We start from the raw sequence: 47,826 nt of genomic DNA on the forward strand, positions 1-47,826 counted from the left end.
GCGCGATCGTGCGGGCCACGGACCCGCGGCCCGAGGTCGCGGACCAGGTGAAGTCGCTGGGCGGCGAGTACCTGCCGGTGAGCGTGGTCCAGGAGGCCAGCACCGACGGCTACGCCAAGGCGACCTCCGCCGACTACGACCGCGCCGCCGCCGAGCTCTACCACGAGCAGGCCCAGGACGTGGACATCGTCATCACCACCGCGCTGATCCCGGGCCGGCCGGCGCCGCGCCTGCTGACGGCCGACGACGTGGCGGCGATGAAACCGGGCAGCGTCATCGTCGACATGGCAGCCGCGATGGGCGGCAATGTGGAAGGGACCGTCGCGGGCCGCACGGTCGTGACCGACAACGGCGTGACCATCATCGGTTACACCGACCTCGCCTCCCGGCTGCCCGCCCAGGCCTCGCAGCTGTTCGGCACCAACCTGGTGAACCTGATCAAGCTGCTCACGCCCGGCAAGGACGGCCGGCTGACGGTCGACTTCGACGACGTCGTGCAGCGGGCCGTGACCGTGGCACGAGCCGGCGAGGTCACCTGGCCGCCGCCGCCCGTCTCGGTCTCGGCCGCACCCGCCGCGCAGGCGGCCGCCGCACCCGACAAGGCCGAGCCCGAGCCCGCGCGGCCGAAGCTCACGCCCGCGCGCCGCTTCGGCCTGATCGGTCTCGGCATGCTCGCGATGTTCCTGCTGGTCGCCTTCGCCCCGGCCCAACTGGCCGAGAACTTCACGGTGTTCGCGCTCGCGGTGGTGATCGGCTACTACGTCATCGGCAAGGTGCACCACGCGCTGCACACGCCGCTGATGTCGGTGACCAACGCGATCTCCGGAATCGTCGTGATCGGTGCCCTGCTGCAGATCGGGCACGAGAACACCGTCGTCACCACACTGTCCTTCGTGGCGATCCTGCTGACGAGCGTCAACATCTTCGGAGGTTTCGCCGTCACCCGCCGCATGCTGTCCATGTTCTCGAAAGGCTGAGCCGAGATGACCTCCACGACGGCCTCCCACGCGGCCGACCTGGTCGCCGCCCTGCTGTTCATCCTCAGCCTGGCCGGCCTGTCCCAGCACCGCACCTCCCGCGCCGGCGTCGCCTACGGCATCGCCGGCATGGCCCTCGCCCTGGTCGCCACGATCGTGGTGGCGTCACAGAGCATCAGCGCCGGTGCGGTGGGGCTGATCCTGCTGGCCACCGCGCTCGGCGCGGCGATCGGCCTGCAGCGCGCCCGCAAGGTCGAGATGACGCAGATGCCCGAACTGATCGCGGTGCTGCACAGTTTCGTCGGCCTCGCCGCCGTGCTGGTGGGCTGGAACAGCTACCTCGAGGTGGAGTCGCACGGCGACGCGCAGACCCGGATCGGCGCCGACCTGCTGGGCATCCACCACGCCGAGGTGTTCATCGGCATCTTCATCGGCGCGGTCACCTTCACCGGCTCGATCGTCGCGTTCCTGAAGCTCTCGGCGCGGATCAAGTCCCGCCCGCTGATGCTGCCCGGCAAGAACGCGCTCAACGTCGGTGCGCTCGCCGCCTTCGTGGCGCTGACGGTCTGGTTCACCATCCGCCCCGGTCTCCCCCTGATGATCGCGGTGACGGCACTTGCACTGGCGCTGGGCTGGCACCTGGTCGCCTCCATCGGCGGCGGCGACATGCCCGTGGTCGTCTCCATGCTGAACAGCTACTCGGGCTGGGCGGCCGCCGCGGCCGGCTTCCTGCTCAACAACAACCTGCTCATCGTCACGGGCGCACTGGTCGGCTCCTCCGGCGCCTACCTGTCGTACATCATGTGCAAGGCGATGAACCGCTCCTTCCTCTCCGTCATCGCGGGCGGCTTCGGCATCGAGGCGCCGTCCGCCGGCCAGGAGGAGGAAGGCGAGCACCGCGAGGTGCGCGCCGCGGAGGCGGCCGAGATGCTCGCCCACGCCCGCTCGGTCGTCATCACGCCCGGCTACGGCATGGCCGTCGCCCAGGCCCAGCACCCGGTCGCGGAGCTCACGCGGCAACTGCGCGAGCGGGGCGTCGAGGTCCGCTTCGGCGTCCACCCCGTCGCCGGCCGCCTTCCCGGCCACATGAACGTGCTGCTGGCCGAGGCGAAGGTTCCGTACGACATCGTCCTGGAGATGGACGAGATCAACGACGACTTCGCCGACACCTCCGTCGTGCTGGTCATCGGCGCGAACGACACCGTCAACCCGGCCGCCGCGGAGGACCCGACCAGCCCGATCGCCGGGATGCCGGTGCTGCGCGTCTGGGAGTCGGAGCAGGTCATCGTCTTCAAGCGCTCGATGGCCTCCGGCTACGCGGGCGTGCAGAACCCGCTCTTCTTCCGCGAGAACAGCAGCATGCTCTTCGGCGACGCGAAGCAGAGCGTCGAGGCGATCCTGCAGGCACTCAGCACCGACGGCCGCCACGAGGCGACCTCGACGGCCCGCCAGACCACCCTGGCCGGCCGCTGAGACGCTCGCCTCACGGTCCCGGGACGACCCCGTTCACGCAAGGAACGACAGCCGCACCTTGCGGTCGGGGTTGTCCCTGTTCGTGTCCACCAGGCAGACCGACTGCCACGTGCCCAGTTCCAGGCGGCCGCCCACCACCGGCAGCGTCGCGTGGGGCGGGACGATGGCCGGGACGACGTGGTCGCGGCCGTGGCCGGGGCTGCCGTGGCGGTGCTGCCAGCGGTCGTCGGCGGGGAGCAGGGTGTGGAGGGTGGCGAGGAGGTCGTCGTCGCTGCCCGCGCCCGTCTCCAGGACGGCGATGCCCGCCGTGGCGTGCGGGACGAAGATGTTGAGCAGGCCGTCACGGCCGCCGGCCACCTCCCGCAGGAAGGACTCGCAGTCGCGGGTCAGGTCGAGGACCCTCTCCGTGGAGCCGGTGGAGACGTTCAGGACTCGGGTGGTGAAGGCGTCTGACATGCCTCCATCGTGACCCATGCGCGCCGGTTCACACCGCAGGGGAGGGCCGCAGGGGAAGGCCGTAGGGGAAGATCCATGGGCTCTTGCGAGTTGGTAGAAGCGTGAACGATACGCGCGAAGTCCGTGAGGTCGAGGTAGTCGTCATCGGCGCCGGTCAGGCGGGGCTGTCCAGCGCCTATCACCTGCGCCGCACCGGTTTCGAGCCGGAGCGCGACTTCGTGGTGCTGGACCACTCCCCCGGTCCGGGCGGCGCCTGGCAGTTCCGGTGGCCGTCGCTGACGTACGGCAAGGTGCACGGGATGCATTCGCTCCCCGGGATGGAGCTGACGGACGCCGATCCGGCGCGGTCGTCGTCGCAGGTCATCGCCGAGTACTTCGCGGCGTACGAGCGCACCTTCGATCTGCGGGTGCGGCGGCCCGTCGAGGTGCGGGCCGTGCGCGAGGGGTCCGGCGGGCGGCTGCTCGTCGAGACCTCGCACGGCGACTGGTCGACGCGGGCGCTGATCAATGCGACGGGCACCTGGGACCGGCCGTTCTGGCCGCGTTATCCCGGTCAAGAGACCTTCCGGGGGCGGCAGTTGCACACCGCACAGTACCCGGGGCCCGAGGCGTTCGCCGGGAAGCGGCTCGTGGTCGTGGGCGGGGGCGCCTCCGGCACGCAGCATCTGCTGGAGATCGCCGAGTACGCCGCGGCCACCACGTGGGTCACCCGCCGTCCGCCCGTCTACCGCGAGGGCCCCTTCACCGAGGAGTACGGCCGGGCCGCCGTCGCGCTGGTGGAAGAGCGGGTGCGGCAGGGCCTGCCGCCCAAGAGCGTCGTGTCGGTGACCGGGCTGCCGCTGAACGACGCCATCCGGCAGGGTCTCGCGGACGGCGTCCTCGAGCGCCGGCCCATGTTCGACCGGATCACCCCGGACGGCGTGGAGTGGGCGGACGGGCGGCGCGTCGACGCCGACGTCATCCTGTGGGCGACCGGCTTCCGCGCCGCGATCGACCACCTGGCGCCGCTACGGCTGCGTGAGCCGGGCGGCGGCATCCGCGTCGAGGGCACCCGGTCCGTGGCCGACCCGCGGATCCATCTGGTCGGCTACGGCCCGTCGGCCAGCACCATCGGCGCCAACCGGGCGGGCCGGGCGGCCGTACGGGACATCCGGAAACTGCTGGCCGAGACGTCCGAGCAGACCGAGGAGCCCGCCGTCGCGTGACGTCCCGCCGGACCGGCCCCGACCGGGCTCACTTCGACGGGGACGTCTTCTTCTGCGCGGCGTTGAATTCGGCCACGTTGCGCTGGTGTTCGGCGTAGTCGGCCGTGAAGCGGGTGTCGCCGGGCTTGACCGTGACGAAGTACAGCCAGTCGCCGGGGGTGGGGCTGATCGCGGCGCGCATCGCGTCCTCGCCCGGGTTGTCGATCGGCGTCGGCGGCAGGCCCATGCGCCGGTAGGAGTTGTAGGGGCTGTTCAGCTTCGTGTCGTCGGAGCTGGTCTTCAGGGTGGCGCGGTTCAGGGCGTAGTTGAGGGTGGAGTCCATCTGCAGCGGCATGCCGCGTTCGAGCCGGTTGAAGACGACGCGCGCCACCTTGCCCATGTCGTCCTTGGAGGCGGCCTCGGCCTGCACGATGCTCGCGACGGTGACCGCCTGGTAGACGTTCATGGCGTTGCGCTGGGCGCCGGCCGCCGTGGGGGCACCGTTGAACTTCTTGTCGGCGGTCTGGGCCATGGCCGTCAGCAGGGACTCGGGGGTCGCCTTCACGGGGACGGGATACGTCGCCGGGAAGAGGTAGCCCTCGGGGTTGCCCTCCGCGTCCTTCGGCAGCTTCAGGTGGGCCTTGGCCAGTGACTTCTTGGCGCTGCCGGCGGGCAGGTCCAGGGTCTTGTCGACGGCCGCGTAGATCTGGCTCGCGCGCCAGCCCTCCGGGATCACCAGGGACGCGGGCCGGGCGATCTCGGCGCTCCGGATCATCCACAGCGGCACCGCCACGGCGGTGCCGGCCACGACGGCCCCGGTCACGACGAGGACGAGCTTGCCCCGCCGGGTCAGTCGAATCGTGCTCCGTGGCGGAGTGTTCTTCTGCATGCGGGCACGGTAACCCGCATAACGTCACAATCCCGGCATATGTTCAGCTCGTCGGTTCCAGTTGGGCATCCCGGCGTACGAGGGCCGCGTAGCGCCCGTCCTGCTCCAGCAGTTCCTCGTGCGTGCCCCGTTCGGCGACGCTGCCGGAGTCGAGGACCACGATCTGGTCGGCGCCACGGATGGTGGACAGCCGGTGGGCGATGGTGAGCGTGGTGCGGTCGGCCGACAGGGTGTCGATCGCGGCCTGCACGGCGGCCTCGGTGCGGTTGTCCAGGGCGCTGGTCGCCTCGTCCAGGATCAGCACCGGCGGATCGCGCAGGATGGTGCGGGCGATGGCCAGGCGCTGCTTCTCACCGCCGGAGAAGCGGTGGCCGCGCTCGCCGACGACCGTGTCGTAGCCGTCCGGCAGGGAGGCGATGTGGTCGTGGATCTGAGCCGCCTTCGCGGCGGTGCGCAGCTCCTCGTCGGTGGCGTCCGGCTTGGCGAAGCGCAGGTTCTCGGCGACCGAGGCGTGGAAGAGGTACGTCTCCTGCGAGACGACGCCGACCGCGCGGGCCAGGGTGTCGAAGTCCAGGTCGCGCACGTCGACTCCGTCGAGGGTGACGCGCCCGCCGCTGACGTCGTAGAGCCGGGGTACGAGATAGCCGAGCGTCGACTTTCCGGCGCCGGTCGGGCCGACGACCGCCAGGCTGCTGCCCGCGGGGACGGTGACGTCGATGCCGTCGAGGATCGGCCCGCCCTTGTCGTCGTACCGGAACTCGACGTCCTCGAAGCGGACCTCGCCCTTGATCTGGTCGAGGTGGACGGGGTTGTCCCGCTCGGTGATGTCGATCGGCAGGTCGAGGTACTCGAAGATGCGCTGGAAGAGGGCGAGCGAGGTCTGGATCTGCACGCCGGTCGACAGCAGGCTGACGGCCGGGCGGAACAGGCCCTGCTGGAGCGAGACGAAGGCGACGATCGTTCCGATCGAGACCTGCGGACCACCCAGCTGGAGGGCGATGCCCGCGGTCCAGTAGATGACGGCCGGCATGGCGGCCATGACGATCGTGATGACGGCCATGCGCCAGCGCCCGGCCATGTTCGAACGCACCTCGAGGTCGACCAGGCCCTCGGACTCCTCGGCGAAGGACTGCGTGAGGGAGTCGGAGCGGCCCATGGTGCGGCCGAGCAGGATGCCGCTGACGGAGAGCGACTCGGTGACGGTCGCGGCCATCGCGGCCATCTGCTTCTGCCGCTGCGTGGTGATCTTCTTGCGTTCGTTGCCGACGCGGCGGCTGACCCACACGAAGACCGGCAGCAGCAGCAGGGAGACGACGGTCAGGCGCCAGTCGAGCGCGATCATCGCGACGATGGTGGCGACCACGCTGGTCACGTTGGAGACCAGGGAGGTGGCGGTGGAGGTGACGGTGGCCTGCATGCCGCCGATGTCGTTGGCGATGCGGGACTGGACCTCGCCGGTGCGCGTGCGTGTGAAGAACGCGAGGGACATGCGCTGCAGCAGGCCGTAGACGGCGGTGCGCAGGTCGTGCATGACGCGCTGTCCGACGGTGGTCGAGATCAGGGTCTGCAGGACGCCGAAGACACTGGTGAGGACGGCGCTGAGGATCATGCCCAGCGCGAGCAGGCTGAGCAGGCCGGTGCGGCCCTGGGGTATCGCGACGTCGAGGATCGCCCGCAGCAGGAAGGGCGTGGCCACGGACACCAGGGACGAGGCGCCGACCAGCAGGCCGACGACGGCGAGGCGCCCGCGGTAGGGGCGGAACAGTCGCAGAATGCGGCGCACCTGCCGGGGCTGCTCCTTGGCATCGGCCGGCGGTGTCCAGCGGGGTTCACGATCGGGGTGCATGGGCTCCTACGGGTTCGGGATCGAAGAACGGAGTGCCGGCGCAGGTCTGGCGCCGCCTGACGGACCTTAGCTCATTGTTACCTATGCTCACAATGCAGTAGGTCCTGATATTGTTCCCGCATGACCACCCCGGACACCGACAGCCTGCTCGCCGAGCAACTGCTGCGGTTCACCCGTCGCATGCACCGCATCCAGAAGCGCCACATCGAACTGGCGGGTCTGGGTGTGACCCCGGCGCAGTCCCGGCTGCTGCGCACGCTGGCGCACTACGACGAGCCGCCGCGCATGGCGGACCTCGCCGAGCGCCTGGAGGTGGTCCCCCGCGCCGTGACCACGCTCGTGGACGGGCTGGAGGCGAGCGGCAAGGTGCGCCGCGCGCCCGATCCCACCAACCGCCGGGTGATCCGCATCGAGCTCACCGAGGACGGCCGCACCGCGCTGCGCGCGCTGCGCGAGGCGCGCCGCACGGCCGCCGCGGAGGTCCTCGCGCCGCTCACGGACGAGCAGCGCGAGGTCCTCGGCGGACTGCTGGACACGCTGGTGGAGCAGGGAATGCCGGTAACCGGTCACCGCTGCTGACCGGCCGGACACCCCCCTCTGCCCCTCTGCCCCTCTGCCCCTCTGCTCAGCAGCGGTCGCGGTCCTGCGTGAGCACGCCCTGCACGGCGATGAGGGTGCGGTCGTAGCAGCCCGCCGGGCCGTACAGCCGGTAGCGCTCACTCGTCGTGCCGACCGCGTGCCGCTGCTCGCGCGGCACGCCCGTGGTGTACGTGGCGTCGCCGCTGACGGTGTCGTCCAGCCGCGACCAGCCGGTCCGCCGGCCGCCGCGCGTCTCGGCGACCGTGGCACGGTCGCCCAGGGTCAGCACGGTCCGCAGCCGGGCGTCGTCGCCGATCGTGGTGGAGCCGTTCATCGTGTACGTGCGGTGGGTGCGCGTCGTCCGGGCGGGCCCGCCGCGCCCCTCGACGGTGACGGCCTCGTCGTCGCTCCAGGTGGCGTCGAGCCCGTCGACGTTTTCACCGTCGGTCCAGCGGTGCACGGAGGAGTTGGTGAGCGAGCGGCTCACGGTGGTCGTCACGCGGCCGTGCGAGGTGTCGACGTAGCCGGCGACGGTCAGCCGGTGCGTGGCATCGGTGTCCACCCGCTCGGGCGAACCGGCCGTGTACGTCGAGGAGTTGACGAGGTCGCCCGCCCTGTGCACGGTGAGCTTGCCGGTCAGCTGCGCGCGCCCGGCGTCCTGCCACACGAGGACGTTGACCGGCGCGCTCCAGCCGCTCTGCCCCTCGGGCACGCCGACGACGGAGACCTCGACGCGGTGCGGGCGGCCGTCGTCGAGCAGGCCGGCGAAGGAGGTGAGGTCGTACTCGATGGGCCTGACGTCGAAGGCGCGCGGGCCCGGAATCACGTACCAGAGGAAGGGGTTGGACCATCCGCCGGTCCACACGTGCGGGAACGGTGCGGCGATTCCGGCGAGTTGGCCGTCGACCTTGATCCGCACCTCGCGGTAGGGGCCGTCGTCGGTCCGGCAGGAGTACGGGGCCTTGCCGGGCACCGCCAGATACCAGAACTCCTCGCAGCCGCCACCGGATCCGGTGGCGTACACCTCGGCGAGGATGCGTTCGCTGTTGCGCGGGGTGGTGAGGGTGTTGCCGTCGCCGAGGGTCAGGACCTTGTCGGGAGTCGCCTTCGCGGCGGGCCTGCCGGCGTAGAAGGTGAGTGTGGCCTTGACGTCGATGACGCCGGTGTAGGTGTCGTCGACGACGTTGCCGATGAGCATCTCGACGTCCTGGCCGCGGCGGAAGGTGTCGCTGTAGCGCGTGACGTCCTTCTCGACGGACCAGCCGATGCCCTCGGGCGAGGGCTCGGGGGTCGACGTGCGCAGAACCTCGACCCCGCCGACATGCAGGTAGCCCAGCCGGTCGAACTGCCGCCCCTTGACCGCGCCTTCGAGCCGCAGCACCACCTTGCTCCACCGGTCGCCGCAGCCGCGCGGCGGGGTGTACGTGCCCTTGTACGGCGTGAAGTCGCGGAACTGGGCCTCGGCGAGGGTGACTTGGCAGGCCTTGCCGCTGGGTTTCCGGATCGGCGGGGCGGCGGTCAGCGGGTCGTGCCAGTCGGTGCCGAACTCGGCTGGGACGTCGGCCGGTCGGGCGGGCCGCTCGGCGGACTGGGCCGGGACCACCCCCACGAGGGTGCTCGCCAGGAGGGTGACTCCGGCGAGCATGGACATGACTATCCGTCTCTTCATGGCCGATGTTCTACGGCCGGTCGACGGTGCGCGCAATGAGGCGTCCACCGGCGCGACGCGCGGCCGGCTTCCGGCGACCGAACCGCTTTAACCGACCTTGAAGTCCGTCACCTTGGCGTCGAAGGTCGTCGTCCCGTTCTTCGCGCTGGCGAGGACCGCGATGTGCCAGGTGCCGTGCGGGGACATGGCCACGTCGGCGCGGTCGACCGGGGTGGTGTAGGTGCAGCGCGCGGTGTCGTCGGGGGCGGGCCTGCAGGTGGCGGAGTCCACCTGGGTCATCTCCCTGGCGGTCGGGCCCTTCTTGCCGAGCGTGGAGTCGGCCGGCCACGCCAGCACCTTCAGGCTCTTCAGGCCCGAGGAGGCCGTGACGCCGGTGGTGAAGGTGAACGAGCCGCCGCGGTCGCCGGTGGGCGCGGTGTAGTGGGCGGCGCTGTGCACCAGGGCCGGGGGCTGCTCGCCGGCCTGGGCCATGGCGAAGGCTCCCGCACCGCCGAGGACGACGACACCGGTGGCGACGGACAGGACGACACGACGACGGGACATGGTGAGCTCTCCGTGACTGGGTGGGGCCGCCTCGGCGGCGACGGGCCGGCCGGCCCGGGCCGGGCTCGGCGGTCGGCCCCGGCTGGGGTGTCGGCCCCGGCCGGCTGGTCGGGTGGAGCCGGCGCACTCGTCCGCGCCGGCAGCACCGATCCTCGCCGTCCCGACATTCACTCGACCTGAGTACCGGTACTCAACTCGCCCTGGGTGATGGGAGCTTGAGTTACACGGTCGCCTGCCGACCGGCCTACGCCTTCAGACCCGCCCTGTCCCCCATCACCATCACCGGATGCAGGTCCGGGTCGAGCGTGCGCAGCAGGTACCGCATCGCCGACTTCGAGACGCTGATGCACGCCGACGTACCGCTGCCGTGGTCCAGGTGCAGCCAGATGCCGCCGCCCTTCTCGTCGCCCTGCGGGCGCTCCGGGTCGTCGGGTGCGGTGCCCGTGACGCGGTTGTAGTCGATGGCGATGACGTAGTCGAAGTCGTGCCAGTGGGACCTCTCCCATTCGCGCGGGGCCTCGAAGGACGCGTCCTGCGTGTACGGAAGGCGGGCGCCGGGGTCGTCGAGGACACCGCCGGCGTCCGACAGGGTGAACACGCCGATGGGGCTGCGCAGGTCGCCCTCGTGATGGTCGGCGGTCCAGCCCTTCTTGCCGTTGTGCGCGGGCCAGCTGCGGGTCCGCTCCCAATTCGAGCCGCTCTTCGTATAGAGCACGGCCGTGGCGGTCGCGGAGTTCCTGCCCGCGCCGTAGACCGCCACGACCTGGCGGGAGTCGGCGGGGATGCGCCGGTGCAGGCGCTCGCCGATGCCGGGGATGGTGCGGGCGCTGGTGGCGTCGGCGATGGGTGGGCGGGTGAGGGCGACGCTGCCCGCCGCGCCCTTCGCGCCCCTGCCTTCCTTGTCCCCCACGTCTCCCTGATGTCCGCCGCCGCAGCCGGATGTGAGGGCCAGGAGGGCTCCGAGGGCCGCCGCCGCGACCGCCGTACGAGATGCACCGTTCATTCGCATCGCCCCATTCTGTACGGCCCAGGAGCAGAAAACCTGTTGCCTCCGACCACGCCGCGAGGCGAACCTTTCACGGTTTGCTACCGCCGTTCGCGGCCCCCTCAACCAACTGACACGAGCCACTGGGACGTCAGCCGTCATGCAGATTCAAGACCTTCCGTATCCCGACCCGGGCGTGCCGGACGCGCGTTCGGGTCCCCGGTTCCTGTGGTGGCTGGGCCGGAATCAACTGGGCGGCCAGTTCAAGGCGATGGCCTGGGGCCTGCTGCACTTCACGTCGGTCTCCGCGCTGCCGTTCTGCGTGGGCATGGCCATCCAGGCAGCGGTCGACCGCTCGGGGCGCCACCTTGCCCTCGCGGGCGGTCTGTTGGCGCTCGCCGCGTTCGGCATCGCGCTCGGCGACACCCTCCTGCACCGCACCGCGGTCACCAACTGGATCACGGCCGCGGCCCGCGTGCAGCAGCTGCTCGCCCGCAAGGCCGCCCGGCTGGGCTCCGCCCTGACGCGGCGTGTCGCGGCCGGTGAGGTCGTCGCCGTCTCCACCGGTGACGTCGAGAAGATCGGCTGGTTCGTCGAGGCGGTCTCCCGGTTCACCGCGGCGGCGCTGACCGTCGTGATCGTGTGCGTGTCCCTGCTGGTGTACCAGCCGGCACTCGGCCTGGTCGTCGCCGTGGGCCTGCCCGTGGTGGCACTGGCCGCGCTGCCGCTGCTGCCGCGGGCGACCCGGCGCGCCGACTTCCAGCGCGAGAAGGCGGGACGGGCCACCGAACTGGCCTCGGACACCGTGGCCGGCCTGCGCGTGCTGCGCGGCATCGGCGGCGAGGAGCTGTTCCTCGACCGCTACCGCAGCGCCTCCCAGGAGGTCCGTCACGCCGCCGTGCGCAGCGCCCGTATGTGGTCCCTGATCTCCGCGATCCAGGTGCTGCTGCCGGGACTGCTGATGGTCGCGGTGGTCTGGTACGGCATCCATCTGGCCCGCCAGGGCCGGATCACGGTCGGCGAGCTGGTCACCGTCTACAGCTCGGTGATGATCCTCGGCTATCCCCTGCGCCATTTCGAGGAGATCGCGATGGCCTACTCGTTCTCTCGGCCCTCCGCGAGGCGGGCGGCGCGCGTGCTGTCGCTGGAGCGGGCCACGGACACCAAGGGCTCGCGCCCGGACGGCGGTGTACCGAAGGGTGTGCAGTCGGACGGCGTACCGACCGGTGATCTGTACGATCCCGCCACCGGGCTGCTCGCTCCCGCGGGCCGGCTGACCGCCGTCGTGTGCGGTGACCCGGACGCGGCGGGGCGGCTGGCCGAGCGGCTGGGCGGACACCCGGCCGAGCAGGGCACCTCCGTGCTGCTGGGCGGTGTGGCGCTGGACGAGCTGCCGCTGGACACGGCCCGTCAGGCCGTGCTGGTGCAGGACAAGGACCCGGTGCTGCTGTCCGGTTCGCTGCACGAACTGCTCGACGTACCCGCTTCGGGCGACGTCAGCGCGCGCGACGCGCTGGCGGCCGCGCAGTGCGAGGACGTCCTGGAGGCGCTCGCGCAGGGCACGTTGGAGGCCGCGGACGCGATGGACACCCGGATCACCGAGCGCGGGCGGTCGTTGTCCGGCGGTCAGCGGCAGCGGCTCGCGCTGGCCCGGTCGCTGATCACCGACCCGGAGGTGCTCGTCCTGGACGAGCCGACCTCGGCCGTGGACTCCCACACCGAGGCGCGCATCGCGCGCGGCGTGCGCGGCCTGCGGGAGGGGCGCACGACGGTGGTGTTCACCTCCTCGCCGCTGCTCCTGGACCACGCGGACCGGGTCGTGCTGGTGCACGAGGGCGAGGTCGCGGCGGCCGGAGTGCACCGCGAACTGGTGCGCTCCGAGCCCCGCTACCGGGCCGTGGTGACCCGGGAGACGGACGAGGAGGCCGCCCTGAGCGGCGTACCGGCCATGAACGAACTCAAAGAAGAAATCGAGGAGACGGCATGATCGGCGTGGCGCCACCGGCCTACGACCCGGCGGCCCCGACGACGGCGAACACCCTGCCCGTCGGCGCCCCGGCGACCGTACGCGCGTACGTGGCCGAACTGTTCCGGCGCCACCGCCGCGCCTTCCTGATCCTTATGGCCGTCAACACGGTGTCCGTGGTCGCCTCGATGGCGGGCCCGTGGCTGCTGGGCGATCTCGTCGAGCGGGTGTCGGACGGCGCGAAGGAGCTCCATCTGCCGCTCGTCCTCTCGCTGTTCGTGTTCGCGCTGGTCGTCCAGGCCGTCTTCGTACGGCAGGTGCGGCTGCGCGGCGCGATGCTGGGCGAGCGGATGCTGGCCGACCTGCGCGAGGACTTCCTCGTCCGGTCGGTCGGGCTGCCTCCGGGCGTGCTGGAACGGGCCGGCACCGGCGACCTGCTCTCCCGCATCACGACGGACATCGACCGGCTCGCCAACGCGATGCGCGAGGCGGTGCCGCAGCTGTCGATCGGCGTGGTGTGGGCGCTGCTGCTGCTCGGCGGCCTCGTCGTGACGGTGCCGCCGCTGGCGCCCGCCGTGCTGATCGCGGTGCCGCTGCTGGTGATCGGCTGCCGCTGGTACTTCAAGCGGGCGCCGTCCGGGTACCGTTCGGAGGCCGCGGGGTACGCCGCCGTGGCCGCCGCGCTCGCCGAGACCGTCGACGCCGGGCGCACCGTCGAGGCCCACCGCCTCGGCGACCGCCGCATCGAGCTGTCCGACCGCCGGGTGAAGGAGTGGACGGCCTGGGAGCGCTACACGCTGTGGCTGCGGTCCGTGCTCTTCCCGGTCCTCAACCTCACCCACGCGACCGTGCTCGGCTCGGTGCTGATCATCGGCGGCGTGTTCGTGCTGCAGGGCTGGATCGGAGTGGGTCAGCTGACCACGGGTGCGCTCATCGCGCAGATGCTCGTGGACCCGGTCAACCTGATCCTGCGCTGGTACGACGAACTCCAGGTGGCGCAGGTGTCCCTGGCCCGGCTGGTCGGCGTGCGCGACATCGAGCCGCACGCCGGAGAGGCGGCGCTGGCCCCCGACGGCCGTGACGTGCACGCGGACCGGGTGCACTTCGGCTACCGCGAGGGCGTGGACGTGCTGCGCAAGGTGTCGCTGCAGGTCGCCCCCGGCACCCGGCTGGCGCTGGTCGGCCCGTCCGGCGCGGGCAAGTCCACGCTGGGCAGGCTGCTCGCCGGCATCTACGCGCCGAGGGACGGCCGCGTCACGCTGGGCGGCGCCGAGCTGTCGCAGATGCCCGCCGAACGCGTCCGCTCGCACGTGGCCCTGGTCAACCAGGAGCACCACGTCTTCGTGGGCTCCCTGCGCGACAACCTGCTGCTGGCCAGGACCTCCGCCGTCGACGCCGAACTGTGGGCGGCGCTCGGCGCGGTCGACGCGGACGGCTGGGCGCGGGCGCTGGACGACGGCCTGGACACCGAGGTCGGCTCGGGCGGACACGCGCTGACTCCGGCGCAGGCCCAGCAGATCGCGCTGGCCCGCCTGGTGCTGGCCGACCCGCACACGCTGGTCCTGGACGAGGCGACCTCGCTGCTCGATCCGCGGGCGGCGCGGCACCTCGAACGCTCCCTCGCCCGCGTCCTGGACGGCCGCACGGTGGTCGCGATCGCCCACCGTCTGCACACCGCCCACGACGCGGACGTGATCGCCGTCGTCGAGAACGGCCGCATCGCCGAACTCGGCAGCCACGAGGAACTGGTGGCGGCGGACGGCGCGTATGCGGCGCTGTGGCGGTCGTGGCACGGGTGAGCCGGGTCCTGTTCACCGGTCGGGGGCTGCCGTGCGGCGGCTCCCGGCCGGGTCAGTAGCCGTATCCGCCACTGCCCTTGCTGCTGTTGCCGCCGCCCGTGCTGCTCGACGCCGGGGCGGCCTTCTTGAGCGGCGCGCCCTTGCCGTTCATGACGTACCAGATCTTGTCGATGCCCTGGCCCTTCACGTCTCCGGCCGCGTGGTCGTTGGCGTAGTAGTAGAGCGGGTGCCCGGCGTACGTCACCTGCGCCTTGCTGCCACCGCCCGTGGCGCTGATGAGGTTCGACTGCACGCCCTTGCCGGCGTGCGGCTTGCCCTCCATATGCGGCCAGAGCCTGACGCACGCCGCGTCGCAGTTCATCGAGTTGGTGTTCTTGCCGTCCTCGGTGAACAGGTACAGCGTGCGTCCGCTGCCGTCGGTGAGGATGTTGCCGAGCGGCGAGCTGCTGACCTTGATCGTGGAGGTGTCCATGGCGGCGGGCGCCTGACTGCCGGCACTGCTTCCGCCGCCTCCTCCGCCACTGCTGCCGCAACCGGCCAGCGCCAGCGCCGACGCGAGTGCGAACCCGGCCACGGTGATCCTGCTGATACTCATGATCTCTCCGTCCGTTTCGACGGAGGTTGTACGGGCGGGGGACCTCGGCGGATTGCGCGGCAACAGGATCGACCGGACGGCGCCGTGATCGGTTCGATCGGATTGCCTCTCGTCGGGTCAATCCCTTCGACCGTTTCGTACGTACCGTTAGACATGGAGCTGTTCCCGCGTGCGAACCGGGTCGACGACGCCTCGCTCGTCGCCGGTCTCGCGCTGGGCGACGAGCAGGCGGCGCTCGCCTTCGTGCGCCGCTTCCAGGACGCCGTGTACGGCATGGCCGTCTCCGTGACCCGCGACCCGGCCCTCGCCGAGGACGTCAGCCAGGAGGTGTTCGTACGGGCCTGGCGGGCCGCGGGCAACTACGACCCCCGGCGGGCCTCCGCCCTCACCTGGCTGCTCACCATCACCCGCAACGCCGCCATCGACGCCGTCCGGGCCCGCCGCCCGACCCCGGTGCTGTCCGAGACCCTGGAACGGCTGCTGGACGCGACCCTGAGCTCCGGTGCCGACGCGGACGACACCGAACGCCAGGCCCTGCTCGCCCTGGAGAGCGAACGCGCCGTCGCCCGCCTGCGCGCCCTGCCGCCCGAGCAGGCCCGCGCGGTCGCCCTGGCCGTGCTCGGCGGCTGCACCGCCGCCGAGGTGGGCCGGCACGAGAACATTCCCCTGGGCACCGCCAAGACCCGCATCCGCACCGGCCTGCGCAGGCTGCGCGACACGCTGAAGGAGGGGAGCCGCGATGGAACGCCACCCTGACCAGGAACGCCATCCTGACGAGGACGAACTGACCGCCCTGGCCCTCGGCACCCTCCCTGGCGAACCGGCGGAGCTCCTGCGCCACCTCACCACCTGCGACACCTGCCGCACGGCCTACGACGACCTCTCCGCGGCCGTCGACGCCGTCCTGCCGGCGGCTCCCGCGGTGGCGGCCCCACCGGGCTTCGACTCCCGCGTCCTGGACCGCCTGGAACTGCGCCGCCCCTCCCTCAGCCGGTGGCGCCGCCGTACCCCGCTGCTGGTCGCCGCGGCCGCCGCGGCCGGTCTCTGCCTGGGCACCGTCGGCACGACCCTGCTGCACCACGACTCGGCCCCGGTCCAGGTCGCCCCGAGCGAGCACGGCGCCGCGCTGGTCACCGGCTCGGGCGCCCATGTCGGCACGGTGGAGCCGAGCAGCGCGGGCAGTGAACGCGTCGTCGTCATGCAGATCACCTCCGGCGGCCCCGGCACCCACTACACCTGCCGGCTTCTGCTCAAGGACGGCTCCACCCGCGACGCCGGCCAGTGGTGGATGCCGTCGTCCGGCCGGGCCACCTGGATCGCCTACGGGTCGGCGGCCTCCATCCACCGCGTCGACCTGGTGACGGACGACGGCCACGTGTGGTCCTCGGCCGTACTGTCCGACTGAATCCTGCCGGGACCACCCGGTCCGCAACCGAATGGTCCCGGCCGAGACCGGCTGCGACCTGCCCTCGGGTGGCTCCTGCCGCCGTGCCGTTGCGCAGTCCCGAAAAGGGGTGGAAGGCTGGATATCGGCACCGGCTCGGGGAGCGTCCTGGGACCGTCGGTTCCTCCCGGGCGCAGCGGGTGCTCCGCGCGGCGGGCCGGCGTCCGGCGCGGTTCGGGCCCTTCCCCACCACTGGAGGTATCCGTGAACAGCGCCGACGGATGGGGAGACGACGTCTACCAGCCCGACGGATCCGAGATCCAGGACGACTCGGGCATTCTCGACGCCGAGGACACGCTGGTCGACGACGGTGTCGACGACCCCCTCGATCGCGGCTGGTCCCCTCCGGATCGGCCGTGGGCGGTGGAGCACGACGGCGTGACCGCAGCGGAGGCCAGACGCGGGGAGACGCTGGAGCAGCGGCTCTCCGAGGAGATGCCCGAGCTCGTCATGTCCGACGGTGACGGCCTCGGCGACTGCGACGGCTCGGACGGAGAACTGCTGGACAACGAGGTCGGCGCCCGCCGCTCCGGCCGTCTCGTCGCCCCGGACGAGGGCGCGCACGAGGACGACGAGAGCGCGCTGATCGCCACCGACGTGGGCATCGACGGCGCCGCGGCGTCCGCCGAGGAGGCGGCGATGCACGTCGTCGACGAGGACTCCCTGTCCGGCTGACCCCGGCGCCCACGACTCAAGGAGCACGTATGCAGCAGGACAAGCAACCCGACTACCACCCTGTCGTCTTCCGCGACCGCGCCGCCGGCTACGCCTTCCTGACCCGGTCCACCGCCTCCAGCGACCAGACCATCGACTGGGACGACGGCGAGACCTACCCGGTGGTGGACGTGGAGATCTCCTCCGAGAGCCACCCCTTCTACACCGGCAAGGCGCGCACGGTGGACACCGAGGGCCGCATCGCCCAGTTCGAGCGGCGCTACGGAGGCGCCGCGGGCCAGGGCACGGGCAGCGGGAGCTGAAGCAGCCCCCCGCTTCTCAGACGAAGCCCGGCGCCGCTGCTCAGATGAAGTTCAGCGCCGCCGCGCAGCCCACCCCGCCGAGCAGCATGAACACCGGCATCAGCACCTTCAGCTCGACCCAGCTGCCCGCACGGAACCGCATGACCTTCGGCGGGCCGATGGGGTACCAGCGCTTGCGGCCGACCGGGATCGGCCACAGGACGGGGCAGCCGGAGACCGTCAGCGCGTCCCCGATGTCGTGCACGATCGCGCCGAGCACGATCGGCAGCCCCAGCCACAGGTACTGCTGGCCGGGCTCGGTGAACAGCCAGTCCGAGCCGTTGCCCGGCTTGTCCAGCACACCGGCGAGGATCCACGCGCTGGTCGCGGCCAGCAGGTGGACCAGGACGTCGCTGCTGGAGCCGCGGGCCGCCCGCCACAGCAGGCCCTCGATGGCCAGCACCATGTGGACGTAGAGGATGGCGAGGACCGCCCAGCGGCCACCGGTGATGGCGACGACCGACGTACCCGCACCGATCAGGACCGCCCACAGCCAGGTGTGGGTGAGGGTGCGGTGGCCGCCGGAGCGGCGCGGGTCGCCCTGCTTCTTCGTCGCCTTGTAGACGGCGTACGAGAGCTTGTCGACGACCCCGCACACCCCGCGCGAGAGGGGGCCGAAGGCCCGGGAGATGGTGGCCGCCTTGTGGTCCAGGTCCGGGGCGAGAGCGGCACCGGCGCAGATCAGCGCGCCGACGAGGAGGACCGGCCAGGGCATCGGGTGCCCCGTCGCGGCGGCCGCCGCACCGACCCCGAGCCAGGCCGCGGCGCCCGACAGTGAGTGTGCTGGTCCCATCATCCCCGTTGCCCGTCCCATTCCTCTTGTGCCGCTGTCCAGTTGACCGGGTGCGCTGACGCTCCGTCGGCCTCACAGCGTACTGGTCATGATCTTCGTACCGGCAACCGATTCCCCTATGCGGGAGGAGGCCAGGCAAGATGGGTGCGTGACCCTTATCGATCAGCTCCCGCCGACCGCCGACCCCGACGCTCTCTACGAGGCCTTCGAGTCGTACGCCGAGGAGCGCGGTCTCACGCTCTATCCGCACCAGGAGGAGGCGCTGATCGAGGTGGTCTCCGGCGCGAACGTGATCGTGTCGACGCCCACCGGCTCCGGCAAGAGCATGATCGCGGCGGGCGCGCACTTCGCCGCGCTGGCCCGGGACGAGGTCACCTTCTACACGGCCCCGATCAAGGCGCTGGTCTCGGAGAAGTTCTTCGAGCTGTGCAAGCTGTTCGGCACCGAGAACGTCGGCATGCTGACCGGCGACGCGTCCGTCAACGCCGACGCGCCCGTCATCTGCTGCACCGCCGAGGTGCTGGCCTCGATCGCGCTGCGCGACGGCAAGAACGCCGACGTCGGCCAGGTCGTCATGGACGAGTTCCACTTCTACGCCGAGGGAGACCGCGGCTGGGCCTGGCAGATCCCGATCCTGGAGCTGCCGCAGGCGCAGTTCGTCCTGATGTCCGCCACGCTCGGCGACGTGTCGATGTTCGAGGAGGACCTCACCCGGCGCACCGGCCGCCCCACCTCGGTGGTCCGCTCGGCGACCCGTCCGGTGCCCCTGTCCTACTCCTACGAGCTCACCCCGCTCACCGAGACCCTGACCGAGCTGCTGGCGACCAAGCAGGCCCCGGTCTACATCGTGCACTTCACGCAGGCGCAGGCCGTGGAGCGGGCGCAGGCGCTGATGAGCATCAACATGTGCACGCGCGAGGAGAAGGACCAGATCGCCGAGCTGATCGGCAACTTCCGCTTCACCACCAAGTTCGGCCGCAACCTCTCGCGCTACGTCCGGCACGGCATCGGCGTGCACCACGCCGGCATGCTGCCCAAGTACCGGCGCCTGGTGGAGAAGCTCGCCCAGGCCGGCCTGCTGAAGGTCATCTGCGGCACGGACACCCTCGGCGTCGGCGTCAACGTCCCCATCCGCACGGTGCTGTTCACCGCGCTGACCAAGTACGACGGCAACCGCGTGCGCACGCTGCGCGCCCGCGAGTTCCACCAGATCGCGGGGCGCGCCGGACGGGCCGGCTTCGACACGGCGGGCTACGTCGTCGCGCAGGCGCCGGAGCACGTCATCGAGAACGAGAAGGCGCTCGCCAAGGCCGGCGACGACCCGAAGAAGCGCCGCAAGGTCGTCCGCAAGAAGGCGCCCGAGGGCTTCGTCGGCTGGACGGAGAACACCTTCGAGAAGCTCATCGCCTCCGACCCCGAGCCGCTGACCTCCCGCTTCCGCGTCACGCACACGATGCTGCTGTCGGTCATCGCCCGTCCCGGCAACGCCTTCGACGCGATGCGCCATCTGCTGGAGGACAACCACGAGCCGCGCAAGCAGCAGCTCCGGCACATCCGGCGGGCGATCGCCATCTACCGCTCCCTGCTGGACGGCGGCATCGTCGAGAAGCTCGACGAGCCGGACCCGACGGGCCGTATCGTCCGCCTCACCGTGGACCTGCAGCAGGACTTCGCGCTCAACCAGCCGCTGTCCACGTTCGCGCTCGCCGCCTTCGAACTCCTCGACCCCGACTCGCCGTCCTACGCCCTGGACATGGTCTCCGTCGTGGAGTCCACGCTGGACGATCCGCGGCAGATCCTCGTCGCCCAGCTGAACAAGGCCAAGGGCGAGGCGGTGGCCGCGATGAAGGCGGACGGCGTCGAGTACGAGGAGCGCATGGAGCGCCTCCAGGACATCAGCTACCCCAAGCCCCTGGAGGAGCTGCTCTTCCACGCCTACAACACCTACCGCAAGAGCCACCCCTGGGTGGGCGACCACCCGCTGTCGCCGAAGTCCGTGATCCGCGACATGTACGAACGGGCCATGTCCTTCACGGAGTTGGTCTCCTTCTACGAGCTCGCCCGCACCGAGGGCATCGTGCTGCGCTACCTCGCCAGCGCCTACAAGGCCCTTGACCACAACATCCCGGACGACCTCAAGTCCGAGGACCTTCAGGACCTCATCGAGTGGCTCGGCGAGATGGTCCGCCAGGTCGACTCCAGCCTGCTCGACGAGTGGGAGCAGCTGGCCAACCCTGAGGTGATGACCGCCGAGGAGGCCCAGGAGAAGGCCGACGAGGTCAAGCCCGTCACCAGCAACGCCCGCGCCTTCCGGGTCCTGGTCCGCAACGCCATGTTCCGCCGCGTCGAGCTCGCCGCCCTCGACAACGTCGACGAGCTGGGCGACATGGACGCCGACGCCGGCTGGGACGCGGACGCGTGGGGCGAGGCGATGGACAGGTACTGGGACGAGTACGAGGACCTGGGCACCGGCCCCGACGCCCGCGGCCCCAAGCTGCTGCGCATCGAGGAGGACGCGGAGCACGGCCTGTGGCGCGTACGCCAGACCTTCGCCGATCCGAACGGCGACCACGACTGGGGCATCAGCGCGGAGATCGACCTCGCGGCCTCGGACGCGGAGGGTCGCGCGGTCGTCCGCGTCACCGACGTCGGCCAGCTGTGAGCCAAGGAGAGATTCCCGCATGACGAACCCGGCCGAGCGCCTCGTCGACCTGCTCGACCTGGAGCAGATCGAGGTCAACATCTTCCGGGGCCGCAGCCCGCAGGAGTCCCTGCAGCGGGTCTTCGGCGGCCAGGTGGCGGGCCAGGCGCTGGTCGCCGCCGCCCGCACCACGGAGGCCGACCGCCCGGTGCACTCGCTGCACGCGTACTTCCTGCGCCCAGGCCGCCCGGGCGTGCCGATCGTGTACCAGGTGGAACGGGTGCGCGACGGCAGGTCGTTCACGACCCGCCGGGTCACCGCCGTGCAGCAGGGCCGCACGATCTTCAATCTCACCGCCTCCTTCCACAAGCCCGAGCTGGCTTCGTTCGAGCACCAGCTGCCGCCGGCCCGCAAGGTCCCGGACCCGGAGTCGCTGCCGACGGTCACCGAGGAGATCCGGGAGCATCTGGGCGCCCTGCCCGAGCAGTACGAGCGGATGGCGCGGCGCCAGCCCTTCGACATCCGCTACGTGGACCGGCTGCGCTGGACCGTGGAGGAGGCCAAGGACGCCGAGCCGCGCAGCGCCGTATGGATGCGCGCGGTCGGCCCCCTCGGCGACGACCCGGTCGTCCACACCTGCGCCCTGACCTACGCCAGCGACATGACCCTCCTGGACGCGGTCCGCATCCCGGTCGAACCTCTCTGGGGCCCCCGGAGCTTCGACATCGCGTCCCTGGACCACGCCATGTGGTTCCACCGCCCCTTCCGCGCGGACGAGTGGTTCCTCTACGACCAGGAGTCCCCGATCGCCACAGGCGGCCGCGGCCTGGCCCGCGGCCGAATCTACGACGTGGAGGGCCGACTGCTGGTGTCGGTGGTACAGGAGGGGTTGTTCCGGGCGCTGTAGCGCGGGCGGTTCGGCCCCCAGCACACCCTCGCCCACAGGGCGGGGTGCAAGCTGTACTCGGGTCTCGGCACGCGCTGTGACCTGGTTGCCTGCGCTGGGACGCTTGTTGCAGAGGGGCAGCTGTCCATGACCGTAGGTTCGCCGACCAGGAGATTGCCCGTGCCGCACTGCCGTGTTGCCGTACTGGCCGCGCCCGCCCGCCGCCGTGTGCCGGCGGGCCACGGGCCGGCAGGGACAGTCCATGGCGCGGGGGTCGCACGATGAGGGCGGTCCTGGTGACCGGGGGCTCGCGGGGCATCGGCCGGGCTGTCGCGTTGGCGTTCGCCCAGGGCGGCGATCGGGTTGCGGTGCAGTACGCGGGCAACCGTGACGATGCCGAGGAGACTCTGCGCCAACTGCCCGGCGAGGGACACGTGCTGCTGCAGGCCGACCTTGGCGAGCCGGACGCCGCTGAACAGCTCGTCTCTCGGGCGGTTGCCGGCCTGGGATCGGTGGATGTCCTGATCAACAACGCGGGTGTAGCGCCGACGGAGGCCAACCGCCACCCCGTCGCCGACACCCCACTCGCGGACTGGCAGCGCGTATGGCGGCGCATGGTCGACGTGAACCTGCTCGCCCCGGCCGACCTGTGCTGGGCCGTTGCCCGGCACCTGATCGAGCGTGGGGCCGGGGGCGCCATCGTCAATGTCGGCTCCCGCGGCGCGTTCCGGGGAGAGCCGGAGTTTCCGGCGTACGGGACGACCAAGGCCGCCCTGCACGCTCTCGGCCAGTCACTGGCGGTCGCGCTGGCGCCGCACGGCATCGCGGTCACCTCCGTCGCTCCGGGCTTCGTGGCCACGGAACGCCAGGCGGCCAAACTGGCTGGGCCAGAGGGCGAACGCCTGCGTGCGGAGAGCCCGTTCGGCAGGGTCGGCACACCGGAGGAGATCGCCGCCACCGTGCACTTCCTGGCGTCGCCCGCGGCCATGTGGGCCTCGGGCACCATCGTGGACCTGAACGGTGCGTCCCACCTGCGCGGCTGATGAATTGGGACATGGCTTCCGTACCACCGCGTTACGGATTTGTCGGGCACGGTGAGCCACTCATAGCGTCGAACCATGAGGGATGACACGACCGAACAACGAACGGGACGATCGCCACCGCGCTCCACGACAGGATGGTCGCGGAGGCCGACGCACGCACACCCGGCAACCGCTTCCGCGTACACAACTTTCCCGAGGCGTCACACATAGGCCCTCGGGATCCCGCCTCCATCGCAGCAGTCCTGGACACAATCGCGGCCTAGGCGCAGCCTGGTCGACCCCGTTGCGGACCGACGATCGGCCTGACCCGTGGTGGGGCGATCCCCTTCTGATCTCGGCTTCACTGCAGAGTGATCTCCTCCCCGATCGATTGCCCGCGGGCGGCCGCGAGGACCAGGGCCGTGGCCGCGGCGTCCTGTACGGCCACACCGACCGACTTGTAAAGGGTGATCTGATCCGGCGCGGTGCGGCCCGATGCGCTGCCTGCGACGAGTTCGCCCAGCTCGGCGTGCACGTGATCGGCCGTGATGAGGCCGTCGCGGATCGGCATGAGCAGGTCGTTGCTGCCCGCGGGCAGCGGGGCGAGCACGGCTTGGCGGGACTCGACGCACACCAGCGCCTCGGCGACCGTGGCGTCGTCGATCTCGCGGCCGGCCGGGTTGTAACCCACCGACGTGACGTGCACTCCGGGTGTCAGCCATGAGCGGCGGATCACGGGTTCGACGGCGTGGGTCGTCGCGGCGGCGATGTCCGCGCCGTCCAGCGCCTCGGCGTAGCCGGAGGCGGCCTGCACGTCGACCTCGAGGGCGGAGGAGAGTTCCTCCGCCAGGGCAGCGGCTCTCGCCGGGTCCCGGCCGGCCACGCGGATCTGCCGGATCGGGCGGACCCGGCAGATCGCGTGAGCGTGGGACCGGGCCTGCACGCCGGTGCCCAGCACGGCCAGCACCGACGCGTCCTCGCGGGCCAGCAGCCGCGCCGACAGCGCGGAGCACGCGGCGGTCCGTGCCGCGGTGATGGCCGTACCGTCGAGCAGCGCAGCAGGTTCGCCGGTGTCCGGATCGAACGCCACGATCAGCGCCTGATGGGTCGGCAACTTGGCCGGGTCGTTGTGCGGGAAGAGCGACACCAGCTTGGTCATGAGCGCACCGGCCGACGGCAGGAAGCCCGGCATGGCCGCCAGGAATCCGTCGTGTTCGGGCACCAGGGCGGCGACGCGATCGGGCACCGAGGCACGGCCCGCACTGAGGTCTGCCATCGCCGGGGCCAGGGCATTGATCAGCGAATCCATGTCGAGCAATTCCTCGACCTGCGAACGGCTCAGCACCAGCATGCGCTTCAACCTCCTGTTTCCGGTCATTCGGCCGGCGAACGCACAGCCAAAGCGTCGAGCATCGGCCGCCGTCGCCCCGGTCACGACACGCCCCACTACCTGAGCACGTTCGGTGAGCGACGTCAGTTGGTACAGGTGCGGCTCGAACTGCCGGAGGGCCTGCATGTTCCCGTCCGGCCGACGCTCGGCTCGGTGTCGCGAAGCAGCCACCGCAGCAGGCCGCGTGAGCGCGGCGGTTCCTCGGGGACCGGCGGAATCCGGTCCGCAGGCGGAGCCAGTCTGGCGCGCGGCGGCTCGGGCGCCGAGCACGACGGCGTCGGCGTCGGGCGCGATCCGGACGCCGGGCGCGGCGCCGGCTGGAGTGCGCGCGCCTCCGTCACCGCCTGGGCCAGATCCGCTCGCAGCCAGCTGATCTCGTCCGGGTCCTGCGCCATGGCAAGGCTCTCCGCCAGTTGCGCGGCGGGCGAGCCGGGGGCGCCGTGCGCGGTCGGCCTGGGCCGGAACCGGTTCAAGTGGGCGCGCTCGTAAGGATCCTGAACGATCTCCGCGACCTGGACGTCGTCGAGCTGGGAGGCCACGGCCGCCGCGTAGGCCCACGGGTGGTCGCCGGCCTGCCGCCGCAGGAAGCCGAGATGCCGGCCCCGCCAGGTCCGGGGACGTAGATCCAGTCCTGTCTCCAGCCGGTCCCTCTGGTCGGAGGGCGTGCGGCCTCCGAGCAGGGATTCGTTGGTGTCGTCGGCCGCGAACTGCCCTAGCTCTTCGGCCAGATAGAGCCAGACGACGGCACGGTAGCGGTTCAGGTAGAACCTCACCGGGACGACGACGCCTAGGCGGGCCAGCCGGGTGAACCTGCCGTAGGAGACGCCGAGCAGTTCCGCGCCCTTCCTGGACCCCACGGCTTCGACGCTCTTCTTCAGGACCTCGGGATATCCCTCCTCGGCGCACAGACGGCCGATCTCGGTGCGGGCGATCCGTAGGCCCCCGCCCCCTGCGTCGGGCACGGCGCGGATGAGGCCGAGGTTCACGGCGAGGTCGAACTCCCCTCGCCTGAGTCCTAGTTCGCGCGCCGCCCGGCTCGGTGTGCAGAAGGTGCTGTGCGCCTGCGTGACGGTGTTGCCTGACATGGTCGGTCTCCCCCGTGGAGTGCGTGCTCCGCGCCGTCCGCGCGGCCTCGGAAAAAACCGTAGCCGCTTCGGCGGATCTTGTGGCGGGCCTGTGGACAACTCCACGGGAGACGACGAAACCGCAGGTCAGGAGTGTCAGGAGTCTGAAGGCGGGAAAATCTCGGGCTGCCGGGTCTCCACGTCGAGGCGCTCCCCGACCCGGTTGACGAGGAGGGTCATCTCGTAGGCGATCTGGCCGATGTCGGCCTCCGCGCCGGCCAGTACGCACAGGCAGCTGCTGTTTCCGGCGGCGGTCACGAACAGCACCGCGTCGTCGAACTCGACCATCGTCTGGCGCACTCTGCCCGCGCCGAAGTGGCGTCCCGAGCCCTTGGCCAGGCTGTGCAGCCCGGACGAGACGGCGGCGAGGTGCTCGGCGTCCTCGCGCCGCAGCCCTGTGCTCGCTCCCGTGACCAGCCCGTCGTTGGACAGCACCAAGGCGTGCCGTACATGCTCGACACGCTCGGTCAGATCGTCCAGCAGCCAGTCAAGCCCCTGGTTCTGCGCCATGTTCCGGTCTCCCCGTGTGACGACTCCCCCTGGCCGGAGGATCTCTTCGCCAGCCTTCCCCACCACCGGCCCACGGGCAAGGAGGATAGGTCCATGGCTCAGAAGATGACCGAGGAAGAGTGGCGGGCGTTCCTCTCGCACGGCACCCGCACCGCGAAGCTGGCGACCGTCCGGGCGGACGGCAGCCCGCATGTGACGCCGATCTGGTTCGTGCTCGACGGCGACGACCTGGTGTTCAACACCGGCAGCACGAGCGTGAAGGGACGCAATCTGGTCCGGGACGGCCGCGTCGCCCTGTGTGTCGACGACGACCGGCCGCCCTTCGAGTTCGTCGTGCTGCAGGGCCGGGCCCGGATCTCGGAGGATCCCGGCGAGTTGCGGCACTGGGCAGCCCGCATCGGCGCGCGGTACATGGGTGAGGACCGCGCCGAGGAGTTCGGGGAGCGCAACGGCGTGCCGGGGGAACTCCTGGTCCGCGTGACGATCGAAAAGGTGCTGTCCGAGAAAGGCGTCGCGAGCTGAGGGTGCCGCGCGGTGCCGGAGCTCGCCGGGATCCGTCGGCTGGGTGACATCGCCGGTCCGCCGAACCTGTCAGCCGACCGAGTTGAGCAGCCGGGCGGTGTGCATCCGCCCGGCGTACTCGACGAGGCTGATCAGCACGTCCTTTCCGGACGCGCGGTCCCGGGCGTCGCAGAGCACCACCGGGGTTCCGCTGTCGAGGTCGAGTGCGTGGGAGATGTCCTCGGCCTCGTAAGTGCGGCTGCCCGTAAAGCAGTTGACGGCCACCACGAACGGGATGCTGCGGTGCTCGAAGAAGTCCACCGCCGGGAAGCAGTCCGCGAGGCGTCGGGTGTCGGCCATGACCACGGCGCCGAGCGCCCCGTGCGCCAGCTCGTCCCACAGGAACCAGAAGCGGTCCTGGCCGGGCGTGCCGAAGAGGTAGAGCGAGAGGCCGGACCGGATGGTGATGCGGCCGAAGTCCATGGCGACGGTCGTGGTGACCTTCTGGTCCACGCCGCCGGTGTGGTCCACCGAGCGGCCGGCCTCGCTGAGGAGTTCCTCGGTGCGCAGCGGCCTGATCTCACTCACCGCGCCCACCAGGGTCGTCTTGCCCACGCCGAAGCCGCCGGCGACCAGGATCTTCAGCGCCAGCGGGGATGTGTCGCCACTGTCCGCGTCGGAGTACTCGAAGGCCATCGCTCACTTCTCTCGGGAGAGCCGGCACGTGCCGGCGCAACTGGGCATCATCACAACTTCGTTCCCTCCGGGAGGGCTACAGCGCTCGCAGCCCTTCGATCACCTCGCGCAGGATGTGTGCGTCGGTGTGCTGCCCGGGCGGTACCGGACGGCTGACGGTGACGCAGCCGAGCTCCAGCAGGTCGCCCAGGAGCACCCGGACCACACCCACCGGCAGGTCCGCGCCCGCGCCGAGTTCCGCGACCGACTGGGTCTGCGCGCGGCACAGTTCGATCAGGGCCCAGTGCTCCGGCCCGAGCCCCGCGTCGTTGTCGAAACGTGGCGCGCCCGGGTCCAGGGCGACCTGGGCGATCAGGTCGAGACGGACTCCGGTGGGGCCGGGCCGGGTGCGTCCGCCCGTCATGGCGTACGGGCGGACGAGCGGCCCCGCCTCGCCGTCGTACCACTGGCTGCCCGGCACGCGCGGGCCGCCGGTCCCGTTCCGGTCCACCGGGCCGCCGGTCCTGTCCTGACTCACCGGGCCGCCGGTCCTGTCCTGGCTCACCGGGCCACGGCTCCTGTGCCGGCTCACCCAGTCGCCGGTTCCGTCCTCGTTCACCGGACCACGACTCCTGTCCTGGCTCACCGGGCCGCCGCCGGGTCTGTCCTGGCTCATGGGTGCGCCTCACCTGGCCCCGACCGGTCCCACCACTCCCACTGTTCCCACTGCTCCCCACCCCGCCTCACCGGCCGGCGGGCGGGCGCGCGGTGGCGCGCGTCGGCGTGTACAGGTGCTCGCCGACGCGTTTGACCAGCCGTGCCATCTCGTACGCCACCAGGCCGATGTCGGCGGTCACGGCGGTGAGCACGGCGAGGCAGGAGCCGTCGCCCGCGGCGGCCACGAACAGGAAGCCGTCGTCCATCTCCACCATGGTCTGGCGCACCTCGCCCGTGCCGAAGTGCCGCCCCGCGCCCTTGGCGAGGCTGTGGAAGCCGGAGGCCACCGCGGCGAGGTGTTCGGCGTCCTCGCGGCGCAGGTCGGTCGAGGCGCCCACGGCGAGGCCGTCGTTGGAGAGCACCACGGCGTGCCGCACCTCGCCCACGCGCAGCACCAAGTCGTCCAGCAGCCAGTCGAGTTCGCCGGATCGCCGGGCGGCTCTCGGGCTCGGGTCCTGGATCATGCGCGGTCTCCTTCGCTGCTGTCGCTGCGTGGTGCGGGATCCGGTCCGGCGCCGCGGCCGGGCTGCCTGCCGCCGCCGCGCCGCCAGCCGTCGCGGTAGGCCGCGATGCGTTCGCGTACGACGTCGGGGGTGCGCCGGTCCTCGCGCGGGGAGGCCGGTGAGGCCGCCGTCCGGTCCGGCTCCTCGGTGCGCCGGGCGCGCAGTTGCGGGGCGAGGTTCGCCTGACGTACGCGGCGAGGCAGGTCTTCGGACTCTTCGGTGTCCACCGGGGGACGGTGCAGGCGCAAGGTGGTCACTCCGGGAGGTTGAGGGTCGGACGTGGTCTCCGCCGCGCCCGGCAGGTGCGCCACCAGCGCGGGCCGTTCGGCCGTCGCCGGGACGGACTCCTGGTGCGGTACGGCATCGGGTGTGCGCGCGTACGCGCGTGCCACGGCCGGCGATGCCTCCGCGGTCTGCTCCGCCGCGCGTTCGGCGGCGCCCTCGTGCAGCAGCGCCGTGGGCAGCAGCACGACCGCGGTGGTGCCGCCGTAGGGTGACGTGCGCAGGTGCACCTTGATGCCCTGGCGAGTCGCGAGCCTGCTGACCACGAAGAGGCCGAGCCGGTCGCCGTCGAAGAGGTCGAGCGTCTCGGACTCCTCGATGCGGCGGTTGGCGTCGGCCAGGGTCTGCGTGCCCATGCCCAGGCCGCGGTCCTCGACCTCGATGACGTAGCCGTTGCCGACGGGTTCGCCGATGACGCGCACGCGCGTGTGGGGCGGCGAGAACTGCGCCGCGTTCTCGATCAGTTCGGCCAGCAGGTGGGTGAGGTCGGCGACGGCCGCGCCGATGACGGACGCCACGGGGAACTGCCGTACCTCCACGCGCGCGTAGTCCTCGACCTCGGACACGGCCGCGCGCACCACGTTCGTCAGCGGGACCGGCATGCGCCACGCCCGGCCCGGTGCCGCCCCGGACAGGATGATCAGGCTCTCGGCGTGGCGGCGCATGCGGGTGGTGAGGTGGTCGAGCCGGAAGAGGTCGCCGAGTTCGTTCGGATCGTCCGAGCGCCGCTCCATGCTGTCGAGCAGGTTCAGCTGGCGGTGGACGAGTACCTGGCTGCGGCGGGCGAGGTTGACGAAGACCCCGGAGATGCCGCCGGCGAGTTCGGCGCGCTCGACGGCGGCCCGCAGGGCGGCACGGTGCACGGTGCCCAGGGCCTCGGCGACCTGTCCGGCCTCGTCCTCGGCGGGCCGTCCGGGCGGGGCCTCGGCCTGCACGTCGATCGCCTCGCCCGCGCGCAGCTTGCGCATCGCCTCCGGCAGGCTGCGCCGGGCGATCTCCAGGGCGCTGTCGCGCAGGCCCACCAGCTCGACGACGATGCCGCGTCCGATGCGGACCGAGATCGCGAACGCGGTGATGATCGCCAGGAGGCCGAAGAGCACGGCGGCACCGGCCGGGGTGAGCAGGGCGCGGCGGAAGGGGGCTGCCCGGTCCGCCGCGGTGTGTGCCGCCTGGTGCTCGATGCTCCGCATTCCGTCCTGCACACGCGCGTGCGCATCGGTCCAGGGGGTCTCGGGTGCGGCGGTCAGCGGCCCCGGGGTGCCCTCGACGGCGGCGTTCTCCGCGGTGGCGAGGGCGGTGTACGCGCTGCCGCCGGCGAGCGTGTGCCAGGCGTCGCGCTGCGGTCCGCGCAGATCGGCGACGGCGGCGACGGTGAGGGCACGGCGGGTGGCGACGGCCCCGGTGAACAGCCGCAGCCGCTCGCCCCTGAGGGCGTCGGCCGGGTGGACGCCCGCGAGGACCGCGTCCTCCTGCGCCAACGCCTCACCCGCGCGGGAGAGTTCGAGCAGCACGCGCGCGTCCGTCCCGGTGCCGCCGTCCTGGATGCCGGTGAGCGCGCCGTCCACGCCGAAGGCACCGTCGATGATCTTGGTGTACTGGCCGTACGCCGACTCCCAGCCCGCGTGGCCGTCGCGCACGGAGATGCGCAGGGACCGCAGGCCGTCCCCGCCGGCGACGAAGGTCTCGAGCCTTCGGTCGACTCCGCCGGGGAGCTCCTCACCGGCGGCGACCGTGTGGTCGCCGCCGAGCCGCAGCCGGTCGACGGCCTTGTCGGTGCGGCCGGCGAGCTTGCGGTAGGCGGCGCACTGTCCGGCTGCCGGGTCGCTCGCGCAGCGCACCGCGGCCGTGCGCTCGTCCTGCAGGGCGGCGACGGCGTTGGCGAGCGGGGTGCGGATCTGGGCGTCGACGCGCTGCACCTGCCTCAGGCGCGCGATGTCCTGCGCGGTGGTGACGGTGGCGTACGACCACAGCGCCAGCAGCGAGACCACCGGCACCATCAGCAGGCAGACGATCTTCGCGCGCACCGTGCGCGGCCGTATCCGCCAGCGGCTCTCCGGCGCTGGCGTCCCGCCGGTCGCGCCGCCTGCAGGCTCCTCCTGGTCCTCGTCGGCGGGTGCGCCGGCATGGGCGCGACGGCCGCGCACGGGAGGTGGGGGCGACGGATAGGCGCCCGGTGTCCATCGGGGTGTACGCATGGCCTCCTCGCTCGGGCAGGTGGTTGGGGGCGCCGGCCTAGTGGGCGGTGCTTTCGACCGGCCGCCGGTCCGGGGCGGACGCCTCGCGGTCGGCGCTCGTCGGCGACAGCGCGACGAAGGCCGAGGTCAGGAAGAGATAGGAACCGAGGCCGACGGCGAGCGGGAAGATGAACTGCATCGCCACGGCTCCGGGCAGGGGCCGGTCGGACGGCGTGACGTGGACGCTCACCGCGAGCATGCCGGTGTAGTGCATGCTGCTCACCGCCGCGCCCATGATCAGCGAGGCGGCGGTGACGGCCAGCGGTGACTTGGCGTTGAGCCCCGCCCACAGGGCCGCCGTCGCCGCGAGCACGGCGATCACGACGGAGAGCGCCACGAGTGCGGGGTCGTAGTGGACCTGGCCGTGCAGTTGCAGTGCCGCCATGCCCAGGTAGTGCATGCTCGCCACGCCGAGCCCGGTGGTGAGTCCGCCGAGCAGCAGCGCGCGGGTGCGGTCGCGGCCGTGACCGACGGCGAACACGCCGCCGCAGACGACGATCATCGCGACGAGCAGGCTGGCGAGGGTGAGCGGCACGTCGTAGCGGATGTCGGTGCCGCCGACCGCGAATCCGAGCATGGCCACGAAGTGCATGGTCCAGATGCCGGTGGCGATCGCCGAGGCGGCCGTGAGCAGCCAGTTGCGGCGCGAGCGCCCGGTGGCGCCGAGCGCGCGGAGGGTGCAGCGCAGTCCCAGTGCGGCGCCCGTGCACGCCATCGCGTACGACAGCACGGGGGTCAGCCAGCCGAACGCGGCATGGTCCATATGTCCCATGGCCCCGGGACGCTAGACCCACAGAGGGCGCACCAAGGGGGCGCATTTCGAAAGCTGTTGGAAGATGACGCAGAGGTGCAACTGAACGACCGCGTCACGCTCGAACGTGTGCACTGCGGCGTCATCCGTGTCGGTGAGGAATCATGCGGAACATGAGCGACGACCACACACACGTCCAGGAGTTCTTCGGTGCCCGTGCCGCCGACTGGGACAGCCGGTTCCCCGACGACGGCCCGGCCTACGCCGCGGCGGTCGCCGAGATGGGACTGCGCGAGGGCGACCGGGTGCTCGACGCGGGCTGCGGCACCGGCAGGGCCCTGACGCCGCTACGTGCCGCCGTGGGGCCCTCGGGGGTCGTGGTCGGGGCCGATCTGACCCCGGCCATGCTGCAGGCCGCCGTGCGCGCCGGCAGGGACGGCGACGGGCGGCTGCTGCTCGCCGACGTGGCCGCGCTGCCGCTGCGCAGGCACGTCCTCGACGCCGTGTTCGCCGCCGGCCTCATCGCCCACCTGCCCCAGCCGGGCGAGAACCTGCGGGAGCTGGCACGGGTGGTCCGCCCCGGCGGCATGCTGGCACTTTTCCACCCCATCGGCCGGGTGGCACTGGCGGCCCGGCAGGGACGTCAGATCACACCGGAGGACCTGCGGGCCGAGCCCAACCTGCGCCCGCTGCTCGCCGGTTCGGGCTGGCGCATGACGTCCTACGTCGACGAGGACGCCCGCTTCCTCGCGCTGGCCGTACGGGAGGACTGATTCACGGCGCACCGGCCGCACGGAGGACCGAGGCTCAGGAGCGGCCCGCGACCGCCGCCGCGAAGGCGTCGGGGTTGTCGAACATGATGTTGTGGCCCGCGCCCGCCACCGTCACCACGCGCACCCCGGACGCCTCCAGGGCCTCACTGCCCGCGAGTTCGCCACTCAGCTCGCCCTGCAGATACACGCGCTCGATCGGCAGCCCTTCCAGGATCTCCCGCATGGGCGGGGTCGATCCCCGGCGCAGATGCACGGCCGAGCGGTGCAGGGCGCGCGGGTCGGCCAGCCGCATGGTCGCCGCCCACAGGGGGCCGACGTTCTCCAGCACGCGCGCGTGGGCGCCGTCCACGAACTCCTCCTCCGTGTAGGCGGCGATGGTGCTGCTGCCGGCGGCGGCCGGCGGCAGGGGGTCGAGGTTCGCCTCCGTGAGAACGAGCCGGGCGACCAGTTCCGGCCGCCGGTGGGCGAGCACGATGGCGACGGCACCGCCCATGCTGTGCGCCACCAGGTCGCAGCCGGTCAGGCCCGCCGCGTCCAGGGCCACCGCCAGGGCGTCGGCGTGCTCCTCCAGCGTGTAGCCGAAATGCTGAGGGCGGTCGCTGATGCCGTGCCCGGGCAGGTCCACGAACAGGCTGCGCCGGCCCGCGAGTTCGGGGCGGCCTGCGATGTGCGCGTGGTACACGGCCGAGACCGAGCCCAGCCCGTGCACGTACACGCGCGCGGGTTCCTCGCCCGGCGTCTCCGTCCACCGGATGCAGCCGCCCTTGCCGTCGAACTCGGCCTGCCTCATCGCGTCTCCTCCCTCATGGCCCCACGGCCACCTCGGCACGCGCACGACGATACATCGTGACCGATGTATTACGCACACGATGTACCGGGAGTGTGAGGTACAGCGGCTGCAGGAGAGAATGCGGGCATGCTGGAGCTGGCCATCCTCGGATTCCTGTACGACGCCCCGCTGCACGGCTATGAGCTGCGTAAGCGCATCACCGCCCTGACCGGCCATGTGAAGCCCGTCGCCGAAAGCACGCTGTACCCGGCGATCAAGCGCCTGGAGAAGGCCGGCCTGCTGGCGCGTGCCACCGAGCCCGGCGCTGTCGCCGCACCGCGCCACGTCCTGACGCTCACCGAGGAGGGCCGGCGCGAGCTGCGCCGACGGCTGGCGGAGCCCGATCAGCGCGACCTCAGCGACGAGAACCGGTGGTTCACGGTGCTCGCCTTCCTCCGCCACCTCGACGACGCGCCGGCGCAAGCGGCCGTGCTCCGGCGCAGACTGGCATTCCTGGAGGAACCGTCGAGCTTCTTCTACGACGGCGACCGGCCGCTGCGCGCCGAAGAGCTGGACGACCCCTTCCGCCGCGGGGTGCTGACCATCGCGCGTGCGACGTCCCGGGCCGAGCTCAGCTGGCTGCGCGAGACGATCGGGGCACTGGGCGGCTGATCCACTTCTGCTTCACCGTGACGTCCCCCTTCTGCCGCCGGAACTCCAACTCTAGTTTGAGTAGCAGGAGATGAACGATCGAACGATCAGCCGCGGGCAATCACGCCGGGGGAAGGCGGTCAGCATGCTGGGCAGGGTGCGCAAGTTCTGTACAAGATTCCTCAACGCCGTTCGCGCGGACCTGAGCAACGGCCGGGACAAACGTACACACAATCTTTTCGAAGCGGCCGCCGCGTACGTCTCGGCCTGCGCGGAGGACGACCAGGACCGTATCGACGAGGCGGCGGGCTGGGTGTCGCCGGAAGCCTTGTCGTTCGGGGTCAACGAGCTGGCCTGCAGGGCTGTCATCGCCCTGGCGCGGGAGCGTGACGAGTCACCGGGAACGGTCGCCCGCACGCTGCTGGGACTCCCGGCGGCCTGATACGTGTAAGGGCACACGTGGTCGATTCGCCCCGTCCAGCCGGAAAACTGCAGGTCCACGTGTTCTTGCGGGTCGTGACAAGCTGCTTCCGTTCGCACTAGGGTGCGCGCGATCGGATGAAATCCAAGGGGAGGCTGGCATGGCCGGGACGGACGAGGACGCCGTCACCGCCGCGGACGAGGCGCTTTATGTGCTCACGGCGGTACTTCTGACGCCGGCGAAGTTCCCGAGCGTGCTCGGCGACGACTATCCGGAGGCCTGCGCGGCCCTCGGACTCGCGCCGCTCGCGGACGGATACGGCCTGGTGCTCGGTCAGGACGGCGAAGGCGCCCGATGGACCGTCGTGGTCGACGACGTCTCCCTGGTCGCGGTCGCCATCGCCTCCTGGGACTGCGGGATGGAATACGACCTCTCGCCCGACGAGCGGTCGGTCGTCGCCGCCCTGCCGGGCTGGCCCCTCGCGGTCGCCGTCGCGGCGCCCAACGTGCCCGCGCCGCACGACCCCGGCCCCGACGTCGCGGAGGGCCCACCGCTGACACCGCCGGACACGAGCAGGTGGGGACCGGCCCAACGGCGTCTCGGCGCCGACGAGATCGCGCTGCAGTGGGCGATCTGGCGGGAGCAGATCAGCGATGCGGACTTCTCGGTTCCGGGCGGTCCGGACGGCGGCGGCAGCAGCGCGGACGAGGCGTCCGAGTCCACCGAGTCCACCGAGGTCGCAGAACAAGCCGTGGCCGTGGCCGTGAAGGACGAGCCGGCGGAGCAGGACGGTCAGGCGGGCGAGTCCAAGGGGCACGGCGGAGTGCGGCGCGTACTCGCCGAGGCGCGGGCGTATGTGGAATCACCGCCGCCGCTCGGCCGGGTCCGGTCGTCGTTCGCCCCGGGCGACGCGCGGACGCTGCGTGCGGACGGCCCGGGCTGGTCGCTGGTGGCCAGGACCGACGACATCGCGTTCGTCCTGCTCGACGCGGAGCCCGGCGAGGTCCTGCCGGTCGGCCGCGGCCCGGAACTGCCCGGACTCCTGGACGCACTCGAGAAGATGGCCGTACGGCCCATCTGAGTCTCCGTTCGCGTCCCCGCTGACGGGGCGGGGCGGTCAGGACAGTGTTCGCGACGCCTCCGGTCCGCCCCACCGCACACAACGTGGCATGGCCGGTCTCCTGCGCCCTCGGCCGAAATTCCCTCCTCCGTACGGGACTTCATTCACGGGTTCCTGCGCGCGGACCGTGTGCCAAACCGCCATGCGGTAATGGCCTTGAATGTGGTCCCGGCCCATGGATGCCGTCGGGACCGCACCGCACGATGGGGCAGCCCGCGGCGCCCGCTTCCCTGCGGTCGTCTCCCACTCCCCTGCCCCGGAGGCCGTCATGCGCCCGTCCCGCGGTGTTCCACTCGCCGCCGCCACGCTGGTGGCGGCGGCGCTCGCCTGGCCGACCCCCGCCGACGCCACGGCGGTCGGCGGTGAGCATTGCGCCCGCCAGGCGCGCCTGCACGTGCCCGGCGCCGCCTTCCAGCAGACCGCCTGTCTGCCCGATCTGACCACCACGGGACTCGCCGGTACGCGGTACACCGACATGGCCGACCAGGCCGGCCTGACGGCCAAGGCCACCCGCACGCCGTCCGGTGTGCCCGGGGTGCAGATCGACGGCTACTTCCCGGACTCCTCTCACTTCAACCACACTCACGGCTGGCAGCACGACGCCCAGTTCGTGATCCGGCTGCCCGACCACTGGAACGGCGGCCTGGTGGTCACCGGGGCCCCCGGCACCCGTAAGCAGTACGCCACGGACACCGCGATCTCCGACCAGGTCCTCGCCGAGGGCTACGCCTACGCCGCGACCGACAAGGGCAACAGCGGATCCGACTTCTACCGCGACGGAACCCGGCCCGGCGACGCGATCGCCGAGTGGAACGCACGGACCACCCAGCTCACCCGGACCGCCAAGCGCGCGGTCGCCCAGCGCTACGGGCACTCCCCCCGCCACACCTACATGACCGGCATCTCCAACGGCGGCTACCTGACCCGCTGGCAGCTGGAGAACCACCCGGAGCTCTACGACGGCGGCGTGGACTGGGAAGGCGCGCTGTGGACCGCCGACGGTCCCAACCTGCTCACCTCCCTGCCCACCGCCGTGGGCAGAACTCTGGGCAGCGCGAGCGACGAGGACATGTACGCGGTGGGCTTCGCGCGGGGCTCGGAGTTCCTGTGGCCGTACCACGAGAAGGCGTACTGGGGCGTCACGCAGAAGATCTACCGCGCGGAGTTCGACCCGTCCTACGACCCCGCCTGCCCGGGACCGTCCGCGGGCAGCACCACCGACCAGATCCTGTCGCCCTGCGCGAGCGACACGACCTACCACTACGCCTCACGCCCCGCGTCCGTGCACCGGGCCGTAGCCCGGGTGTCGCTGACCGGGCGCATCGGACGGCCGCTGATCACCCTCCACGGCGACCTGGACTCCCTCCTGCCCAAGGCCGCCGACTCGGACGTGTACGCGCGGATGGTCGACGCGAGCGGACGCGGCCCGCTGCACCGCTACTACACGATCCAGGGCGGCACCCATGTCGACGGCCTCTACGACACGTATCCGGACCGGCTGCGACCGATCCTGCCCTGCTACCGCTCGGCGTTCGACACCCTGGTCTCCTGGGTGGAGAAGGGGACCCGGCCGCCCGCGGACCACGCGGTCGCGCGGCCCGCGGGCGGGGACGTGGTCAACTCCTGCGGGGTGGCCGACCCGGCCGATCCCGTGCGGTAGAACGTGCGGCAGGTGGTCAGCGACCGAGCTCCTTGCGGGTGGCGCGGCGCAGCCTGCGCCGCTGTGAGGGGTCCAGCGTGAGGTACGCGGCGGCCGGCACTCCCAGGATGATCAGGAGCGATGCCCACCAGGGCAGCCAGATCAACAGGATGATCCCGACCGCCACACCCCCCGCCGCGATCTTCGCGTTCTTCGACATGTGCGTCGCCTCCTTCGCGGCCACTGCCGCTCTCTGTCCTGAAAACGGACCCGCACCGCCCGCGGTTCCTGACCGCGACCCTGAGACGTCCCTGATGCGCGACCCCGACTCGTCCCTGAGAGGCCGCCCGGTCATTCCGCCCGGAGCGGCTCTCCCACCTCGTGCAGATGACGCAGCGCCTGCCGGTAGGAGTCGACGAGCCCGGTCTCCGCATAGGAGATACCCAACTCCAGGCAGTGCGCGCGCACCAGGGGCTGGGCGAGACGGAGATGGGGCCGGGGCATGCTGGGGAAGAGGTGGTGCTCGATCTGGTAGTTGAGTCCGCCGAGGAACCAGTCGGTCAGAACGCTGCCGCGGATGTTGCGCGAGGTCAGCACCTGCCGGCGCAGGTGCCCCCACCGCTCGCCGTCCGGGTCGGGCATCTCCATGCCCTTGTGGTTGGGGGCGAAGGCCAGCCCCAGGTGCAGGCCGAACAGCGCGTGGTGGAGGGCGGCGAAGGCGAGCGCCTTGCCCGGGGACAGCGAGGTGAGCAGCAAGGTCGCGTACGCGACCACATGGGTCACGAGGAGCAGGCCCTCCACCCTCCGTTCCCGGGGAGGCTGCCGCCGCAGGTCCTGGAAGCCGTGGACCTTCAGGGCGACGCCCTCGAGGAGGGTGAGCGGGAAGAACAGCCAGGCCTGGTTGCGGGTCAGCCAGCGCCTGAAGCCGGTCCGCACCTTGGCCTGCTCACCGGTGAACACCAGGACGTCGGCGACGACGTCGGGGTCCTTGTCGATGTGGTTCGGGTTGGCGTGGTGACGGTTGTGCTTGTCGTTCCACCAGGCGTAGCTCATCCCCAGGAGCAGGTTGCCGTGGATCAGCCCGATGACGCGCGCGGCCGCTTTGCCGGTGGTGATCTGGGAGTGGCCCGCGTCGTGGCCTATGAAGGCCGTACGGGCGCCGAACACGGCCAGCAGCGGGGCCAGCAGGAGCGACCACCATGAATCGCCGATCAGGACGACACCGGTGACGACGGCGGCCAGGGCGAGTGCGTTGGTGGCGATGCGGCGGGCGTACCAGAGGGGACGCCGCTCCAGGAGTCCCTGGCCCCGGACCGTACGCAGGAGAGGTGCGAACTCGCTTCCGCCGGGCGGGGCGTCGCGGATGTTCCGCGGGGGTTCGGCGACGGCTGTGGTGGGCTCGGGCATGTCCGGTCTCCGGCTCTCTCAGGCAACGGGCTGACCTGAGGAAACGTACGAATCAGCGACCCTCCGCGACCATGACGCCACCCCCCGAGTACGGGCGGGGGTCAGCCCGTCGCGCGTAGGGGGGCTGACAACACCCCCGCGCGCGGATCGCGGATCGGGGTGGTGGTCGGCTCTGTCGACCATGGCTGGCCGTGTCCTCGCGTACGACCGCCGCGCCCTCGCCCACGACGGGCCGAGTTGCTGTACCCTCGGCGACCCCGAGCTCCAGTAGTCAAATTTGAGGAGTGCAGCTTCGCTGTGCAGACGTTCCCCGCGGCAACACCCTCCGAGATCTCCGAACTGGCCCACTCCTGCGCCGCCTTCCTGCCCGGCGATCCGGCCCGCACCGGCCGGGTCGCGTTCTGGCACCCCGACGGCACCGCCCCTCCGCCGCTTGCGGCGGGGTCCGTCGAGGAGCTGAGCGTCGTCCTGCCCGGCGGCGACGGTGCCGACACCGTCGCCGACGTAGAGGTGATCGAAGTCCCCGCACTCCTCCTGCCGGTGCGAGCCGCGCTGCCGGTCCTCACGCGCGCGCGTACCGACGCGAACGGACACCCGGGAGCCACGTTCTGGGGAGCGGCCACCGTGCTGGCGCTGCAGTTCGTGGCGCGCGGCCTGCTGCTGCCGGGACTCTCCCCCGGCGAGCACGACGCCTGGCGCGTCGGCCCACTGTCCCTGGAGGACATCGACCGCGTCCGCAGGCTGGCCGCCTCGATGCCGCCGCAGGCACACGCCGTGCCGGTGGAGACGCGCGCCGTAGCGATGGGGACGAACGCCGTACCGGGAACCGGCCGGGCAGAGCCCCCGCGACTGCCCGAGCCCGAGCGGCTGCTGCGCGCCTTCCTGGACGCGGTGGCCGACTGCCTGCCGCGCTCCCCCGCGGCCGCCTTGGTGACGGGCGGGCCCGCCTACGCGGCGCAGGAGCCGCAGTACCTGCCCGAACAGCGCGCCTGGACCGCCGATGTCGCCGCGGGCCACGACGCGGGCGTACGGCTGTCGCTGCGGATCGAGGTGCCCGGCCTCGCCGAGGCGACGCAGGACGACGCGGCGGTACGATTCCGCGCCGTGCTGCAGGTGCACAGCGTCAGCGATCCGGCGCTGGTGGCGGACGCCTCCGCGGTCTGGGGCGACTCCAAGGGCGGAGGTTTTGGAGCACGCGCACGCGTGGACGTGCTGCTTGCGCTCCGAAGGGCGGCCCGGTCCTGGCCGGCGTTGACGCCGCTGCTCTCGGCGGGCGTGCCGGACGCCGTCGAGCTCGCCGACGAGGACATCACCGAGCTGCTCGGGCAGGGCGCCCGAGCGCTCGCCGAGGCCGGGGTCGAAGTGCACTGGCCGAAGGATCTGTTCCGCAGGCTCGGCGCACGCGCGGTGATCGGCCCTCCGGACGAGGAGCCGGGGGCCGGCGGGGCCGCCACGGACACACCGACCTTCCTGTCCGCCGACGCGCTGCTCGCCTTCAACTGGCGCTTCGCGCTGGGCGAGGAGCAGCTCACGCGCGAGGAGCTGGACCGCCTCGCCGAAGCAAGCCGCCCCGTCGTACGCCTGCGCGGCCAGTGGGTCCTGGTCGACCCGCAGGAGGTACACCGGGCCCGATCCCGGCGGGACCGGAAGGTCAGCCCCGTAGAGGCGCTGAGCGCCGCGCTGACGGGCTCGGCCGAGGTCGACGGCCAACGAGTCGATGTGGCCGCCACCGGGTGGCTGACGACGCTGAGAGACCGGCTCGCGTCCCCCGAGGCGCAGGAGCCGGTCGGGCAACCCGAAGCTCTCGCGGCCACGCTGCGCGACTACCAGCGGCGCGGCCTGAGTTGGCTGGCTCGGATGACCTCTCTAGGGCTCGGCTGCTGTCTGGCCGACGACATGGGCCTCGGCAAGACGATCACCTTGATCGCCCTGCATCTGCACCGGCAGGTCGAGGCGTCGACGGCCGGTCCGACGCTCGTGGTCTGCCCGACGTCGCTGATGGGCAACTGGCAGCGCGAGATCGAGAGATTCGCACCCGGTACGCCCGTGCGCCGCTTCCACGGGTCGCGGCGCGGCCTGGAGGCCCTGTGCGACGGGGAGTTCGTGCTCACCACGTACGGCACGATGCGCCTCGACGCGCGTCGGCTCGCCGAGGTGCCGTGGGGCATGGTCGTGGCGGACGAGGCGCAACACGTCAAGAACCCCTACTCGGCGACCGCCCGGGAACTGCGTTCCATCGGCGCACGCGCGCGTGTGGCGCTCACCGGCACCCCGGTGGAGAACAACCTGTCGGAGTTGTGGGCGATCCTCGACTGGACGACGCCCGGGCTGCTGGGCGGGCTCGGCACCTTCCGAACGCGATACGCGCAGGCCGTCGAGGGCGGTCAGGATCCGGCGGCCGCGGATCGACTCGCCCGTCTCGTACGGCCGTTCCTGCTGCGGCGCCGCAAGTCGGACCCGGGGATCGCACCGGAGCTGCCGCCGAAGACAGAGACCGACCGCGCCGTGTCCCTGACCACGGAGCAGGCCGGTCTGTACGAGGCGGTGGTGCGCGAGACGCTGGCGGAGATCTCCGGCGCCGACAGCATGGCCAGGCGCGGGCTGATCATGAAGCTGCTGACCGGACTCAAGCAGATCTGCAACCACCCGGCGCAGTTCCTGAAGGAGGAGCGGCCACGGATCCCCGGCCGCTCGGGAAAGCTGGAACTGCTGGACGAACTCCTCGACACCATCCTCTCCGAGGGGTCGAGCGTCCTGGTCTTCACGCAGTACGTGCGCATGGCGCGCATCATCGAACGCCATCTGACGGCGCGCGGAATCGCCTCGCAGTTCCTGCACGGCGGAACACCCGTCGCCGAGCGCGAGGCGATGGTGCGGCGCTTCCAGGACGGCGAAGTCCCCGTGTTCCTGCTCTCGTTGAAGGCCGCGGGCACGGGACTGAACCTGACACGGGCCGAACACGTCGTGCACTACGACCGGTGGTGGAACCCGGCCGTCGAGGCGCAGGCCACCGACCGCGCCTACCGCATCGGACAGAACCGGCCCGTGCAGGTGCACCGGCTGATCGCGGAGGGCACCATCGAGGACCGCATCGCCGACATGCTCGGCCGGAAGCGGGAGTTGGCCGACGCGGTCCTGAGCTCCGGCGAGACGGCACTCACCGAGCTGACGGACGCGGAGCTGGCCGATCTGGTGGAACTGCGAGGTGGAGCGCGATGAACGACCGTGACACGCAGCGGACGTTCGCCGCGCTGCCGCCCGCGCACGGGCGAGGTTTCGCGCAGACATGGTGGGGCCTGGCCTGGCTCAAGGCCCTGGAGGACACCGCGCTCGACACCCAGCAGCTCAAGGCGGGCCGCAGGCTCGCACGCGCGGGAGCCGTGGGAGCGGTGTCCGTTCGCCCGGGACGCATCACCGCCGTGGTCCAGGACCGCGACCGCACGACGCATCGGGCCGACGTCCTGCTGGAGCAACTGGACGGCGAACAGTGGGACCGCTTCCTGGACCTGGCAGTAGAACGGGCCGGTCACGTCGCGGCGTTGCTGGACCGGGACATGCCACCGCATCTGGTCGAGGACGCGGCGAGCGCGGGTATCGACCTCCTGCCGGGCCTGGGCGATCTGGAACCCGAGTGCGACTGCGACGCCTGGGACCACTGCGGCCACACGGCGGCCCTGTGCTACCAGGTGGCACGGCTGCTGGACCAGGACCCCTTCGTGCTGCTGCTGATGCGCGGACGGGGAGAACACGCCCTGCTCGACGATCTGCAGGCACGCAGTACCAGGCAGCACGCCGAAGCGCCTTCGGTGCCGGATGGAGTGGACGCCGCCGAGGCGTACCGGACGGGCCACATCCTGCCGCCGCTGCCGGATCCCCCGGAGCTGCCCCCGGAACCCGGACTCCCACCATCGCTGGACACCGAGACACCCCCGGCACCTGGCGTCGACCCGGCCGCGCTACGCCATCTGGCCGCCCGGACGGCCGTAGAGGCGCAGCGTCTACTCGCCCGTGCCCTCAGCACTGAGGCCGAAGTGCCGCTGATGGATGCGGAGTTGATGTCCCCGCAAGATGCGGTCCGGCTGGCCTTGGGATCGCCGGAGCGGGCGGTGGCGGACCGGCTGGCCGATGGCTCGGGACGGGACCGGGAGGCCCTTTCGCGGGCCACGCGCGCGTGGAGCCTGGGCGGTGCGGCCGCGCTCTCGGTCCTGGAGGAGGAGTGGCCGCCCACGGGCGAGATGCTGGCACGCGCGCGTGCGGCGCTGGAGTCGGCCTGGGAGGAGGACGAACGGCCGTCGCTGCGGGTGAAGGGCAACCGCTGGACGCTGGTAGGCGCACCGGCCCAACTGCGCCTGGGCCGGGACGGCCGCTGGTGGCCGTACCGGAAGGAACGGGGTCGGTGGGTGCCCGCGGGAGCGGCTTGCCGTGACCCCGGGACGGCTCTGGCGGCGTTGGAGCCGGCGGTTGGCGAGGCGCCCGCCTGAGACGGGCTCTGAGCGGCTTGGAGGCGGGGAGGGACGAGCGGCGAGTTCTCACACACGGCCACCGACCGCAGGCTCCAGCGCGGTTGGAGCTGTTCCCTGGACACTGGATCTGGCCGCATCCGACGTAGTGCCCAAATCAAGCAGTTCACGGCTCCGGGCAGCACGGCCCCCTGCCGAATTGGCAGGGGGCCGCGGCATCGGCGGGGGTCCGGGCCTGCCCTCGATGAGCGGCGTTCTGGCCGACACGGCCTACCGTCTACTGGCGACCTGGCACCCCGGTCTCACTTCAGGTGCCGGGTGAAGAACCGGGCCGCGTCCTCCCCCGCGTACTGCGGGACACCGGTGTGTCCGCCCATGTTGGCGTGCAGGGACTTCTCCTTGGAGCCGAAGGCGTCGAACAGGTCCAACGCCGCCTGCCGGTCGTTGCCTTCGTCGTCCCACTGCAGCAGGACGTGCAGCGGGATGGTGACCTGGCGGGCCTCCTCGACCATGGCACGGGGCACGAAGCTCCCGGCGAAGAATCCGGCGGCCGTGATGCGTGGCTCGACCACCGCCAGCCGGATACCGATGGAGATCACTCCTCCCGAGTATCCGACCGGGCCGCCGATCTCGGGCAGCTCGAGGAGGGCGTCCAGGGCGGCCTGCCATTCCGGGACAGCCTTGTCGACGAGCGGCAGGATGAGGGCGCCGATGATCTCGTCACTGACCGGTTCGCCGGCCTCCTTCACCCGGCGCAGGTCGGCGCGAGCCTGCTCAGCGGCCGGCCATCGGGGCCGGTCGCCGCTCCCGGGGAGCTCGATGGTGGCCGTGGCGAACCCATCCGCAGCGGCGTGCTGAGCTCGTGCCACCAGCCGCGGGTACATCCTGCGCAGCCCGAGCGTGGGGTGGCCGAGCAGGATCAGCGGGACCGGCGCGGACGCCGATGCGGATGCGGGCGTCCACAGGAAGCCCGGGATCTCGCCGAGGGTGAATTCGCGTTCGAGGACGCCGCCGTCGAGACGCTGTTCGGAAGTGAAATGCATGGTCGTGCCTTTCGGGAGTGCACTGAACGGCGCTCCCGGACGACCTATCGCCCGACCGCGACCCCGGAGGGGAGCACCCATGTCGATACGTTCACGGGTACCACCTCCTCAATCCCTCGCACGGCCTCGGGAAACGTAGCAGCGGGCACGGCGGTCGGCCAAACGCATTTCCTGCGCTGCCGGCGTGGCCGAGTCGGAGGCCGGCCACACCGGCAGCTGCCCGATCAGGTGCAGTTGCCGTTGTCCGAGGTGTAGTAGTTGTCGAACGTACCGCTCCAGGTCAGGCACTGGCCGTCGTCGGGCACGTCCTTGTACACCGGACCCGCGTAGCTCGTGTACGAGCCGGAGTCCCTGACCTCGCCGCTGCTGTAGGGCCAGGTGTCCAGCGTGACCTCCATGAAGACACGGGTGCCCGGGTTGGTGCGAACGGTGACCGCGCACACCTTGCCCGCGGCGCTGTTGTAGGTCACGAACGTGGTGGCGGGGATGGTGGTCTGGGAGGTCGAGTGGATCGGCGTCGCCCGTATGACGTCGTAGCCCTTGCCGCAGGCGCCGTTGTAGGCGGTGGGCGTGGCGGCCGAGGCCGGGGAGGTCGCGGCGAGCGTGCCGCCCAGAGCGAGGACGGCGAGGGCGCCCGCGGTGGCTGCCTTACGGCGGATCGACTTCATGGTGTTCCCCCTGTTGATGTCTTGGTCAATGCGCTGCGAACGGGCGGTCGTCGCCGTCCACGCCAGATGAGACCAGGGAGCCCCCATGACAGTTGTGGGCTGTTGTGTCGCTGTTCTGTCACCAGTGTCACGAGGGGAGTTACGCGGCGTGTGCGGTGTCTGACCGGTCGTTTCGCCGCCCGTCGCGCCGCCATCAAGGCGTGTGCTGAGCAACGGAGTTCTGCGATCCTTTCTCCCGGCCGTCCGTCTGCCGGCGTGCGTCGTCGGAACGCGGAATCTGCGGGGCTCCGGCCCCGTCGCACACAGGGGTGAGAAGTCGATGGCTCTTGATCCAGCTCGGGTTGAGCGGGTCGCCGCGCTTGTCGCGGAGTGCAGGCCACTGCTTGACGCGGGGGCGGGCATGGACGCGGTGCAGCAGTTGCTGAAGGACCGCGGAGTGGGCGTGATGGACTCGATCATCGTCACGCGAGAATTGCTCGGTGCGGGTCCGAGCGCCCTCGGCGAGGCCAAGGAAATCGTGCTGTCCAGTCCGTCACGGACCACGGAACGACGACATCACGAAGAGCTGGTGGATGCGCTTCTCATCGATGAGGACCAGCTGGCCGCCGAAGAGTAACGCGGCCCCCTGTTGACCGGTGTGTCTGGGCTCGGCCGCCCTGTTACCCAATACGGACAAACCCCAGTGAACGGCGCTTGCTCGGGCCTCATCTCATGAGGTGCAGCGAAACAGACGATGCGGCCGGTCGCCCCGCCGGAGCAGGGGAAAGTGCCGCGTCCTGACAGTCCATGGGGGACCTTTCATCATGACCACGCACCGTGCCCGCCGAACCGCCCGTTCCGCCGCCCTGGCCGCCGTCACCGCCGCGCTGGCGCTGGGTCTGACCGCCTGCGGCGGCGGGGACGGGGGCTCGAAGGCGTCGGGCGGCGACCACGCCGCCAGTGCCGCGCAGAGCCCGTCCGCGTCCGACGGGGACGGGAACACCAGCATCGGCAAGGGCAGCGCGGGCCAGGCCGGCAGCGGTGGTGCCACCAAGCAGGGCACGCGCCCGGCGAACGCCTCGGGCGGGACGGACCAGGTCGCGAGCGAGAGCACCGCGGCCGGCGCCCAGATGTGCCGCGGCGACGAGATGCTGGTCACCGCGGTGCACCGGTTCGCCGGTCAGCAGGGCGACCACCTGCTGGTCACCGCGACGAACGAGGGCACCAAGCCGTGCTGGGTCACCTCGTACCCGGCCGTGAAGCCCGGCGGGGACGTCGACAGTGCCGCTCTGCCGCACTCGAAGAAGGACAACCCGGGCGGCGACAAGCGCATCACGCTCCGGCCCGGAAGCAAGGTGTACAGCGCGGTGAACCTCTTCGCCTACGGCTCGAAGAACCACACGGCGCAGTCCTTCGCCATCGCGCTGCGCGGCGCGGACGGTCACACCGGCCCCTTCTACTCCGTCGACGCCAAGGGCCAGCAGCCGCAGTTCAGCTGGAACGAGGCCGACGTGCTGAACTGGAACACCGAGAAGCCGTACAACTTCTGACGGCCGATCTGACGGCAGGACGAGGGCGACGGCGCCCCGCCCGGGCGACTCAGTCCCCCTGGGCCGGGCGCCGGGCCCAGAACAGGGCGTGGCCCGCGTCGCCCTCGGGCAGGAACTCCTCGCGTTCCACGGTCAGTCCGGCCCCGGTGATCCATGCGCGGTTGGTGGCGGCGTCCGCGTGGCTCCACCACATCGGGGCTCCGCCGCCGAGCCAGTTCTGCTCGGTTCCGGTCCAGGCGCCGTGTCCGGTGGTCGCCACGAACCAACCGCCCGGTCGCAGCCATCCGGCGATCCGCCGCAGCAGAGGCGGCTGTTCGGCCAGCGGGATGTGGATGAGGGCGTACAGGCAGACCACGGCGTCGAAGGAGCCGGGCTCGAAGGTGACGGCCGTGGCGTCGCCGCGGATGAACTGCGCCTGCGGCACGCGCTCTTGAGCCCGGCGGATCTGCACCTCGCTGATGTCGACGCCGGTGACCTGATGGCCGGCTTCCACGAGGGTCCGTGCGACCGGTACCCCGCTTCCGCACCCGACGTCCAGGACCGTGCTGCCGACCGGGAGGCGTCGGCACAGGTCGGCGAGCAGGGCCGCGTACTTGGTCTCGGCGCCGTACGCGTCGTCGTAGAGCCGGGAGACGGCGTCGTACCCGCGCCGGACGACCTCCTTGGGGTCTTCGGTCTTGGTGTCGTCGGTCTTGGGGCCGTCGATGTCCATGTCGCGTGAAGGTAGTCAGCGGTCGGCGGGTGTCGCGAACCGTTTTCCCCGTGTTGCTGAGCGCTGCGGTGCACTGCTGTGCGATGCGATGCGATGCACCTGTCACCGGAACGGGTCGCACTTGTGCTCGGAATCCCGACGCTCCCCGTTCACCCGGCGGTAGTGCGACGTTCGCTGCAGGACCCAAATCTGGCCACTGTCAGCGAACTTGCTCCTCAGGAGGCTCGATGTCCCCGCACGCCACCGGCCGGTCCCACGTCCGGCGCTCCGTCGCAGCAGGCGTTCCGCTTGCCGTGATCGCGGCCCTTGTGGCGGCCTGCCCGCCCGCGAGTGCGGTGTCGGAGGACGCGCATGCCGTCCGCACCGCGACGCTCGGCGACATTCCTCTCGGCGCCTTCAGCAACGCGCTGCTGCCCGGGACGGTGGACAACGACCGGGGCATCGACCTCGGCGGCATCGGCAGCGACATCTACCCGACGGGCCGTAAGGGCGAGTTCTGGACGGTCACCGACCGCGGGCCCAACGGCCAGATCAAGGTCGACGGCACCAAGCGCCGCACCTTCCCAGTGCCGGGGTTCGATCCGGCGATCGTGAAGGTGCGCGTCTCCGGCGACACCGTGAAGGTGCTGGAGGCCATCCCGATCACCACCTCGTCCGGCAAGGCCGTCACCGGGCTGTCGAACCAGGCAGGCCGGGACGAGGCGCCGTACACCTACGACGCCAAGACCCCCCTGCCGTACAACCCGAACGGGCTGGACACCGAGGGCATCGTCCGGGCGAAGGACGGGAGTTTCTGGCTCGTCGACGAGTACGGGCCTTCCCTCGTGCATGTCTCCGCGCGTGGGAAGGTACTCACGCGCTACGTGCCCAAGGGGCTCCACCTGACCGGCACGGACTACCCGGTGGTCGAGGCGCTGCCCGCGATCTTCCTGCACCGGAAGATCAACCGCGGCTTCGAGGGGCTGGCCCAACTGCCGGGCGGCGACCTGGTGATGGCCCTGCAGAGTCCGCTTTCGCTGCCGGACGGGGATGCCGGTGACGCTTCGCGCACCACGCGTCTGGTGCGTTTCTCGCCGAAGAAGAAGGCGGTCACCGCCGAGTACGCGTACCGCTTCGACCCGGTGGACGTGGTGGACCCCGGCGAGGACGACACCTCCGAGTTGAAGATCTCCTCGGTGGTCGCC

General features: G+C 71.5%; 46 protein-coding genes and 1 pseudogene (1 of these 47 cut by a window edge). 25 read left to right on the forward strand and 22 right to left on the reverse strand.

Annotation, left to right across the window (positions count from 1 at the left end; all coding sequences use genetic code 11):
• Together ACFU97_RS35285 and pntB are read left to right on the forward strand one after the other, a co-directional pair.
• Window positions 1-977, forward strand: partial view of a Re/Si-specific NAD(P)(+) transhydrogenase subunit alpha gene (locus ACFU97_RS35285; protein ID WP_384264722.1) — the 3' portion only. It extends 586 nt beyond the left edge of the window; only the last 977 of its 1,563 coding nucleotides appear in the window; the start codon falls outside the window, past its left edge; its stop codon occupies window positions 975-977.
• Window positions 978-983: 6 nt separating this feature from the next.
• The gene (gene pntB, locus ACFU97_RS35290) at window positions 984-2,450 is read left to right on the forward strand and encodes a Re/Si-specific NAD(P)(+) transhydrogenase subunit beta (protein WP_384264724.1); all 1,467 of its coding nucleotides are present in this window, start codon (window positions 984-986) and stop codon (window positions 2,448-2,450) included.
• 33 nt (window positions 2,451-2,483) lie between these two features.
• On the opposite strand, the gene ACFU97_RS35295 is transcribed toward pntB, so the two are convergent.
• On the reverse strand, window positions 2,484-2,906 hold the full coding sequence (locus ACFU97_RS35295) for a YjbQ family protein (protein WP_384264725.1): 423 nt from the start codon (window positions 2,904-2,906) through the stop codon (window positions 2,484-2,486).
• Between the two features lie 101 nt (window positions 2,907-3,007).
• On the opposite strand from ACFU97_RS35295, the gene ACFU97_RS35300 reads away from it, so the two are divergent.
• Window positions 3,008-4,111, forward strand: coding sequence for an NAD(P)-binding domain-containing protein (locus ACFU97_RS35300; protein WP_384264727.1), 1,104 nt, complete (start codon window positions 3,008-3,010; stop codon window positions 4,109-4,111).
• Window positions 4,112-4,139: 28 nt separating this feature from the next.
• Here ACFU97_RS35300 and mltG read toward each other — a convergent pair whose 3' ends face one another.
• Both mltG and ACFU97_RS35310 read right to left on the reverse strand, forming a co-directional pair.
• Entirely contained in the window at window positions 4,140-4,979 is an 840-nt protein-coding gene (gene mltG, locus ACFU97_RS35305) for an endolytic transglycosylase MltG (protein WP_384264728.1), read from the reverse strand.
• A gap of 43 nt (window positions 4,980-5,022) precedes the next feature.
• Window positions 5,023-6,825 (reverse strand): ABC transporter ATP-binding protein, encoded by a 1,803-nt coding sequence (locus tag ACFU97_RS35310; RefSeq protein WP_384264729.1) that lies wholly within the window; start codon window positions 6,823-6,825, stop codon window positions 5,023-5,025.
• A 120-nt stretch (window positions 6,826-6,945) separates the two neighbouring features.
• Between ACFU97_RS35310 and ACFU97_RS35315 the strand changes: the two genes are divergently transcribed.
• Window positions 6,946-7,404 (forward strand): MarR family winged helix-turn-helix transcriptional regulator, encoded by a 459-nt coding sequence (locus tag ACFU97_RS35315; RefSeq protein WP_384264731.1) that lies wholly within the window; start codon window positions 6,946-6,948, stop codon window positions 7,402-7,404.
• Between the two features lie 46 nt (window positions 7,405-7,450).
• Here ACFU97_RS35315 and ACFU97_RS35320 read toward each other — a convergent pair whose 3' ends face one another.
• From ACFU97_RS35320 to ACFU97_RS35330, 3 genes are all read right to left on the reverse strand, one after another.
• Window positions 7,451-9,073, reverse strand: a complete 1,623-nt coding sequence (locus ACFU97_RS35320) for a peptide-N4-asparagine amidase (protein ID WP_384264732.1) — start codon at window positions 9,071-9,073, stop codon at window positions 7,451-7,453.
• Between the two features lie 87 nt (window positions 9,074-9,160).
• Window positions 9,161-9,616 carry a DUF5707 domain-containing protein gene (locus ACFU97_RS35325; protein WP_384264733.1) on the reverse strand — a complete coding sequence of 152 codons (456 nt, stop codon included), beginning with the start codon at window positions 9,614-9,616 and terminating at the stop codon, window positions 9,161-9,163.
• A 244-nt stretch (window positions 9,617-9,860) separates the two neighbouring features.
• The gene (locus ACFU97_RS35330; RefSeq protein ID WP_384264735.1) at window positions 9,861-10,625 is read right to left on the reverse strand and encodes a L,D-transpeptidase family protein; all 765 of its coding nucleotides are present in this window, start codon (window positions 10,623-10,625) and stop codon (window positions 9,861-9,863) included.
• 136 nt (window positions 10,626-10,761) lie between these two features.
• On the opposite strand from ACFU97_RS35330, the gene ACFU97_RS35335 reads away from it, so the two are divergent.
• Window positions 10,762-12,588: an ABC transporter ATP-binding protein gene (locus ACFU97_RS35335; protein ID WP_384264736.1), complete on the forward strand. Its 1,827-nt coding sequence runs from the start codon at window positions 10,762-10,764 to the stop codon at window positions 12,586-12,588.
• Window positions 12,585-14,366 (forward strand): ABC transporter ATP-binding protein, encoded by a 1,782-nt coding sequence (locus tag ACFU97_RS35340; protein WP_384264738.1) that lies wholly within the window; start codon window positions 12,585-12,587, stop codon window positions 14,364-14,366. The genes ACFU97_RS35335 and ACFU97_RS35340 overlap by 4 nt, the downstream gene beginning before the upstream one ends.
• A 52-nt stretch (window positions 14,367-14,418) precedes the next feature.
• On the opposite strand, the gene ACFU97_RS35345 is transcribed toward ACFU97_RS35340, so the two are convergent.
• Window positions 14,419-14,961: a hypothetical protein gene (locus ACFU97_RS35345; RefSeq protein WP_384264739.1), complete on the reverse strand. Its 543-nt coding sequence runs from the start codon at window positions 14,959-14,961 to the stop codon at window positions 14,419-14,421.
• A gap of 153 nt (window positions 14,962-15,114) precedes the next feature.
• On the opposite strand from ACFU97_RS35345, the gene ACFU97_RS35350 reads away from it, so the two are divergent.
• From ACFU97_RS35350 to ACFU97_RS35365, 4 genes are all read left to right on the forward strand, one after another.
• Window positions 15,115-15,717 carry an RNA polymerase sigma factor gene (locus ACFU97_RS35350; RefSeq protein ID WP_384264741.1) on the forward strand — a complete coding sequence of 201 codons (603 nt, stop codon included), beginning with the start codon at window positions 15,115-15,117 and terminating at the stop codon, window positions 15,715-15,717.
• A complete protein-coding gene (locus ACFU97_RS35355; RefSeq protein WP_384264742.1) occupies window positions 15,701-16,366 on the forward strand; it encodes a hypothetical protein in 666 nt (221 codons plus the stop codon). Before ACFU97_RS35350 ends, ACFU97_RS35355 begins: the two co-directional genes overlap by 17 nt.
• 243 nt (window positions 16,367-16,609) lie before the next feature.
• Complete coding sequence (locus ACFU97_RS35360; RefSeq protein ID WP_384264744.1) at window positions 16,610-17,080, forward strand: DUF5709 domain-containing protein; 471 nt, start codon at window positions 16,610-16,612, stop codon at window positions 17,078-17,080.
• Between the two features lie 29 nt (window positions 17,081-17,109).
• Window positions 17,110-17,382: a type B 50S ribosomal protein L31 gene (locus ACFU97_RS35365; protein WP_384264746.1), complete on the forward strand. Its 273-nt coding sequence runs from the start codon at window positions 17,110-17,112 to the stop codon at window positions 17,380-17,382.
• Between the two features lie 40 nt (window positions 17,383-17,422).
• Here ACFU97_RS35365 and ACFU97_RS35370 read toward each other — a convergent pair whose 3' ends face one another.
• Entirely contained in the window at window positions 17,423-18,217 is a 795-nt protein-coding gene (locus ACFU97_RS35370; RefSeq protein WP_384264747.1) for a metal-dependent hydrolase, read from the reverse strand.
• Between the two features lie 145 nt (window positions 18,218-18,362).
• Here ACFU97_RS35370 and ACFU97_RS35375 point away from each other — a divergent pair, with 145 nt between their 5' ends.
• The 4 genes and pseudogenes from ACFU97_RS35375 to ACFU97_RS35390 form a co-directional block, all read left to right on the forward strand.
• Window positions 18,363-20,876: a DEAD/DEAH box helicase gene (locus ACFU97_RS35375; protein ID WP_384264749.1), complete on the forward strand. Its 2,514-nt coding sequence runs from the start codon at window positions 18,363-18,365 to the stop codon at window positions 20,874-20,876.
• A gap of 19 nt (window positions 20,877-20,895) precedes the next feature.
• Complete coding sequence (locus ACFU97_RS35380; protein ID WP_384264750.1) at window positions 20,896-21,762, forward strand: acyl-CoA thioesterase; 867 nt, start codon at window positions 20,896-20,898, stop codon at window positions 21,760-21,762.
• Window positions 21,763-22,022: 260 nt separating this feature from the next.
• Entirely contained in the window at window positions 22,023-22,784 is a 762-nt protein-coding gene (locus ACFU97_RS35385) for an SDR family NAD(P)-dependent oxidoreductase (RefSeq protein ID WP_384264751.1), read from the forward strand.
• 107 nt (window positions 22,785-22,891) lie between these two features.
• Window positions 22,892-23,047 (forward strand): annotated as a pseudogene (locus tag ACFU97_RS35390) (alpha/beta hydrolase); the annotation flags it as partial.
• A 77-nt stretch (window positions 23,048-23,124) separates the two neighbouring features.
• On the opposite strand, the gene ACFU97_RS35395 reads toward ACFU97_RS35390, so the two are convergent.
• From ACFU97_RS35395 to ACFU97_RS35405, 3 genes are all read right to left on the reverse strand, one after another.
• Window positions 23,125-24,114, reverse strand: a complete 990-nt coding sequence (locus ACFU97_RS35395; RefSeq protein WP_384264789.1) for an ornithine cyclodeaminase family protein — start codon at window positions 24,112-24,114, stop codon at window positions 23,125-23,127.
• Window positions 24,115-24,236: 122 nt separating this feature from the next.
• A complete protein-coding gene (locus tag ACFU97_RS35400; RefSeq protein ID WP_384264753.1) occupies window positions 24,237-25,238 on the reverse strand; it encodes a DUF6397 family protein in 1,002 nt (333 codons plus the stop codon).
• A 135-nt stretch (window positions 25,239-25,373) separates the two neighbouring features.
• Window positions 25,374-25,787 carry a roadblock/LC7 domain-containing protein gene (locus tag ACFU97_RS35405; RefSeq protein WP_384264754.1) on the reverse strand — a complete coding sequence of 138 codons (414 nt, stop codon included), beginning with the start codon at window positions 25,785-25,787 and terminating at the stop codon, window positions 25,374-25,376.
• Window positions 25,788-25,880: 93 nt separating this feature from the next.
• Here ACFU97_RS35405 and ACFU97_RS35410 point away from each other — a divergent pair, with 93 nt between their 5' ends.
• A complete protein-coding gene (locus ACFU97_RS35410) occupies window positions 25,881-26,309 on the forward strand; it encodes a PPOX class F420-dependent oxidoreductase (protein WP_384264756.1) in 429 nt (142 codons plus the stop codon).
• 69 nt (window positions 26,310-26,378) lie between these two features.
• Here the strand turns inward: ACFU97_RS35410 and ACFU97_RS35415 are convergent, their stop codons facing one another.
• The 5 genes from ACFU97_RS35415 to ACFU97_RS35435 form a co-directional block, all read right to left on the reverse strand.
• On the reverse strand, window positions 26,379-26,984 hold the full coding sequence (locus ACFU97_RS35415; RefSeq protein ID WP_384264758.1) for an ATP/GTP-binding protein: 606 nt from the start codon (window positions 26,982-26,984) through the stop codon (window positions 26,379-26,381).
• Window positions 26,985-27,060: 76 nt separating this feature from the next.
• Window positions 27,061-27,474 carry a DUF742 domain-containing protein gene (locus tag ACFU97_RS35420; RefSeq protein WP_384264790.1) on the reverse strand — a complete coding sequence of 138 codons (414 nt, stop codon included), beginning with the start codon at window positions 27,472-27,474 and terminating at the stop codon, window positions 27,061-27,063.
• Window positions 27,475-27,706: 232 nt separating this feature from the next.
• Complete coding sequence (locus ACFU97_RS35425) at window positions 27,707-28,144, reverse strand: roadblock/LC7 domain-containing protein (RefSeq protein WP_384264760.1); 438 nt, start codon at window positions 28,142-28,144, stop codon at window positions 27,707-27,709.
• Entirely contained in the window at window positions 28,141-30,660 is a 2,520-nt protein-coding gene (locus ACFU97_RS35430) for a nitrate- and nitrite sensing domain-containing protein (protein ID WP_384264762.1), read from the reverse strand. The genes ACFU97_RS35425 and ACFU97_RS35430 overlap by 4 nt, the downstream gene beginning before the upstream one ends.
• Before the next feature lie 37 nt (window positions 30,661-30,697).
• Window positions 30,698-31,471, reverse strand: a complete 774-nt coding sequence (locus ACFU97_RS35435; protein ID WP_384264763.1) for an MHYT domain-containing protein — start codon at window positions 31,469-31,471, stop codon at window positions 30,698-30,700.
• Window positions 31,472-31,623: 152 nt separating this feature from the next.
• Between ACFU97_RS35435 and ACFU97_RS35440 the strand changes: the two genes are divergently transcribed.
• Entirely contained in the window at window positions 31,624-32,223 is a 600-nt protein-coding gene (locus tag ACFU97_RS35440; protein ID WP_384264765.1) for a class I SAM-dependent methyltransferase, read from the forward strand.
• Window positions 32,224-32,257: 34 nt separating this feature from the next.
• Here ACFU97_RS35440 and ACFU97_RS35445 read toward each other — a convergent pair whose 3' ends face one another.
• Window positions 32,258-33,013: an alpha/beta fold hydrolase gene (locus ACFU97_RS35445; protein ID WP_384264766.1), complete on the reverse strand. Its 756-nt coding sequence runs from the start codon at window positions 33,011-33,013 to the stop codon at window positions 32,258-32,260.
• A gap of 126 nt (window positions 33,014-33,139) precedes the next feature.
• On the opposite strand from ACFU97_RS35445, the gene ACFU97_RS35450 reads away from it, so the two are divergent.
• From ACFU97_RS35450 to ACFU97_RS35465, 4 genes are all read left to right on the forward strand, one after another.
• Window positions 33,140-33,664: a PadR family transcriptional regulator gene (locus ACFU97_RS35450; protein WP_384264767.1), complete on the forward strand. Its 525-nt coding sequence runs from the start codon at window positions 33,140-33,142 to the stop codon at window positions 33,662-33,664.
• A gap of 124 nt (window positions 33,665-33,788) precedes the next feature.
• On the forward strand, window positions 33,789-34,085 hold the full coding sequence (locus tag ACFU97_RS35455; RefSeq protein WP_384264791.1) for a hypothetical protein: 297 nt from the start codon (window positions 33,789-33,791) through the stop codon (window positions 34,083-34,085).
• A 139-nt stretch (window positions 34,086-34,224) separates the two neighbouring features.
• On the forward strand, window positions 34,225-35,145 hold the full coding sequence (locus tag ACFU97_RS35460) for a hypothetical protein (RefSeq protein WP_384264769.1): 921 nt from the start codon (window positions 34,225-34,227) through the stop codon (window positions 35,143-35,145).
• Window positions 35,146-35,452: 307 nt separating this feature from the next.
• Window positions 35,453-36,844, forward strand: coding sequence for a tannase/feruloyl esterase family alpha/beta hydrolase (locus ACFU97_RS35465; protein WP_384264770.1), 1,392 nt, complete (start codon window positions 35,453-35,455; stop codon window positions 36,842-36,844).
• Window positions 36,845-36,860: 16 nt separating this feature from the next.
• Here the strand turns inward: ACFU97_RS35465 and ACFU97_RS35470 are convergent, their stop codons facing one another.
• Both ACFU97_RS35470 and ACFU97_RS35475 read right to left on the reverse strand, forming a co-directional pair.
• The gene (locus ACFU97_RS35470; protein ID WP_384264772.1) at window positions 36,861-37,043 is read right to left on the reverse strand and encodes a hypothetical protein; all 183 of its coding nucleotides are present in this window, start codon (window positions 37,041-37,043) and stop codon (window positions 36,861-36,863) included.
• 131 nt (window positions 37,044-37,174) lie between these two features.
• Entirely contained in the window at window positions 37,175-38,230 is a 1,056-nt protein-coding gene (locus tag ACFU97_RS35475) for an acyl-CoA desaturase (RefSeq protein WP_384264773.1), read from the reverse strand.
• Between the two features lie 297 nt (window positions 38,231-38,527).
• Between ACFU97_RS35475 and ACFU97_RS35480 the strand changes: the two genes are divergently transcribed.
• Together ACFU97_RS35480 and ACFU97_RS35485 are read left to right on the forward strand one after the other, a co-directional pair.
• The gene (locus ACFU97_RS35480) at window positions 38,528-41,449 is read left to right on the forward strand and encodes a DEAD/DEAH box helicase (RefSeq protein ID WP_384264774.1); all 2,922 of its coding nucleotides are present in this window, start codon (window positions 38,528-38,530) and stop codon (window positions 41,447-41,449) included.
• Window positions 41,446-42,711, forward strand: a complete 1,266-nt coding sequence (locus tag ACFU97_RS35485; RefSeq protein ID WP_384264775.1) for an SWF or SNF family helicase — start codon at window positions 41,446-41,448, stop codon at window positions 42,709-42,711. Before ACFU97_RS35480 ends, ACFU97_RS35485 begins: the two co-directional genes overlap by 4 nt.
• Before the next feature lie 281 nt (window positions 42,712-42,992).
• On the opposite strand, the gene ACFU97_RS35490 is transcribed toward ACFU97_RS35485, so the two are convergent.
• Together ACFU97_RS35490 and ACFU97_RS35495 are read right to left on the reverse strand one after the other, a co-directional pair.
• Window positions 42,993-43,733 (reverse strand): alpha/beta hydrolase, encoded by a 741-nt coding sequence (locus ACFU97_RS35490; RefSeq protein ID WP_384264777.1) that lies wholly within the window; start codon window positions 43,731-43,733, stop codon window positions 42,993-42,995.
• 224 nt (window positions 43,734-43,957) lie between these two features.
• Window positions 43,958-44,401, reverse strand: coding sequence for a hypothetical protein (locus ACFU97_RS35495; protein ID WP_384264779.1), 444 nt, complete (start codon window positions 44,399-44,401; stop codon window positions 43,958-43,960).
• 400 nt (window positions 44,402-44,801) lie between these two features.
• Between ACFU97_RS35495 and ACFU97_RS35500 the strand changes: the two genes are divergently transcribed.
• Window positions 44,802-45,017, forward strand: a complete 216-nt coding sequence (locus ACFU97_RS35500) for a hypothetical protein (RefSeq protein ID WP_384264781.1) — start codon at window positions 44,802-44,804, stop codon at window positions 45,015-45,017.
• A 187-nt stretch (window positions 45,018-45,204) separates the two neighbouring features.
• Window positions 45,205-45,930, forward strand: a complete 726-nt coding sequence (locus ACFU97_RS35505) for a DUF4232 domain-containing protein (RefSeq protein WP_384264782.1) — start codon at window positions 45,205-45,207, stop codon at window positions 45,928-45,930.
• A gap of 49 nt (window positions 45,931-45,979) precedes the next feature.
• On the opposite strand, the gene ACFU97_RS35510 is transcribed toward ACFU97_RS35505, so the two are convergent.
• Window positions 45,980-46,642 (reverse strand): class I SAM-dependent methyltransferase, encoded by a 663-nt coding sequence (locus ACFU97_RS35510; RefSeq protein WP_384264783.1) that lies wholly within the window; start codon window positions 46,640-46,642, stop codon window positions 45,980-45,982.
• A 227-nt stretch (window positions 46,643-46,869) separates the two neighbouring features.
• Here ACFU97_RS35510 and ACFU97_RS35515 point away from each other — a divergent pair.
• The coding region (locus ACFU97_RS35515; RefSeq protein ID WP_384264785.1) for an esterase-like activity of phytase family protein at window positions 46,870-47,826 on the forward strand (957 nt) is incomplete at its 3' end.

It is taken from the genome of Streptomyces sp. NPDC057616, from assembly GCF_042800575.1.
GTDB lineage: Bacteria > Actinomycetota > Actinomycetes > Streptomycetales > Streptomycetaceae > Streptomyces.

Coding starts and splice junctions, on each gene's coding strand:
- pntB (WP_384264724.1), top strand. CDS start 984: ATGACCTCCACGACGGCCTCCCACGCGGCCGACCTGGTCGCCGCCCTG.
- ACFU97_RS35295 (WP_384264725.1), bottom strand. CDS start 2,906: ATGTCAGACGCCTTCACCACCCGAGTCCTGAACGTCTCCACCGGCTCC.
- mltG (WP_384264728.1), bottom strand. CDS start 4,979: ATGCAGAAGAACACTCCGCCACGGAGCACGATTCGACTGACCCGGCGG.
- ACFU97_RS35310 (WP_384264729.1), bottom strand. CDS start 6,825: ATGCACCCCGATCGTGAACCCCGCTGGACACCGCCGGCCGATGCCAAG.
- ACFU97_RS35315 (WP_384264731.1), top strand. CDS start 6,946: ATGACCACCCCGGACACCGACAGCCTGCTCGCCGAGCAACTGCTGCGG.
- ACFU97_RS35320 (WP_384264732.1), bottom strand. CDS start 9,073: ATGAAGAGACGGATAGTCATGTCCATGCTCGCCGGAGTCACCCTCCTG.
- ACFU97_RS35325 (WP_384264733.1), bottom strand. CDS start 9,616: ATGTCCCGTCGTCGTGTCGTCCTGTCCGTCGCCACCGGTGTCGTCGTC.
- ACFU97_RS35330 (WP_384264735.1), bottom strand. CDS start 10,625: ATGCGAATGAACGGTGCATCTCGTACGGCGGTCGCGGCGGCGGCCCTC.
- ACFU97_RS35335 (WP_384264736.1), top strand. CDS start 10,762: ATGCAGATTCAAGACCTTCCGTATCCCGACCCGGGCGTGCCGGACGCG.
- ACFU97_RS35340 (WP_384264738.1), top strand. CDS start 12,585: ATGATCGGCGTGGCGCCACCGGCCTACGACCCGGCGGCCCCGACGACG.
- ACFU97_RS35345 (WP_384264739.1), bottom strand. CDS start 14,961: ATGAGTATCAGCAGGATCACCGTGGCCGGGTTCGCACTCGCGTCGGCG.
- ACFU97_RS35350 (WP_384264741.1), top strand. CDS start 15,115: ATGGAGCTGTTCCCGCGTGCGAACCGGGTCGACGACGCCTCGCTCGTC.
- ACFU97_RS35355 (WP_384264742.1), top strand. CDS start 15,701: ATGGAACGCCACCCTGACCAGGAACGCCATCCTGACGAGGACGAACTG.
- ACFU97_RS35365 (WP_384264746.1), top strand. CDS start 17,110: ATGCAGCAGGACAAGCAACCCGACTACCACCCTGTCGTCTTCCGCGAC.
- ACFU97_RS35370 (WP_384264747.1), bottom strand. CDS start 18,217: ATGATGGGACCAGCACACTCACTGTCGGGCGCCGCGGCCTGGCTCGGG.
- ACFU97_RS35380 (WP_384264750.1), top strand. CDS start 20,896: ATGACGAACCCGGCCGAGCGCCTCGTCGACCTGCTCGACCTGGAGCAG.
- ACFU97_RS35385 (WP_384264751.1), top strand. CDS start 22,023: ATGAGGGCGGTCCTGGTGACCGGGGGCTCGCGGGGCATCGGCCGGGCT.
- ACFU97_RS35395 (WP_384264789.1), bottom strand. CDS start 24,114: ATGCTGGTGCTGAGCCGTTCGCAGGTCGAGGAATTGCTCGACATGGAT.
- ACFU97_RS35400 (WP_384264753.1), bottom strand. CDS start 25,238: ATGTCAGGCAACACCGTCACGCAGGCGCACAGCACCTTCTGCACACCG.
- ACFU97_RS35405 (WP_384264754.1), bottom strand. CDS start 25,787: ATGGCGCAGAACCAGGGGCTTGACTGGCTGCTGGACGATCTGACCGAG.
- ACFU97_RS35410 (WP_384264756.1), top strand. CDS start 25,881: ATGGCTCAGAAGATGACCGAGGAAGAGTGGCGGGCGTTCCTCTCGCAC.
- ACFU97_RS35415 (WP_384264758.1), bottom strand. CDS start 26,984: ATGGCCTTCGAGTACTCCGACGCGGACAGTGGCGACACATCCCCGCTG.
- ACFU97_RS35425 (WP_384264760.1), bottom strand. CDS start 28,144: ATGATCCAGGACCCGAGCCCGAGAGCCGCCCGGCGATCCGGCGAACTC.
- ACFU97_RS35430 (WP_384264762.1), bottom strand. CDS start 30,660: ATGCGTACACCCCGATGGACACCGGGCGCCTATCCGTCGCCCCCACCT.
- ACFU97_RS35435 (WP_384264763.1), bottom strand. CDS start 31,471: ATGGGACATATGGACCATGCCGCGTTCGGCTGGCTGACCCCCGTGCTG.
- ACFU97_RS35440 (WP_384264765.1), top strand. CDS start 31,624: ATGAGCGACGACCACACACACGTCCAGGAGTTCTTCGGTGCCCGTGCC.
- ACFU97_RS35445 (WP_384264766.1), bottom strand. CDS start 33,013: ATGAGGCAGGCCGAGTTCGACGGCAAGGGCGGCTGCATCCGGTGGACG.
- ACFU97_RS35450 (WP_384264767.1), top strand. CDS start 33,140: ATGCTGGAGCTGGCCATCCTCGGATTCCTGTACGACGCCCCGCTGCAC.
- ACFU97_RS35455 (WP_384264791.1), top strand. CDS start 33,789: ATGCTGGGCAGGGTGCGCAAGTTCTGTACAAGATTCCTCAACGCCGTT.
- ACFU97_RS35460 (WP_384264769.1), top strand. CDS start 34,225: ATGGCCGGGACGGACGAGGACGCCGTCACCGCCGCGGACGAGGCGCTT.
- ACFU97_RS35465 (WP_384264770.1), top strand. CDS start 35,453: ATGCGCCCGTCCCGCGGTGTTCCACTCGCCGCCGCCACGCTGGTGGCG.
- ACFU97_RS35470 (WP_384264772.1), bottom strand. CDS start 37,043: ATGTCGAAGAACGCGAAGATCGCGGCGGGGGGTGTGGCGGTCGGGATC.
- ACFU97_RS35475 (WP_384264773.1), bottom strand. CDS start 38,230: ATGCCCGAGCCCACCACAGCCGTCGCCGAACCCCCGCGGAACATCCGC.
- ACFU97_RS35485 (WP_384264775.1), top strand. CDS start 41,446: ATGAACGACCGTGACACGCAGCGGACGTTCGCCGCGCTGCCGCCCGCG.
- ACFU97_RS35490 (WP_384264777.1), bottom strand. CDS start 43,733: ATGCATTTCACTTCCGAACAGCGTCTCGACGGCGGCGTCCTCGAACGC.
- ACFU97_RS35495 (WP_384264779.1), bottom strand. CDS start 44,401: ATGAAGTCGATCCGCCGTAAGGCAGCCACCGCGGGCGCCCTCGCCGTC.
- ACFU97_RS35500 (WP_384264781.1), top strand. CDS start 44,802: ATGGACGCGGTGCAGCAGTTGCTGAAGGACCGCGGAGTGGGCGTGATG.
- ACFU97_RS35505 (WP_384264782.1), top strand. CDS start 45,205: ATGACCACGCACCGTGCCCGCCGAACCGCCCGTTCCGCCGCCCTGGCC.
- ACFU97_RS35510 (WP_384264783.1), bottom strand. CDS start 46,642: ATGGACATCGACGGCCCCAAGACCGACGACACCAAGACCGAAGACCCC.